We start from the raw sequence: 57,671 nt of genomic DNA, 5'->3' as shown, positions 1-57,671 counted from the left end.
CCAAAATGCGGTCGTACTGCTATCAGGTGGGCTTGATTCAGTAACTTGTTTATATTGGGCAAAGGCCCGTTATGCGTCAGTAACCGCAGTCAGCTTTGATTATGGTCAACGTCATAATAGTGAGCTGGTCGCTGCCAAAGCGATCGCTGAAACCGCAGGCGTTAATCATAGAATCATTGATATCGATATCGCCCAACTTGGCGGCTCCTCATTGACCGATCACAGTATGATTGTGCCTGATGGCGATACTGACAAATTCCCAGACAAAAAGCGTGATGAGATTGATAATGACGCGATTCCCAACACTTATGTGCCCGCGCGCAATACTATCTTCTTATCTTATGCCTTAGCAGTCGCTGAAGTGACCGACTCCAACCATATCGTCATTGGCGTCAGCTCAGTCGACTATTCAGGATATCCTGACTGCCGTCCTGAGTATATCGCCGCTTTCCAACATATGGCAAATCTTGCTACCAAAGCGGGTGTTACCGGTCATCATTTATCGATTCAAACCCCGCTACAACAATTATCGAAAGCCAAAACCATCGAGCTGGGTCTGTCGCTAGGGGTTGATTACGGACAAACAATTTCTTGTTATCAAGCAGATGCCAATGGTCTTGCCTGCGGTGTTTGTGACAGTTGCGCGCTGCGTCGTCAAGGGTTCGCTCAGGCAGGTGTTGCTGACCCTACCCATTATCAGTAATGATTTTAGAAGTTTCACCTTAAAAAATGAATAAACGGTCTTAAAATAAGGGCAATTAAACATTGGCGAAACATTCGCTTGCATTAACACAGCACGCTGCCGTTGTGTTTTAAATACAATCATTGCTATGGTATGAGCCACTTTGTCTACCACAAGATATAAATGCTCATCAAATTAGCAACGTTTTATTAGAAGTAGTATTTTATCATTTATACAAAATCTAATTCATTTATAAAAAATTCAAGTTATCGCTGCCATATGTAAAAGGATATTTATGAAATTTTTGTCAGTATTACCCCTAGCTCTTGCTGCACTATTTGTCATGCCACAAGCGAACGCTATTGATATTAAGCAAAATAATATCAATACTTGCGTCAACGGCGCGGTCAAATATAAAGTCGCTGACAAGAGCACTGCAACCAAGCTTTGTGAGTGCACGATCGGTGTCCGTAGCAATATGACCATTGGTCAGATGTGGGAGATTGAGAGCTATGCGCAAAGTAAAAAAGACCCATCAAGCCTCTCGTATGTGAAAAAAATGCAAAAAGATTTGCAACAATGTACCGTTGGTTTGGACTTAAAACAGCCACAAAAACCGGCTTAATATTTAAATTTTTAGATGTCTAAAAGACTGGCAATGGCCAGTCTTTTTTGTTGCTTATCCATAAGTGATGTGTAAAATCGAGGATTTATCTTTATGAATCTGCCTATAATGAGATGACCAATAATAATATAATCGTAATCAAAATAAATAAGGATTTTATGATGGCAAAGCCCACCACAGAAAACATTACTCTACCTGATTTTCCAGTCACTATCGTGCGTGAGCTTGATGGTCATTTCATTCATGATGATATTAGCCTAAAAGAGCTGGTCGCCAACACCAGTAAGGGACTTATCCTTTATTTTTACCCAAAAGACAATACACCTGGCTGTACCACACAAGCGACAGAGTTTACCGCCCATCTTAACGAATTTGATGATTTAGGTTACGACATTATTGGCGTCTCACGTGATAGCGTTGAATCACACGAAAACTTTATTAGCAAATATAATCTACATATTCCACTTATCAGTGATGCCGATGAAAAACTCTGCCATTACTTTGATGTGATTAAAGAAAAGAACATGTATGGCAACATCACCCTAGGTCTTGTACGTTCGGCGTTTGTCTTTGATAAAAATGGCACGCTCACTCATGCACAGCGTAACCTTAAGGCAAAGGATTATACTGAGCGCTTATTAACCACGCTTGCGCCTTAGTCTTTTAATAGAGCTGATGATAAACCTTAAAATCATTTTTATTTGAGAATACTATGAATAAACAGCCTGATACCGCCTCTGATTCTTCTGCTCCCTTTGATCCTAGCACTCATCAAAACGTGACTCGCAAGGTATCTGTTGCGGTCATTGGTGCTGGGACTGCCGGACAAAATGCTTTTCGCCAAGCAAAAAAATCTGTCAAAGATGTCATTATTATCAATGATGGCTTTTGGACAACGACTTGTATTGCGGTAGGCTGCATGCCAAGCAAGCTACTCATTGCAGCCGCTGACCGCGCTCACGATGCCAATCATTCTGCCGAGTTTGGAGTGCATGCCATTGCTCGCATAGATGGCAAACAGGTGATGGAACGGGTGCGCGCTGAGCGTGATCATTTTGCCAGCTACATCGAAAAACAAGTCAATAGCTGGCCTGAGGATAGTAAGATAGCGGGACGGGCTTATATTAATAAGCAAGGCTTGATTGAGGTCAATGATGAATTGATCAAAGCAGATAAAATCATTATCGCCACTGGCAGCTCGACCTTTATTCCAGATGGCTGGGAAGATAAGCTTGGTGATACTATGCTGACCTCAGATGCTGTCTTTGAGTTAGACGACTTGCCAAAATCTATGGCTGTGATTGGCGCAGGTGCTATAGGTTTAGAACTTGCCCAAGCTTTCACACGATTGGGTGTCAAGGTAACGGTATTTAATCGCGCCAAACGAGTTGCTGGTCTAAAGGACGAAGACATCAATAACAAAGCTATTGATTGCTTGAATCGTGAGCTGTCCATGCATTTAGGCAGCAAAATTACTGATGTTGGTCAAAAATCAGATAAAAATAGTGATAAAAGCATACATAAAAAGAGCACTGTTGCCTTTATTGATTATGAAGACAGTGCTGGCGAAGTGCAACAATGGCAAGGTGACTATGTACTGGTCGCGACTGGTCGACGTAATAATATAGAAGCATTGGGTGTTGAAAACCTAGGCGTTGAGCTTGATGAAAAAAATCGCCCACAACAGCTGGACAAAAAAACTGGTAAAATCGGTGATTTAGACGTTTATATTGTAGGTGACGCCAATGCCCATATCCCATTGCTGCATGTAGCAAGCGATGAAGGTTTTAGCGCTGGCAGCATGGTCTGTGACAACGAAAAGGATGCTTATATTCGTCCACCTGTGACGCCGTTTTCTATTGTCTTTAGCTCACCACAAATCGTCAATGTTGGTATGTCTTTGCCAGAAATCCAAGAAGATTCAACACTTGAGCATGTGATTGGGAAAGTCAGCTTCGACAATCAAGGTCGTAGCCGCGTCATGGGTGTCAACTGTGGTCTATTACATATTTATGGTTGTAAAAAAACAGACAGAATCTTGGGTGCAAGTATGGTCGGCCCGGATGCAGAATACATCGGGCATATCTTAGCAATGGCGATTACTAATGACTTGAGTATTAAAGACATGCTTGATACGCCTTTTTATCATCCTACTATCCTAGAAGGCTTGCGTACCGCCTTGCATGATGTTCAGGATTTGATGGAAATACCATATCAGTCGCTTGATATTCATCAAAACAATTCTTAATCAGCTGTTAAATGCTCTGTTTTAAAAGTTTTGGTAAAAGCGGTGTTATTTATAATGATACAGTTACAGCCCTATTAGTACAGAGCAATATATTTTAGAACCACACCTTTCATGGATAAGATAATGGCAATCGCTAGTATTACTGAATTTTTTCAAGAGATTGCTCATGATCTACATACCAGCCTTTTTCTTGCTATTGGCGGCTCTATTGAGGAAGGCACCTTAGATTGGTCGTCTAAATCAGTAGAACTGGTGAGCACTGGTATCAAAATTCTAATACTGCTTGCGATATCGGGGTTTATGTATTGGCTTGCCATTTATGTACTCAAAAAAAGCAAAGCCCGCATTCGCCTGAATGAGCGCCGCGCTAAAATTGCCCGCTCAATCCTGCGCTATGTATGGGCTGTGACCAGTGTCATTGCTATTATGAGTCAACTGAATTTTGAGCCAGATACCATCAAAGCCACTGCCAAAGCCAGTACATGGGCGGGGATATATTATGTGCTATGGACATCATCTGGACAAATTGTCCATAAAATCTTACAGCACTATGGTCTAAACGCCTCGATTGAGCAGCTGCTTAAAAATATCTTATCCGTACTATTACTGGTATTAGGGCTTGCTAGCGTTATGGCGCAGTTTGGCTTTGATATCGTCTCTTTAGTAGCAGGTTTGGGTATTGCTGGTTTGGCGGTCGGCTTTGCCGCGCAGTCAACGCTTGCCAATTTTATCGCAGGTATTACCATTTTGCTTGAGCAGTCTTTTCAAGTTGGTGACTGGGTCAATATCAATGACAATGAAGGGCGCGTGGTGGTGATTGCCTTACGTACGACCCATGTCTTAACTCGTGACAATATTACGGTCATCATACCCAATTCAAATGTTGCCTCCTCTGTCGTTACCAACCTGACCTCCAAAAACTTTATACGCTTTGATATTCAGATGCGTATTGCTTTTGAAGATGATATTGATAAAGCACGTGATGAGATTTTGCAGGTACTGTCTGATAGTGAGGCGGTCCTCAACCGACCTGAGTCTTCTGCGACCGTGGCAGAGATTGGCGAGTATGGCGTATATTTTATTATACGCTTTTGGGTCAAACCAGCGGCAGTTGCTCGTATGCCCAAAATCAAAGAAGATTTACGAGAGAATATTAAACGCGCTTTTGATGCTGCTGATATCTCGACCCCTTATCCTCATATGCGCCTACTTATGCCAAGAGAAGACGTCTATCCGATTGTGACCAAACCCAAGCCATTGGCAACGACCGCGCAAACTGTTTCAGAGTCATTAGCGCTGAACAAAGACCAACATTGATATCCTTGCAACTTATTTAGCATTGATATGCCATAAAAAGTATTTTCAAATAGACATCTTTTAATCATCGCTTTCTTAAACATCAGCGCTTTAAACCATCCGCTATAGAATTATGGTAAAATTAGCGGTTAAACATCTTATTTTATGATGTGCACTATTTATCAATTTAGCCCACAGGTATCCGTATGACCGAAACAACCGCGCTCGCCTCATCCACAGCGTCTTCGCAACCATCTTCACAAGTATCCTCACAGGTATCTTCACAGGTATTGTCGCTTGACCTTATCATCACCTGCGCCGATGGGTTAGAAGCACCGCTACAGACTGAGCTGACCAGTTTTGGTATTGCAAGTGAGATAAAGAGTACTGGTCGCCTTGCGGTTACGGGTACCTTGCGTGATCTATATAAGATCTGTCTTTGGTCGCGCGTGGCATCGCGCGTATTAATGCTGATTAAACGCAAAAATATCAATGCCGAATATGACGTGGCTGAGCAGCTGTACGGTTTGGCGAAATCGGTCAATTGGACAGAGCAATTTAGCCTAGAGCAAACCTTTGCGATTCGTCTGTCTGTTGATAAACGTGTGGCTGTCAGCCAACAGTTTGCCATGCTCCGTATTAAAGATGCGATTGCGGATACCTTTAACGAAGTGTATGAGAGCCGACCTAACGTCGATAGTAAAAATCCAGACTTTTCTATTTTTGCAACCGTCAATGACAAGCAAGCTGAGCTCTATTTAGATTTGTCAGGGACAAGTTTGCATCGCCGTGGCTATCGCGTAGCCATGACAGAAGCGCCACTAAAAGAAAACTTAGCAGCGGCGCTACTTTATAGCGCAGGCTGGCATAAGAAAAACGAGGCAGGCGATGCGCCTTTTTATAATGCCTTAATCGACCCTATGTGTGGCTCTGGTACCTTTATTATTGAAGCGCTACTTATGCACTGCGATTATGCCGTCGGTATCGATAAAGCCGCCAATCAGTTTGGTTTTTATGGGTGGCAGCATCATGACGCAGTATTATGGCAAGAAATGATTGATGATGCACAGACCCGTTTCCGTGCAGCCTTAGAGATTGCTAATGAGCAGCCAGATACTTTGCCGCTCATCTTTGGATTCGATGCCGATAATGGCGCTATCATTGCCACAGAAAAGAATCTGATTGCTGCTGGTTTACAAGACCTGTTACCGCTACTCGATATCGAAACGCGTGCCCTTGATCAGCTAAGCACGCTATTAAAACCTTTGGTTGCTGACGGTCGTTTGAGCAATCCTTTGATTATAACCAACCCACCTTATGGTGAGCGCTTGGGTGATGAAGAGATGATTAAGCCATTATATCAATCGATTGGGCTTATCTTACAAGACAGCTTTGCCGGTAGTGGGATTGACCCAATGCTTGGTATATTGGCGTCGCATGTTGAGCAAGTCGATATTTTGCCGATTAGAGAGCCAAAAACGTTGCGGTGTCATAATGGTGCCATTACCGTGTATTTCCGCTATGGCACCTTGATTACTGGACAAACTGGCAATCTTGTTAGCCGTTTTGAGAAGCGTGACATTGAAGTTGAAGATGGTCAAGACTTTATCAATCGTTTGCAAAAAAACCTGACTCGACTAAAGAAACTCGCTAAAAAAGACAATGTGAGTAATATCCGTGTCTACAATGCTGACTTACCTGATTTCAAGGTGGCGATCGACTTATATGGTGACTATGCCCATGTACAAGAGTACGCGCCACCGAAGACTATTCCACCAGAAACTGCCAAAAAACGTTTTAATTTGGCGCTAATGGGTATCCGTGAAGTGTTTGGCATTAACCGCGAACAAATCTTTATTAAAACCCGTGCTCGTCAATCTGGTAATGACCAATATAGTAAACAAGGCAATACTGAAAAGCGTGGTAAGTTTTATATTGCCCGCGAAGATGGTGCTTATCTTTATGTCAATTTCACCGATTATCTCGATACAGGTCTATTTATCGATCATCGCAATATGCGTGCGCGTATCAAAGACAACAGTCGTAATAAATCGGTATTGAACTTATTCGCTTATACTTGTACGGCAAGTGTGCATGCGGCATTGGCAGGTGCTAAAAAAGTCACCAGCGTTGATTTGTCACAGAATTATCTTGATTGGGGCAAACAAAACTTTGCTTTGAATGGCTTAAATGTCAGTGGTAATAAATATCAATTCGTTGCTGCCGATATTTTTGAGTGGATCAAAGACAATACGGAACAATTCGATATTATTTTTATTGATCCGCCAACCTTTTCAAACTCTAAAAAGTTTCAAGGTACCTTTGATGTCCAGCGTGACCATGCCGCATTGATTAACCGCGCAATGAACCGCTTAACGGCAGATGGTATTTTATACTTCTCTAACAACTTTACCCGCTTTGAGCTGGATGAGCAGTTGACTGAACGTTATGACATCGTCGATATCACCCAAAAAACCATTGGTTTTGATTTTGATATCAAAAAACCGATTCATCAAAGTTTTGAGATTCGTCATCGTCAGAGTCTATAGAAAACACTAACTCTGAGCTTTAACGCCTAACTTGCCATAAAACATAACAATGACCCAATCCGCTTTGATTGGGTCATTTTTTGTTGGTATGATAGAATGCTACTAGCGATCGTTTTACCTTTATTGAATCCCATTGTCGTTAGCATACAGTTAGGGAAAAGTAATATCGATACATAACGTACAATCTATCCTACTCCAATAAATAACAAGGACCATTCCATGGCATTATCTCTGAATAAAGGCGGTAATTTATCCCTTACCAAAACTGACCCAAATTTAACCAAGTTATTAATTGGTTTGGGCTGGGATGAGCGTGCCACTTCTGGCTCTGAGTTCGATCTTGATGCGAGCGTGTTTTTGTTAAATACTGCGGGCAAAGTACGCGGTGATCACGACTTTATATTTTATAACCAGTTAAAGTCTGACAATGGCGCCGTTGAGCATACTGGTGACAACCGTACAGGCGAAGGCGATGGCGATGACGAAGTGGTCAAAGTTAATCTAACGCAAGTACCTACTGATGTTGATAAAATCGTTGTCACAGTGACTATTCATGATGCAGCAGCGCGTAGCCAAAACTTTGGTCAAGTAGCCAATGCCTTTATTCGCGTTGTGAATGAAGAAACGGGTGCTGAAGTGGTACGGTTTGATTTAGCAGAAGACTATTCTGTTGAGACAGCAATGGTATTTGGTGAAGTCTATCGCCACAATGCAGAATGGAAATTCCGCGCCGTTGGTCAAGGCTATTCAGGTGGTCTACAAGCCATGTGCCAACAATATGGCGTTGATATTTAAACCGTTATCTAAACTGATATTTAGCCCGCGCTAAACTATCCATTAGATGATAAAGACGTCAAAATTATAAAGCAATTATGCCTCACTATTATCTGTGATAACGGCTATAGAATATGGTTGCAAAATAGTCACAATTTTTGATAGCCAAATGACTGATAATGCTTTATGTTTCGTTTAAAATTATGTATAAAAAGTGGTTGGCAATAACCGCTTTTTTTATGCTGCGTCTATAATAGGCGACCTTAGCTTTATGCAACCAGACAGGATGTGTCATGAGACATTTTTATTTCGACTTTATCTTCACGGCTATTGCCTTAGCGATAGCGGCATGGTGGGGATATTCACATGGCGGTATGGGCGGCTTAATAGCCACACTATCTATTACCGCTATTTTGGCTGTCATGGAGATTTCATTATCATTTGATAATGCAGTAGTCAATGCCTCAGTCCTCAAAGGCTGGGACGAGTTTTGGAAAAAGATATTTTTAACCGTTGGTATTTTAATCGCTGTATTCGGCATGCGCTTGGTATTCCCAATTGTCATTGTTGCGGTTACCGCTGATCTTGGCATGATGCAAGTGATTGATTTGGCATTGAACGATCCTAAAGAATACTCAGCAAGACTGATGGCGCATCATGCTGAAATCTCAGCCTTTGGTGGTATCTTCTTACTATTGGTATTCTTAAACTTTATCTTTGATGATAAAGAAGTGCATTGGTTTAACTGGCTTGAGAGCCGCTTGGCAAAGCTTGGCAAAGTCGATGCGATGAGTGTCTTCGTTGCACTTATTGTCCTGATGATTTCAGTATCTTGGGCGCCCGCTGAACAAGCTTCTGCCGTATTGATTGCAGGTGTTTGGGGTATCTTGGTTTATCTGGGTGTGCAAGTGGTGTCAGGTATGCTCGAGGGTGATCTTGAAGAAGAGCTAGACGCTCAAGGTAATAGTACTGGTGCTGCAACTAGCGCTATTATGAAAGGGGGTATTATCGGTTTCTTATACTTAGAAGTTCTTGATGCTTCATTCAGTTTCGATGGTGTGATTGGTGCATTTGCAATCACCAATGACGTTATCGTTATTATGCTAGGTCTTGCCATTGGTGCCATGTTTGTGCGTTCGATGACCATCTACTTGGTAGACAAAGGCACGCTTGATGAGTTTATCTATCTTGAGCATGGGGCGCACTATGCCATCGGCGCACTTGCCGTAATCATGTTGCTGTCTGTAAAATTCCATGTACCAGAGCTGATTACTGGTCTTATCGGTATCGCCTTTATTGGTTTTGCGTTATGGGCATCTCTGAAACATCGTAAGGCTGAAGCGGCACGTTTGAATTAAGACGTATCATCCGCCCATACTTTGTTTGTCTAAGCAGGTCATATCATCAGGTATGATCTGTTTTTTTGTGCTGTACTACTCTATCTTCGTTCAGCTAATGAAGCACTGAGATGGGCACATAAGCAAAATACAATTTTTCTGACCCTCTAGGCCCTTAATTCAGTTAAAATCGTCATTTTTCATACCACCATAGAAATACGGCTATACAACTCATATGCAACAAATTCTTGATAAGATTGCCGCAGAAATGGCGCGTGATACAGACCGTGGAAAAGTGGCGGATTATATTCCGCAATTGGCTCACATAGATTCAAACCAGTTCGGTATTGCAGTAGCAACACCTGATGGGCAAGTATATACCGCAGGTAATGCAAATACATTATTCTCAATTCAAAGTATCTCTAAGGTATTTACCTTAACCATTGCCCTTGGCAAATTGGGTAACGCGCTTTGGACTCATGTTGGTCGTGAGCCATCTGGCGATCCTTTTAACTCGATTGTGATGCTAGAGCATGAGACTGGCAGGCCACGCAATCCATTTATCAATGCCGGTGCCATTGCGGTGGTTGATGCGATTATGATGGGGCACGAACCCAAAGAAATATTGGGTGAGATTCTTCAGTTTGTTCATTTTATTGCAGACGATGATTCAATCCGTTTTGACCACAAAGTAGCAGCGTCCGAGATGGCGCACAAAGACCGGAATGCGTCGCTTGCACACTTTATGAAGTCCTTTGGCCGCTTAAAGCACGATGTCGATAAGGTGCTGGGTGTTTACTTTCATCAATGCTCGATTGCGATGAGTTGCGAGCAGTTAGCGCGCGCGGGACTTTTTTTGGTTTCTAATGGCGTCAATCAGCACACAGGTATAAAGGTAATCAATGAGCATCGTTCTCGACGGATCAATTCGTTAATGATGATGTGTGGTCACTATGATGGTTCTGGTGAGTTTGCTTATCGTGTTGGTCTGCCGGGTAAAAGTGGCGTTGGCGGTGGTATTTTAACGATAGCACCCGGTAAAGGATCCATCGCTGTATGGTCGCCAGGGCTTGATCATCTCGGCAATTCCAAGCTTGGGTTAAAAGCATTAGAGATGTTTGTACAGGAAACAGGCTGGTCGGTTTTTGCACAATAACTCCCTACCTTAATGCTTTGATGAATGGCCGAAAACCTTTAGACTAATAGCTAATTTTTTCATAACAGTACCTTACCTGTTAGATGAAAAAATGTTATAAAGTATCAGAGATATAGGCTTATTATGTTCCTTAGTAAACATATGGACCATGCGCAAAATACGACTTGCTTACTGGGCAAACGCTTAGTATAGTAAAACGTAATGATATGCAGGGCATGGTAGTTAGGTTCACTGAACGTCTATACCTCTACATTAAACACTGCTCTATTTTTAGATGATTTTCTGTATTACTCAATCCACTTAATTATTAATCCAAAGGATATTTATATGGCTATTAGCTTAACCAAAGGCGGCAACGTAAACTTATCAAAAGAAGCGCCAGGTTTAACCAATATTACGGTTGGTCTTGGCTGGGATCCACGCGCCACTGACGGTCAAGAGTTTGACTTAGATGCGATTGGCTTTTTGGTCAATGAAGCAGGAAAAGTACGTAATGATCAAGATTTTATCTTCTTTAATAACTTAAAGTCAGACAATGGCGCGGTTGAGCACACTGGCGATAACCGTACTGGTGAAGGTGATGGCGATGATGAAAAAATCAAAATCAACCTAGCTAGTATCCCAGCTGATGTCAGCAAAGTTGCTATCTGTGCCATCATTTATGAAGGTCAAGCTCGTAACCAAAACTTCGGTCAAGTGGGTGACGCGTACATCCGTGTGGTAAACGATAGCGGCGACGCTGAAATCGCGCGTTACGACCTATCAGAAGATGGCAGCACTGAAACGGCGATGATTTTTGGTGAGTTATATCGTCATAACGGTGATTGGAAATTCCGCGCGGTGGGTCAGGGTTTCAGCGGTGGTCTTGGACCATTAGCGGCCTCTTATGGCGTCAACGTTTAATTGACTTAATCGTGGCGCAAGCTAACTATCGTAAGTAACTATTTATTTGCGAGCTACTTACGAGATCTATAAGCCATCAAGTGTGTTGTTTAAGACATTTGATGGCTTTAAATTTAAGTAGTTTTGAATTTAAGTGGCTATGAATTTAATGTCTAAACGATATTGACAGAAGTTATTTGCTATATCCACTACAGATGGACTCATGAAAATATTAGAACAAGGACTTTTGATCTATGGCTGCAACGTTTAGCTTAATTGGGACTATTGAACCTTTTTTACATTGTAATCTTAAAAAAGGTGACTCAATTTATTGCGAAGCCAATGCCATGGTCATGATGGAGTCTAATCTTGAGCTTAAAGGCAAGTTGCAAGGTGGTTTCATACAATCATTGATGCGCCGATTTGCAAACGATGAATCCTTATTTCAGCAGCAGATTGAAGCTGTCAATGGCGAAGGTGATTGTTTGCTGGCACCAACGCTCGATGGCGATATGCAAATCATTGATTGCGGCAAACATCAATATACCTTGAGCGATGGCGCGTTCGTTGCTGCACAGACAGGTGTCGATATCAGAGCCAATATTCAGCGCAACCTCGGCGGCGCTGTATTTGGTGATACCGGCGGCTTTATGGTCATGCAAACCCACGGTCAAGGTCAGGTGGTGGTGTCAGGTTTTGGCTCATTATTTGAGATTGATGTGACGCCAGATAAAGACGTCATAATCGATAATGGTCATGTGGTCTGCTGGGATTCAACGCTTGATTATAAGCTTTCTGTTTCGACCAGTAAGAAAAAAGGCATCATGAGTAACATTATTAATTCAGTTACCAGTGGTGAAGGAATGGTACTCAACTTTTCAGGCTCAGGCAAAGTTATTATCTGCTCACGCAATCGTGACAGCTATCAAGGGTGGCTGCAAAGCATCTTGGGCACCAGTTCTGGTGGTCGTGGCGGCAATAGCGGATTACTTGGCAATATTTTATAGCAATTTCTCATACAACTATTATAAGGATTATCACATGGCAGTTAGTTTACAAAAGGGTCAAAAAATTTCCCTAAGCAAAGAAGCGGGCGGCGAGCTTACTCAAGTAAAATTGGGTTTAGGCTGGGACGTTGCCCAAGGTCCCCAAGATAAAAAAGGTGGATTCTTAGGTAAATTATTCGGTGGTGGTAGTGGCGGCGATTCTATAGATTTAGATGCATCATGCATTATGTTCGATAGCAACAAACAGCCAGTTGATGCCATTTGGTTTAGCCAATTAAAATCGAAAGACGGCAGTATCGTGCACACTGGTGATAACCGCACTGGTGACGGCGATGGTGATGATGAAGTCATCAATGTTGATTTATCAAAAGTTCCAGCTAACGTAGTATCTTTGGTATTTACCGTCAACAGCTTTACTGGTCAGACGTTTGAAACAGTAGAAAATGCGTTTTGCCGTATTGTCAATGCCAATAACAATACTGAAGTAGCACGCTATAATCTGTCCTCACAAGGTACGCATACGGCGATGATTATGGCAAAAGTTTATCGTCATAATAATGAGTGGAAGATGCATGCCATCGGTGAAACGGCGACTGGTCGTACCTTCCATGACTTGATGCCTGCCATCACGCCGCACGCTTAAGCAGTTTAAATTGATTTTAAGTTATTTTATTTAAGATACGAACTGCCTATAAGCAATAAGCCCATCTAATAATAGATGGGCTTATTGCTTATATCTATCAAAGTACATAAATAAAGTCGTTACTTACTACCGCGTTTCCAGCTAAAGCCCCAATTAAAGGCTTTGTCCATCTCTTGATGTCCTTTAAAGTATTGGTTGATACGTTCAACGTTGATACTGCCTTGCTGATTGACCAGACGCGCAATAGCGCACATCGGTAAGTTACCTGTACCTTCTGTCAAACGTGTTTCAATCGGTGGCTGGTCGGGTACATGAATAGTCACTACCCCATCAGTTTGCGCCCAATTTGGTGCACCTTCATAAATGAAAGCAAAGATAAATACTTCTTCAATCTGTGACCACTGTTGCCCATTAATATCGAGCCATTCACCGCCACTTACCTGTCCTGTTCTGTCATCGGCACGCAATAAAACGTATGGCGCTGACTGTAGGCTACCAAAACGACTCCCCAACGCTTGAATAAGCGTTTTTTCACCATTTTTCAGATGAATCATCGCACCAACATCAAGATCAATTCCACCAGCTTTATGCTGCTTAAATAAATCGCCAAGCAGCCCTTTTTTGGGTGCTTGCTTGGTGGCATCTGGACGTTGATTCCAGTCTAGGTTGACCGATATTTTGCCAAAGTCATCACGTTTTTTGAGATTGATACTAGATTGATTTTTGGTTAAAGTAATTTTACTTAGGTTAATTGAAGGATTGGTAGAGCCAGCAGGAATAGGCGGTGGCGTAGTTGTTTGAGGCGCACTACTAGCTTTTTGCGTATTGATTGGTCGCTGCGTATTAATAGGCTGAGCTTGCCCTTGTGTCTGATTTTGTATAGGGCTTTGAGCGGGTGCTTCATCAGCAATCTCTACACCGAAATGCTCAGATAAAGGTTTTAAGCCACCTTCGAAACCTTGCGCAATAAAGCGGAACTTCCAATTGCCCTGCCGACGATAACATTCCGCTAAGATAATAGCTTTTTCATTACGCCCAGCAGCCGATAATTGACAAGTCACCAACACTTGACTGCCTTGTAGTACTTGAATATCCACATCGCCGACTTGAGCCAACGTCTGCGCACTAGAGAACGCAAGAGCTATCTTTTCGATATTGGCAGGTTGCGACGGCAAATTGATATCAAAAAATCCATCACTGTCATGACCGCGAAAGCTCACGCTACCATCATCGCTACGTGTCTGCCCATAAAATATCATATCGCCATCGCCGCGTACTTTTCCATCCGTCGTCAAACGATAAGCCGCACAGTCGATGGCATTTTGGCTTAAAATACGAATGCTAATATTATCCGTTGGCAGCGGCGCGTTAGCACCTGCAATTAAAGCTTGAGGTTGACTCATCATTTATCCTTTACGTTATTTATTATTTACTTATATGAGTGAGGTTAACTATCGCCATATAGTAGCATGGATGGCATTACAACCTTAATCAGAACCAGCATTTTATAAAATATGATAAAAAAAGTAAAAATCCTTGAGGCTATTTAATTGGAAACATTTATAACATCTAGCATTTGTATATAATAGAGCCCGTTATGTATAAATACCATGTCTGAAATTTTTCGATCATATATTAAATTGCTAGTCACTTTATGATGACGATATCGAGTGATCCACAACCCCATTATTTAAGAGAGTGCAAAGAGAATTATGGATAACCCTGTTAACAATAGTCATCATACAAAGTTAAGCGCTGCTTGGTTGGCTGAAGGTCAGTCAAGCCAGCGTGATATGTTAGCTAGCCTGCAAACCCTGAAAGCTCACTCTAGCATGCCCTTTCATATCGTTGCCTCACATCGTCATAATAGACCTGAGATTTTTGAATTTGCCGACATCATCTACCGCGAGCCTTCTATTAGCACCGCAGATAACAATGAGCAAGCAGTGCTCGAATCTGTTGAGCCATTGATGCCACGTTGGCAATTTGTGTTAGAACAAGCTCAGAAAAACAATGTGAAAGTGTTACTCACTGGACGCAATGGCATTGATTATGAAGCTCATCGCGAAAAATTTGCAGCAGCAGGTATCCGTTTATTGACAGGTGCGACCAGTGTTGTAGCACTGGAATCTATCGATGATAAGTTTGCCTTTATGCAGCAGTGCCATGAGCACGATATCCCTGTCGCAGATGCATGGCGCTTTGATACTGTCGCAGAGCTTGAGACTCTACTCGCTAAACATGGTCATCAGCCATTATGTGTCAAACCAGTGACGGGGATTTTTGCCCAAGGATTCTGGCGCTTAGGCAAAGTTAAAGAGACGGGTAAAGAAGAAGGTGAGCAATACGACAGTTTTGAGCATCTATACTTTACCGAAGAGAAGAAAATCAATACTACGCAATTTATCAATGCTTATACCAACAGTCTCATGGTGCATGAGCGCCCTATTCCGATGTTACTGATGCCTTATTTATCAGGACAAGAATACTCTATCGATGTCGTCTGTGAATACGGCGAAGTGTTGGCTGCTATTACCCGTTATAAAACGGGGAAAATTCAGCATATTGGTTATGAGCAATCAGTTATGGATGTGGTCATTCCACTGATAAAAACGTTCGGCTGTGATGGTATCGTTAGTGTCCAGACTAAAGCGGATGATAATGGTCAACACCGAGTGCTTGAGATTAATAGTCGCCCCTCTGGTGGTATTGATTACACCACTCATAGCGGCGTAGATCTAACTCAAGTTGGTTTTGCTTATTGGCTCGGTTTAAGTAAGAAGCCGAAACTGGCAGATATCGCACAGCAAATTACACCGTGCCAAGTACGTTCTATTATGGTGAGTGTAAAGATTGAAGACGATACCACTGAGTAAGTGAAACTAACGATATAAAAAATTGAAAGACTAAAGGAATATGAATGCCAAATAAGCAGCACAACACGACCATCACCTTACCTCGTGGTACGCTTGATCTGACCTATCAGACCAATGCTGCTAGTGGTAATAACGACCTTAAAGAAAGCAGCCATTATCAGCTAGAAGATTTGCTTGATTTTGCTCAACGTATCAACCCAAAACGAGCATTTTTATTTGTCTCAAAAGTGTTAGGTCGTCATATTCCGGTGGCACCAAGCATCATGCGTGATGCCTTTACTGATTTGGCAAACTTAGTACCTGATGATTTGCCTGAGCCGATTTTGGTCATCGGTATGGCAGAGACGGCGGTTGGCTTATCTGCCGGTGTGCACCAAGCGCTACAAACGCGCTATCCACAAGCGTTGCTGCTGAATTCTACTCGTCATGCCCAGCATGATGACAACAATAGCGATTCTTTATTGACCACTTTTAGCGAAGACCACAGTCATGCCAGTCAGCATCTGATTTATCAAAGTGCCGATAAAATGACGCAAGCGCAACTACTTGCCAGTAAAACGCTGATTATGGTCGATGATGAAGCATCAACAGGCAATACTTGCGTTAATGTCGTCACAGCATTACGTCAGGCAGGACTTGACCAGCTAGAGCAAGTGCATCTCACAACCTTGGTTGATTGGTCACTGAATCAAAATCACAATGAGTCTGATGCTAACGCCAATGATTCGATTGGCACCCGCCTGCCAAATATTGATTTTTACCGCCATCATTTACTATCTGGCGCTTGGAAATGGACTGATGCGCCCAACCCTGAGCCTATCATTATGCCATCGGTTGATACGACCGAAGCTGGTAGTCAATATTTGGGCAATACCGGTAATTGGGGACGTTTCCCTACGCTAGATAGCACAAATGGCTTTGCTGATTGTCTAGTAAGTTTCCAAACTGCATTTGCAAGTTTTAATGGCCAAACACAGTTTGACAAAGATCAATTGCCACAAAAAATATTGGTACTGGGCAGTAATGAATTTGTCTGGCTGCCGTTTTTGCTAGCAGAATGGCTTGAGATACAGACAAATTTAGATAACAGCAATAACACGGTGAATTTTAGCGCATTAACCCGCTCACCGATTGCGCTTGGTGGGGGTATTCGTACGATGTTGAGCTTTAATGATAATTACGGGCTTGGTATGACCAATTTTGCTTATAACGTTGAGCCGAATGAGTGGGATTTGATTGTGCTATGTGTTGAGACACCAGCTGACAGTGTCGATGAGATGTGGAAAGGCTTGGATAATGTGTTGGTGGTGAGTCCTAAATAGACGTGCATTTAACATGCATATTACGAGCTACTAATAATGGCTGGTCATAGCATAAAAAGTTCATATTTAGGTGACAGATACCTTGCGCAACCTCCTATTTACTTATATATTCGGTCTACTCATTTGCTTATTTAGTGTCAACATATCAACTATTAGAAGACCAAACTCTTGAGACATCGCAAAATGCTGTGTCTCAAATTCTAATAATTTGTCAAGACCTGAAATAATTTGAATCCTAGATTTAGAAGATCAGTGCTTTCAATCCATTAAATACTCTTACTTGACCCACACCTAAATAACTTTGCCATCACTTTATCTTTGGAAAACATAATGACCTTCCCATTTTTCCAGTCTAGTCCAGACATTGTAAAGCCATATACGCTGATGGATTTGGACGATACGCTCTTTCAAACTCAGCGTAAAATTGATGCATGGGAATTACCCACTACTGAACCTGAAAATTTGGTTTGCGCCACTGTCAATAAACAAGGTGAGCCGTTAAGCTTTATGAGTCAGCGCCAAGCAGTCTTTTTTAATTGGCTATTTGCCAGTACTGAATTGATAGCTGTCACAGCCCGTGATCGTCAAGAAATTAAACGCGTCAAACTGCCTTTTAATAGCTGGCAAGTATTGACCCATGGCGCGGTCATTTTAGCGTCTGATGGTGAGCTACTAAGCACGTGGCAGCAGCGTATGTATAACGCGCTTGCTCCAGTACAAGATAAGCTTAGTCAGCTTACTGAGTTGGTCAATAGTTATAGACCAGAAAGCGGTAGTACTCATAACGATTTAAAGTTGACCCCGCATACCGATACTTTTATCGATAGCGAGATGACCATTTATATAGCGATCAAACACACGCAAAAAGATCATCAATCATTGGCAGAGTTAGCCACACAATTACCAACGCTCATACCAGATTTTGATGAGATTTTTTATGTGCATGTGAATGCTAATAATTTAGCAATATTGCCGCATGCTATTCATAAACGTCATGCGGTACAATTTTTATTGGAACAGCATTTGGATCATCAGCGCCCAAGCTTCGGTTTTGGTGACAGTCTGGCAGATCTGCCATTTCTGCAATTACTTGACTGGTACGGCATGCCCAATCATGGACAGCTACATGAGAAATTTGCAGCTAAATGATGAGCGCTACCTTTTATTAAATGATATTCTGCTATTAATCTACTATTAAATCGTCATCAAACGAGTATAACTATTTCTACTATGACTTCAATCCATTCTAATATTAAAACAGCCGATTTATCACAATATGGCTCAGGCAGCTATCTTGCTAGCGATGTCACTGTGCTGCTCAATATCGTTGATAAAGATGCCGTTGCTGATGTGCCTGTCAGCCAAAAAGAAGCACTGATTCAAAGTGGGCAGCGCCATTATTCTGATATGCTGACCTTGGAAGACGCGCCAAGTGCCATGCACGAGCAGTTGTATATCGAGGCGTTAGAGCAAGGTAAGACAAGAGCAGCGACTGATATTACCAATTTGGCCTATACGCTACAGCAGGTTTTTCAGCCAAACGTCAATAATGAGCGCCCGCTAATATTAGTCAGTCTTGTGCGTGCCGGTTTACCAATAGGCGTACTGTTACAACGCGCATTAGCAACTGCCGATAGCAGCTGCTCTCTACCAAGTGTGCATTATGGCGTCAGTATTATCCGAGATCGTGGTCTTGATCCAGTTGCATTAAAAATGATATTAAATAATCATCCTCATAGCCCGATTGTATTTGTCGATGGTTGGACGGGTAAAGGAGCGATTTATCAAGAGCTGGCGCATAGTCTAAAAGCCTTTGCCGACCCTAACCACCCTAACTATGCCAATATTTTCCATCAAGGTCAGGATGTTATACCGCTACTGACCCTTGCTGATCCGGCTGGTGTTGCTTGGCTGGCTGCTAGTATTGATGACTGGTTGATTCCATCGGGTTTATTGAACAGTACTGTATCAGGGCTTATATCACGCAGTTTATATACTGAGCCAGAGTTGGGGCTACATCGCAGTGTCTTTTATGATAATTTAATTAAGGCAGATCATAGCTTAGCCTTTATTGATTGTATCGATGCGACAAGGCGTACATTAAACACGCCTTTGCAATGTTTGCCAACGTATAAACATCCGCGCTACCAGACTGCTGACTTAATCGATAAGCTGGCTGCTGAGTATGGTATTAGTAATCGCAATCGCATTAAGCCGACCATTGCTGAGGCGACACGCGCGATACTACGTCGCGACCCTGAACGTATTTTGTTAGCAAGCGCTGAGCACCCCGACACTATATTATTAAGGCATTTATGTACACAGCGACATATCGCTATTAGCGTACTAGGTGATAAAATACTGCCTTATCAAGCGATTACCCTTATTAAGCAGCGCGCTACAGACAATTAATAATGCCTTATCTTTTCACCTAATCTTGAAACCATACTTTTAGACCCATTCATCTACCACTATTCACGATGCCCATTATGTCAGATATGCCAAAAAACGAGTCTCACCTTTATCAAAATACCCAGTCTTACGCGCATCTGATTACTGAGCGTCATGCTATGCTCAAGCCAAACATGCATCATCCGTATCAGTTGGGAGCGAGCTTATATATGCCAGCGACGCGCCAAGATATCTGGCAAGTGATCAAGCGTGATAAATTACCGACGATTAATAGTATTATCATCTGTCTAGAAGATGCAGTCAGCCACAATGATGTTGAGTTGGCACTTGAGCGCTTACAGACGCTGCTGTATACGTGGGCGATGCATGTCGATAGTATCAATGAGCCTACACAGCAAGCTGACACACAACAAACCAAGACACAGACTGAGCAGCCAACGCGCCCGTTGGTATTTGTACGTCCGCGCCATCCGGCAATGCTAGAGCAGTTATCGGGCTTTGCCCATATTGATTTGATTGATGGTTTTGTGATGCCGAAAGTCGATATGTATAGTCTGTCTAATTGGCGCATGGCATGCCAGAATCTCAGTACTGACATGCTATTGATGCCGACGCTTGAGACGGCAGCGTTGTTTAATCCGCATCATAACCAAGAGTTGGCGATTGGTTTTAAAGAAGCCTTTAGCCAGCCCGTCTTTGCCTTGCGTATCGGTGGTAATGACTTGTTTGCGGCGCTGCGTTTGCGCCGGCCTAAGAATAGCCTTGTCTATGATACACCTGTTGGTACACTAGCCTACCAGCTGCTTGGCTGTTTTGTGCCGCATGGCTTTTATCTGTCGGCGCCGGTGTTTGAGTATTTGGATGAGCCAACACTATTTATGCAAGAGTTGACACGTGATGTCAGCTTAGGGTTGGTCGGCAAAACGGTCATTCATCCAAGCCAAATTGCCTTAGTGCAGCAAGCCTATTGTGTACCGCTTAGCATTTTGGATGAGGCGCAAGCAATCTTACATAGCGAAGCAAAAGCGGTCTTTAAATATAACAATACCATGCTAGAACCTGCTACCCACCGTGCTTGGGCAACAGAGATCGTCAATCGGGCTCAAGTATTTGGCACTATTAATGATGGCAATAACGATTTTACCGCACTCTTATAAAGTAATATTTTTAAAAATCCTAACAAAAAAAGCCGTTATCAATTTTATGATAACGGCTTTTTTTGTTAGGGAAAAGCAATATCGATACATAATGTACAGCTGATATCAATTTTTCTTACTTGCTGTGCCGTTGCTGCCAGAGGCTGCAAAAAATTGATACCAGCAGTACCGTAGCGCTTTTAAGGTATTTTAACTATACATAAAATTATGCCAAAAACTTATTGATGGCTTTATTAACTTGCTCCGGCTCTTCAACCGTTGCCGTATGCCCCGCACCTTTAATCACCACCAGCTTAGAGCCTGCTATCGCAAAGTGCATGCGCTCAGCTTTTGCATACGGTGTTGCCACATCTTCATCGCCAACGATGATAAGCGTCGGCGTCTTGATATCACTGAGCTGATCATACGTTGCAGAGCGCTCAATCACGCCAGTAGTTGCTTTGATGACCCCGCCCTTACGATTGCTTTGCAACATAGCCAACCACTCTCTACGGTCAGCCTTGCGTGACTTATCTGCCAAAAAGCTGCTACCAAACATAATGGGCATTACCTTTTGGCTGACACGCTTCATGCCAAGCCAACGTATGGCTTTAATCAGCTTGCGGTACTGTGGCACGTTTTTAGGATCTTCAGGATCAGCAGAGGTTTCAAGCAGCGTCAGCGATAGCAACGATTCAGGACGCTTTAACGCAATACGTTGGGCGACAAATCCACCCATAGATAAACCTAAAAAATGACATTCATCAATATCCAGCGCCTCTAGTAATGCCAGTGTATCCTCAGTTAAAGTCTCCATATCGTAGCCAGATTTGGTAACTTCAGACTGACCTTGTCCGCGAAAATCAAACGCAATACAGCGATAACCCGCTTTAAAATACTCAACTTGCTTGTCGAACATGCGCGTATTCCATAGCAAACCATGGGCAAATACCATAACCGGCTTTTGCTTATCGTTTGGCGCACTGTCTTCATAATAAATATCGACATCATTGACATGAATCATTGGCATAACCACTTCCTTGTTGATGTAATAAAAAATCAAACCTTTTAAAATCTGTCTTCTAGCATAATTCAACCCTCTTACAGATAGTAGCCTTATTTTTGAATGATAGGTTTTATACCTGTGGCAATAGTGATAGCAGCAAAAAATGTTATGTAAAACGTGCCTTAAGCGCGCACAAATCTCGCTTTTATAATAAGCTCAAACTGCTATAGTAATTGGCATTGTCTTATTTGTCTGACTTACTGCCCATATCACCTTTTTATTACCCTCATTATCTAGAAAACTATCGTAAGGATATCCAAAATGTCACAAGCTCTCGTCGAATACCAAGCCGAAAACCATATCGCTACCATCACAATGAACGACCCTAAAACCTTGAACGCCTTTAGCACGGTACTCAAAGAAGCCATGATGGCAGCACTGACCAAAGCTGATGAAGATAAAGACATTAGAGTCATCGTTTTGCAGGGCGCCGGCAATAACTTCTCTAGTGGCGGACATATCGGTGAGATGTTAGAAAATGGCATGGAAAGCGAGGCATTATCGGATAAGCTAAACTTTATGGTTGGTGAGGTGGCTGAGATTAGCTTAAAGCTGCGCAATATTCATAAGCCTATTATCGCTAAATTAGAAGGTGCCGTCGCTGGGGCTGGGATGAACTTGGCGCTGACTTGTGATTTTCGTATTGCCGCTGACAATGCCAAATTTGTGCAAGCTTTTGTCAATATCGGTCTGATTCCGGATGCTGGCGGTATTTATTTATTGAATCAATTGATTGGCGTCGCAAAGACTACTGAGATGGTTATGCTTGGCGATAAGCTAAAAGCAGAAGATATGGCACGCTTAAACTTGGTTAATGAGGTAGTCAGCGCAGAGAATCTGGATGCTAGCGTGTTGACGTTGGCTACGCGTCTAAGCAACCTTCCCGGAAAAGCGTTGGCGTCGATGAAGCATATGATTAATACTCATGCCTATATGGGTCTTAATGAAGCGCTAGAGATGGAAGTAGATCAACAAACGATGCTTGCTAAAACCGATGATTTTAAAGAAGGTATCACAGCCTTTATGGAAAAGCGTAAGCCGGTTTATCAGGGTAAATAAAAACTGATAACATTGCTCTTCGAAATACAGTAAGCTCAGTATAAAAACAATACAGCGGGACTGAAATGAATTTTTTGTAGCCTCTGTCTGCACAGGCACAGCACGCCAGAAAAATTTATACCAGTGCCGCATCGAAATATGATGTATCTACTTTATTTAGAACCGACTATATCATCAAAAAAGGCTGCCATTAGGTAGCCTTTTTTTGGGTAAAGCATTATAAACAACGAATATCTAAACAATAAATATTTGCAATAATTTCCAACAATATTCTTCTTTATTAAGAAATAGAGGTATTTTTATGTTGATGCGGTAAGGTAAATACTTTGTCAAAACCCAATGTAAAGAGAAATGTATAAACTAAGAAAAATAGCAGTAACGCAGCTTCCATTATAAAGGCTTTTATAAAACCAACATCGTACCAAATCATATATAGCGGTAGGCAAATCAGAACCAATCCGCCTTCAAAACCTATCGCATGGGCACTACGTATGAAGAACGTGCGCTGCGTCACATGCTTACGTCGTTCCCAGTTTTCAAACGCCGTATTGTAGATAAAATTCCAAATCACCGCTGCCAATGAGACCATCACGGCAATCGGTAGCGATTCTGCGGCGCTACTGTTGCTTAACAACATAAGCACCAAAGTAGATGAGAGGATAGCAATGATTTCAAATACCGTCACATAGACGATGCGACGTTTGAGTGGGGATAAAGTAATCAACCAAAACTCCAAAGCACTTGAGACTAAACAAAAAAGTGCCTATCAAAGTATCGGTCCGTCCCGAGATAGAAAAGAATAAATAACATACAGAGCCACGGTTTCCGCCTGCTGATCCATTATACATAGAAGTAGTCATATCGGACACCCACTCTTTTGGGTTACATTAAAAAACCCCGCATCATGATGATACGGGGCTTCTATTTAAATAATAATTGTAAAACTTCAAAGCATTTAAGATTTGATCAAAATTAGCTCAACTGAGCAACGCTGATCTTATCAGCTTCTTCAGTATAGTCTTCCATACGGTCGAAGTTCATGTACTGATATACTTCATCACCCATGCTGTTTAGCATACCAGCGTACTGCTGATACTCTTCGTTGGTTGGTAATTTACCAAGTACCGCAGCAACAGAAGCCAATTCAGCTGATGCTAGATATACATTAGCACCTTGACCTAAACGATTCGGGAAGTTACGGGTAGAGGTAGATACGGCAGTAGAGTTCGGTGCGATACGTGCTTGGTTACCCATACATAATGAACAACCTGGCATCTCTGTACGAGCGCCAGCTTGTGCATAGATATTGTAGTAACCTTCTTCCATCAATTGACGCGCATCCATTTTGGTTGGTGGCGCAATCCATAGACGAGTTTGCAAAGAGCCGGCTGGAACATCTTTTAGCAACTTACCAGCAGCGCGGAAGTGACCAATGTTAGTCATACATGAACCAATGAATACTTCATCAATGGTGTCACCAGCGACATCAGCCAATGTTTTTGCATCATCTGGATCGTTCGGGCAGCAAAGAATCGGCTCTTTGATCTCTGACATGTTGATAGTCATATCAATGGCATATTCCGCATCTTCATCAGCACGCATCAGGCTTGGATTGGCCAACCACTCTTGCATACCTTCGATACGACGGCTAATCGTACGTGCATCGCCGTAACCTTCTGAGATCATCCATTTTAATAATGTGATGTTCGACGTTAGATACTCGGCAACTGACTTTTCAGATAGAGTGATGGTACAACCAGCAGCACTACGCTCAGCTGACGCATCAGACAATTCAAACGCTTGCTCAGCGGTTAAATCTTCTAAACCTTCGATTTCAAGAATACGACCGTTGAACTCGTTGATTTTACCTTTCTTATCAACGGTTAACAGACCTTCTTTAATCGCTTGATAAGGAATCGCATGGACTAGATCACGTAGCGTAATACCCGCTTGACGCTCACCGATGAAACGGACACGGACAGATTCAGGCATATCAAGTGGCATAACACCAGTAGCAGCAGCAAAGGCGACTAGACCAGAACCAGCTGGGAATGAGATACCGATTGGGAAACGAGTATGCGAGTCACCACCAGTACCAACGGTATCTGGAAGTAACATACGGTTCAACCACGAGTGAATAATACCATCACCTGGACGTAAGCTCACGCCGCCACGGTTCATGATAAAGTCAGGTAGGGTATGCTGAGTTTCGATGTCAACTGGCTTTGGATAAGCAGCCGTATGACAGAATGACTGCATCACTAAGTCTGCTTGAAAACCTAGGCAAGCTAAGTCTTTTAGCTCGTCACGGGTCATCGGACCAGTGGTATCTTGACTGCCGACGGTAGTGATTTTTGGTTCGCAGTACATACCAGGACGAACGCCTGGCAGGCCACAAGCTTTACCAACCATTTTTTGCGCTAGTGTAAAGCCTTTACCGGTATCAACTGGCTCTTCTGGCTTAGCAAATACGTCTGAATGACCAAGGCCCATATATTCACGAGCACGGTTGGTCAGACCACGACCAACGATTAATGGAATACGACCACCAGCACGAACTTCGTCAAGCAAAGTTGGCGAGTTTAGCTTAAAGGTTGACAGTACTTCATCAGAGTCATGCTTGGTGATTTTGCCATCATACGGATAGATGTCAAACACATCACCCATGTTTAGGTTATCAACCGCTACTTTCTCGATTGGTAATGCGCCAGAATCTTCCATCGTATTGAAGAAGATAGGTGCGATATTGTTACCTAGTACCAGACCGCCGCCACGTTTGTTTGGCACGTTAGGGATATCATCACCCATCAACCACAGTACTGAGTTGGTCGCAGATTTACGGCTAGAACCAGTACCCACGACGTCGCCAACATAGGCTAATGGATGACCTTTTTCTTTTAACGCTTCGATTTGTTTCATCGGACCGATAACGCCCTCTTCGTCAGCAATAATGCCGTCGCGAGAGTTTTTATGCATCGCTAATGAATGTAATGGGATATCAGGACGGCTCCACGCATCTTGTGCAGGAGACAAATCATCGGTATTGGTTTCGCCAGTGATTTTAAACGTCGTGTAAGTCGTCTTTGCTGGTACAGCATCACGGCTCAAGAACCACTCAGCGTCAGCCCAAGATTGAACGACTTCTTTAGCAATAGTATTGCCTGCTTCTGCTTTTTCGGTCACATCATTGAACGCGTCAAATACCAGCAAGGTTTTTTTCAACGCATCGGCAGCTTCTTGCGCAACTTCCATATCATCAAGAGCAGCAACTAACGGTTGAACGTTGTAACCACCTTGCATCGTACCCAAGATTTGAACCGCTTTTTTCTTACTCACGAGTGAAGACGTCGCTTCGCCTTTTACGATAGCGGCTAAAAATGCCGCTTTAACGTAAGCAGCTTGGTCAACACCGGCAGGGATACGGTTTTCAAGCAAGTCCATCAAGAACGCATCTTCGCCCGCTGGCGGATTCTTTAATAGTTCAACCAACTCTGCTACTTGTTTTTCATTCAGTGGTAGCGGAACCGTTCCTAGCTCAGCACGTTCTTCGACATGTTTACGATAAGCTTCTAACACAATAGTCGTCCTCGTCAGTTGGGAGTATTAGCACATTACGTGGGTAGTCAGCATGACCACCTTCGTCTATATACTAGATGGAATAATTATCCGTGCAATCATAGCTTAAAACGCCCTAAATGTTAATGGCTCAGCCTTTAAAAGGCTCATAAAGCGGTCATAAAAGGGGCATATTGAACATTTATTATATAAATAGTGCCATAAATAATATGACTAATACTACCTATATCATAAATTATAAATTTTTCATACTGAGAACCTATTTTGTTTTTCAACATTCACAATATATTGGTAGTAAATTGCAGTTACGACTATGTATTCACTTAAAAAGATATAACGCTACTGTCTTAGTATCTCATTATTGTTATACGTTGTTACTGTTAAATATAATCAACTATATCTCGATTAACGGTTAAATAAAACCTACTCGACTGTTATAATGTTTGATAAGAACATACTGATTAAATGCAAAGGATTTAATCATAAGATCAAGGATGACAATGGCTAATAAAGAAAATGAAGATCGCAATACTACTCACAGTATGAGTCACAATACCAATCAAGGCACCAGTCAAAACGCCAATTATGAAAACGGTCTAAAGGTTCGTATCGAGGTGATGGGTACAGCACATGTCAAACATTCACTTGACGCAGCAACGCCATTTACTCAGCCATTACAAGATTGGATTATCGAGCACGCTTGGGGCAGTACATGGCAAGATGACTCGATACTGCCGCGCAAATATCGCTCGCTTATCACGATTGGTTTTTTGATTGCACAAAAAAGCCCAAACGAGCTAAAGGGACATATCCGAGGTGCCATCAATAATGGCGCAAGTGTCGCTGAGATTCGAGAAGTCTTGATGCACAGCTTGCCTTATTGCGGTGCGCCTGCCACTCAAGAAGCGTTTCGCGCTGCCATAGAAGTACTAAATGAGTTGGGTATTGATATCAATAAATAAAACTACGGTAAATGTACGCTTCATAGTACTCTATTACGTATACCAGCCTTTTCATTCTCTAGAGCCTTATTATTAATAGCAGCCTTTTTAGTCTTCGTCTTAACAAGATTGCTTAAAAAACCTTGACCAAATATCTGCTATAATAGCTCTATTCATAAAGCATTCTAATAATTCCATAAACCCTTGTTCTATCAAGGGTTAAGAGAACATTCGATTATGACAAACGCTGTACAAACGCACATGCCTGCTGCCCGCGCAAAACCCAAAAAAGCCATCCAAGGCGAAAAACTCCGTGGCTACGATAAAGTTGCTCGTATCCCAATTAAAATTATCCCGACTGTCGAGGCTAAGAAAAAGCCAGATTGGATTCGGGTAAAACTGTCTTCACCTGCGGAAGTCGCACGTATCAAATCTACTTTGCGTGAACAGAAACTCTATACCGTTTGTGAAGAAGCTGCCTGCCCGAATCTGCCACAGTGCTTTGCCGATGGTACTGCCACCTTTATGATTATGGGTGATATCTGTACACGTCGATGCCCGTTCTGTGATGTCGGACATGGTCGTCCAAATGAGCTAGATAAAGATGAGCCGCGTCATACTGCTGAGACCATCCAAGGTTTGGGTCTTAGATATGCCGTCATTACCTCGGTTGACCGTGATGATTTGAAAGATGGCGGTGCGATGCATTTCGTTGAAGTATTGAATGAATCGCGTGCGCTGAGCCCAAATTGCCTGATCGAGATTTTGGTACCGGATTTCCGTGGTCGTATGGATATCGCGTTGGACTTATTGACTGAAACGGCGCCTGATGTTTTTAACCACAATATCGAAACCGTGCCTCGTTTATATAAAGCTTTCCGTCCAGGTTCAGATTATCAGCATTCATTAGACTTGCTAAAGATTTATAAAGAACGTCGCCCTGATATCGCGACCAAATGCGGCTTTATGGTGGGACTTGGTGAAACAGAAGAAGAAATCTATAAGCTACTTGATGATCTAAAGGCACATAACGTCGATATGATTACCGTTGGTCAGTACTTACAACCCAGTAAAGACCATGCGCCAGTCGATCGCTATGTGCATCCAGATGAGTTCCAGCGTTATATGGACTATGGCAAAAAGATTGGCTTCTTTAATATTTGGGCAGGTCCTATGGTGCGCTCAAGCTACTTTGCTGATCGTCAGTACTACGGTGAAGATTGCCCAGCACCTATCCGTAGCAAGAAAGCCTTAGCAGCAGAAGGTAAGCTTGGTTGTTAAATGAGAGTCGTCACTCTATCAAAGTAGAATGACGAATCTTAAAATATAAAAAGGGTGAATAGCAGATATCTGCTATTCGCCCTTTTTTATGCTTTCAATTGTTATATCTTATTTAAAGTATCAGCGATTCAATGTTAAACGTTTAAAGCTACTGGCGCCTTACTGCTTTTTATATTGAATGCCGCAATACCCAGTACTATGACGCCGCCAATTGCACCAGTAATCAGCCCAGGATAAATCAGCAGTAATGCACCCACTGCTAATATTAAGCGTGTAACGGTATTCATATCACTTTTAAAATACCCCTCTAATGCGGCGCTAAGTCCAATCACACCAATGACCGATGTCACAACAGCAATAATAATATCAATAACCGGCGGCAGAGGAAACGCTTTTGCCGTGACTGCAAGATCTGTTGGGTCAATCATCAACATCGCAGGATTATAAATAAACATAAACGGGACGATAAAACCTGCTAACGCTAACTTTAATGACAAATACCCTGTTTTCATCGGATTGACCCCTGCTGTCAATCCCGTAGAACCAAACTTGGGAGATTTTAGTTACGCAGCCTGAGTGTAAAAGTCAAACCACACCTGTCTTGGCGACTTATAGCCCAAGCCCTTTTGAATCCTAGTCTGATTGTAATACAGCTCGATATATCTAATGATATCGGTAATGGCGGCAAACCTTGTTTTATAATCCTTATGATATATCAACTCATTCTTTAATGTGCCCCAGAAGCTCTCTATTGGCGCATTGTCATAACAATTGCCTTTGCCACTCATAGAGCCTGTAAAGTGATGCTGCTTGATAATCTTGTGGTACGCATGGCTACAATACTGGCTGCCTCTGTCTGAATGAACGATTAGCCCTTTGCTTGGACGTTTATTCTTGATTGCCATATTGAGTGCACGGCATACTAGATCAGCGGTCATACGTTTGTTAATGGCATAGCCGACCAGCTCTTTGGTGTATAAGTCTTTGACTCCCGCTAAATACAACCAGCCCTCGTTTGTCCAGATATAGGTAATATCACTGACCCACGCTTGGTTAGGGCGACTGGCATCAAATTGCTGATCCAGCACGTTCGGATAGACCAGTTTGTTGTGATTGGAGTCGGTGGTGACTTTAAAGCGCTTATGGCGACGGCATTTGATGCTATGTTCTTCTTTGATGCTTCTGACCATATACTGGCTAATATAATGCCCTTGCTCACTTAGATGAGCATGCAGTCGATCTACGCCATAACGTTCTTTCGTTTCACTGTGAGCGGCTCTAACCAATAGCTCAGACTGGTTGCGATGTATCTGTTGGTCGCTGATATCGCGGCTTAGCCAATCGTAGTAGCTTGAGGGCTTTACTTTCAAAACACAACACATGCAAGTGATGCTAAATATTTGCTGGTTGTCTTTAATAAAGGCATACTTCACGAGCTGTTTTTCGCGAAGTACGCCGTCGCCTTTTTTAAGATCTCGCGTTCCTCCTCAGCGATTTTAAGTTGTCGTTTGAGCTGCTTTATTTCTTGAAGAGCACTCATAAGCTCAGGATCGTATTGCTCTGTGCCGACAAGCTTGCCTTGATTGGCTTTATTGTGCCAATTAGATAAGGTTTGCATGGCGATACCAAGCTGCTTTGCGGTCGCTGAAATATTGCCATTATTATCCGCTATCTTCTTGACGGCTTCGGCTTTAAATTCTGTACTGTAGGTTCTGATTTTCTTGGTCATGGTAAACTCCTGTTGTTGTGCTTAGTTTACCAAGTTTATCTCTACGGTTTCTTCAGCATAGCTCAGATCACCGCCAGAGATACCAGCACCAGCAAAGGCTGCTAGACAGACGGGCGGGGTAATGTTTGCAAACACCCCAAAATAGAAGACAAACATATGCGCTGATAAAATAGGAATATCAAACCCAGCTAAAGCAGGCGCTGCCATAGTTGCAGTAATGATATAAGCAGGGATAGAAGGCAATCCCATACCTAAAACCATCGAAGCTAGCATGGTCAAAATCAAAGTAAGCAATAACGACCCTGCACCTAAAGTGACAATTGAAGAAGTCATTACCGTACCAAAACTGGTCAAACTAACGACCCCAATGATGATACCTACAACTGCACAAGCGGCCATCACTGCTAATGACTGGCGTGCACCATCCTCTAGAGCACCTAAGATATCTTTAAAGCCCATGCGTGTTTCTTTGCGTAGCATACTGATGACAACAGTAAAACCAATGGTATAAGCCGCAGCATAACCTACTGGCACATTTTGTATTAATAAATAAATCAAAAACACAATCGGCAATAGCATATGACCGCGTGCTTTTAAGACCTCTTTTACTTGCGGCAGACTCTCTTTTGCCATGCCTTTTAAGTCTCGGCGACCGGCGCGAAAATGTACCTGTGCGATAACGCCCAGATAATAAAGAATGGCAGGTAATAATGCCGCCAAAGCAATAGTGCTATACGGTAGCCCTGTCGTCTCTGCCATAATGAAAGCACTTGCGCCCATGATAGGCGGTAATATTTGCCCACCGACTGACGCACTCGCCTCTACAGCGCCTGCAAAGTCTTTATGATAACCGACCTTTTTCATCAAAGGAATGGTAAACGCACCCGTACTGACCACGTTTGATAAGGCTGAGCCATTGATGCTACCCATAAAGCCACTTGAAATTACAGCAACCTTAGCAGGGCCGCCTTTTTTATCCCCTGCCAGCGCCAATGCCAAATCATTAAACAGCTGACCCATTCCAGAACGCGCCAAAAATGCCCCAAACAAAATAAATAAGAAGATAAAAGTGACAGATGCGCCGATTGCGACCGAATATAAGCCTTCAGTCTTTAAGAATAATTGACCAAAAATATCGCCCAAATCATAAGGTCTGGTCAGTAGCCGGTCAGGCATGAAGTCCAAATGACTGATAAAGGGATATAGCAAAAATATAGAGGCTAATATGGGCAATATCCAACCAGTAATACGCCGACTGCCTTCAAGGACGCAGATGACCGTAATAATAGAAAAGATCACATCGACCGAATTTGCCATACCACCGCGGCTAGTGACAATATCTTGGTACTCATAAATAAGATAAGCCATCCCAGATAAGGAGAAGATAAACCAGATCCAGTCATACCATGCCACTTTCTTACGACTGCTTTTTTTACTAGCAGGGAATATCAAAAAAATCAAAGCGAAGCCAACGCCCACATGCACAGAGCGCTGTAGTAGTGATGGCATTGGGTTAAAGGTGATGTATAAATGAAAAATGGAGTAGAAAATACAGATCGCAGCGATAATATACTTTACTGGACCTTGAGTGATATGACGCGTAATAGATTCTCGATCGTATTTTTCTAATATTGCCTGTGTGACACTCGGATCAACGTCATGCTCAGTATCTTCATGCGCATCTGGCTGATTTGCCAACTTAGCATCATCACTGGCATGAGGCTTATCGCTACTGTGATCCATCACTTGGGAGTTCATGACAAAAATCCTTATTGAATCTATCGATTGAACTATATGCCTTGGGCATGATAGTTACTTCTGAATAATCTGGTACCAGTTGATGAATAAGAATGCGCTGACCGGCGTAATCAATCTCACCTTTTGTCAGTCTTGAGACAACCCAGTTAAGATGGGGAAACCTCTGGTTGATTTGATACCCGACATAGCCCTCTTTTTGTATAGGAGCGACATTTTCAGTAGACGGCGTGCCAGCACCAAACGCTTGAAAGTAGGTATTGGTTAATAACAAGCCATCTTCTTCACGAAGATACTGCTCCTCCCACCACTGCTTTTCTACTGAATGAATCCAGCGCAATTGAAAATTGGGCTCAACAAAATAGCAGACTAGGCTGTCACTATTATTGTTAATAGCAACGCCCGCTACCTGTACTTCAATGACAGTTTGGCGGCTGAAAATCGCCCATAGTATAAATAAAACCAGCGTAGCAGTAGAGGCTACGCCAGCAAACAACCATACTTGCTTATTTAGCTGCTTTCTCATCATAGTATTTTTTGGCACCAGGATGAATAGGAGCAACCATACCGACTTGAGCCGTCTCTAAACTGATATCATTCGCCGCTTGGTGAGCATTCTTTAGACCATCTAAGTTTTCAAATAATGCTTTGGTCAGCTTGTAGCCGTCTTCTTTAGAGATATCAGAGCGTACCAATAAAGCATTCATGATGGCTGTGGTTGGGATAGCAGCAGCATTACCATAGGTACCGGCAGGAATCTCAAAAGTTTTAAAGTAAGGCTTGGTCTCAATAATTTTTTTGAGCTTATCTTGATTGATGGTCACCAACTGCAACTTGATACCCTGCTCTAACTCTAAAAGCGAAGAGTTTGGTAAGCCACTACTAAAAAATGCCGCTTCAATTTTGCCAGCTTTCATCGCATCTGCAGCATCTGCAAAGCCTAAATAATCTACCTTGACATCATCATAAGTAATACCAAAACCTTCTAAAAGGGTGCGAGCATTAACCTCTGTACCAGAGCCTTGATCGCCAACGGCAATACGTTTGCCTTTTAAATCTTCAATGTATTTGATGCCAGATTTTTCTGAAGCAACTAGCTGAATGACGTTGGGATATAGAACAGCAATTTGCTGAATATTGGTGACAGGTGCCTTAAAGTCATTTTTACCTTCGACTGCATCAGTGACGACATCACTAAGTGCTAGCACCATATCTACTTTACCTTGGGTCAATAGATTGACATTTTCTACTGACGCCCCTGTCGTCTGGGTCTTGGCATTGACGCCAAAAGTCTTGGCATAAATCTCTGCTAAAGACGTTCCAATAATAGATCTCTTGCATAAGTCATTGCTAGCCCTTGATACTCTGTTAGCGGAGGTCAATAAAACGGTACTTTTGCAAGAGGTCTAATATTGTAAGGACCGGAGGCGCCACCTGTAGCGATGGTGACAAATTTGGTTTCAAGCTTGTCATTTGCTGTGGCAGAGGTATCTGTGGTGGTATCAGCAGTAGCACCGTCAGTAGCTGCGCTATCAGTAGCCGCTTTGTCTGAACAGGCAACCATTGTCATACTGGCTGCAATCATTGCTGCAAGTAAAGGCAGTTTATAAATGGACTTCATTATTTTCTTCCTTGATAAAATAAAGCAAATGGACTTACAAAAATATGACTCATATATGATGGTACTATCCATATCCGTCACACTAGCAACGTGCTACTTTAAATGCTTTATACTCACTCTGTTACCATGAGCGCGCCATAAAAAAAACAGTCTATCTAATTAAAACATGAGAGACTTTATATTGCTATATTAGACCTCTTGCAAAAGTACCGTTTTATTGACCTCCGCTAACAGCGTATCAAGGGCTAGCAATGACTTATGCAAGAGATCTATTGTTTTCTCACTAATCCTTATCCTGACTATAAATCGAGATTTATTGAAATTTAAGCGCTATTATTCACTAAATATCGCTCTTTTGTTTCGCTAAGCGATACTAAGTTTCATATTGTAAGTTATTTAAATAAACTTTAACCGTTTTGTAAACCCTTACCATTTGTCATGCCTCTATAACATATGTGCTACTGAGATATTTACTTTGTTATAAATATTGAGTTCTAGTAATATGACTTTTTATTTGTGATGGTGTGGCATACAAATACTGCAAGGTATGAATAGCAAAAAGTAAATTTTAGTATATTTATCCATGATGATATAAAAATTTAAAATTTGACTCCTTATAATTCCGATAAACCTGAAAGGAAATTTGATGAAAAAACTACTTACTTCAACAGCATTACTAGCAACGTTTGCACTAGCGGGCTGTGCCTCAACGGGCAGCAATACCAATGCAGGAACAGCAATGGGTACTGCAAACGAGATCGGTATGAGCGTTTTTAAAGCAGCTATCGACAATCAATGTCGCAGTCAGATCGAACAGCAAAACGCATGGCGTATTGCCAGTGTCGCTATGACTGAAGCGCAAGAAGAAGCGGTAAAAGGTAGAGTTTGTGGTTGCGTTAGTGAGCAAGCACCGCAACAAGTCAGCATCGTTGAATTGGGTAATGCAGCCATAGACCCACAATATCGTGTGCAATTAGTGGCTAGAGTCGTTGCAAAATCATTGCAGAGCTGTTATTCCAGTATTGTCAAATAAATAGTTTATTAACAATATAGTTAAAATATCTCAAAAACGCTACAGTGCTGCTGGTATAAATTTTTTGCAGCCTCTGTCTGCGTAGGCACAGCAAGCAAGAAAAATTAATATCAGCAGTACTTGATGTATCGATATTACTTTTCCCTGACTATATCAGTCGTCATAAATAATTAGGCTGGGTTAGCAATTGCTTAACCCAGCCTATTTGTATAGATTATAAACAATAGATTGCGATCCATAATCAGCCGCAGAACGCTCTTTTGATATCAATGAACACGCTATTCAGTGTGAATGGTATTTTCACCAATACTTTAAAAACATGCGACGACAGTACTCGTTTTGCCAAAGGATTGGTCACACAAACCAAGACTAAGCATCAATAATAACTGTTTCAAGTTGACACCGAAATACGAGGTAAGAAAAAGAGTGCATCATTCAAATATAACGCACCCTTTTTCTTATCGATTGCTACTATTTTTTCTAAACTTACAGTAGTTTAAACCAGCCTATAGCTTACTTGTTGTATACGGCTGAGACATTAGAGACGCTGTAGGATGCAATGTCTTGTTTTGGCGAAAATATTTTGACCGACTCTCAAGCATCTTACTCACCTCTTTAGTCAAATCGTTAATAATATCATCATAAACCCCATGATATAGTTCGGTTTCAAACGCAGTAAATGGATGCTTACGTGATGCAGAACTTACTTCTGTCACGCCATCCTTGGTATAAAAAATATCCACTCGACCATCACTATTGAGTACACAATTTAATAATCCTCCTTCTAGCGCCATCTCTACACGTTCAGGCATAAAAATATAATCGTCTAAATTGATGAGCTTTTTTTCTACTTCTCGTTTAAATAATGATTTGATATCAAACATAAGTATATTTTTAACCTTATAATTATAATTTACGTTAGCACACCTGACTTTAGCTATCGCTGAGCATTTATCTAGCAACTTAAAAGCCAGCGATCTAAAAGAGTGTGCTTAACTGACCAATTTTATAAGATAAAAAAGGGTTTTTTAAGGTAGGATATGTAAAACTGCGTTTGAGGTTGGTTAAGACATATGATTTACCTCACTCATACCCAGTCCTTCTCACGAAATAACTTTAGAACTTTGACAAATGCGGCCATCTCATCAGGCGTACCAAGTGTCAAGCGGTTGAAGCCTGTAACGGGCGGAAACTCGCGACCAACCTTGATGCCATGGTCTCGCATTCTGTTTATATATGTTTTTAAATCACCTTTTATTTCATGAAAAATAAAGTTGGTTTGTGAAGGTAAGTAGCGCAGTCCAAGCTCGTCTAATACCGTTTCAACCATCTGACGCGACTGATTGGTATTGCGCAAACTTAGCGATAAAAACGCTGCATCATTTAACGTCGCAATAGCAGCGACTGCACCTGACAAGTTGGTATTGTCCATAGACATAAAGGCTTCGACAGTCTCAATAGCTTGCGGATTGGAAATCGCATAGCCCACTCGCATACCGGCTAAGGCACATAATTTCGAGAAAGTATGAATAACAATAAGCTTGTCTGATAACCCTTGTTTTACCCACTCAATTCCACTCTCAAAACTTGGGTCTGACACGTACTCCAAGTACGCTTGATCTAATAAAAAGTAATGGTTATTTGGTGCATGACTTACCCAAGTTTTAAGCCTTGAAGTTGATGTAATGATGCCAGTTGGGTTGTTTGGATTGCAAATATAAAATAGGCTGATGCCATCAAAATCGTCAGCAGCTTTTTTTAGTTCGTCAAAATCATAATCATAGTTTTCAGTGGTTAACGGTATCTTGACGACAGGCACGCCAATGGCATTTGCATACATCTCTGCGCAATCGAAAGTGGGAACAGGGATCACCATTTGAAACTGCCTGCCCTCTTTTAGAGCTTTATATTGCAGCATTTGCAAGGTCGCTCGAATATTTTCAGTCGAGCCATTGCCCAATGAGATTTGGTTTTCTGCCACGCCATGGATGGTGGCAATTTTGCTAATGAGTGCTGCACGTGGATTATCTGGATAACGGAAGCCTGCACCCAAAGAGTCTGTAATGGCTTGTTTGGCAGAAGCTGACATACCTAGTGAGTTTTCATTCGCATTTAGTTCTAAGCATTTATTATTTTGCATAATGGATTACGTGCCTCAACGTCCGTTGTTATAAGTTCATATTGCTCATTGATATCATATTAATTGGCATTTATTATAAACACAAGTTTTGTTATTACCAATTATTGGTTATTAATAACCTCGGGCAAAAGCGAGGTTATTATGGTCATAAGAAGACCATAAAAAAGGTGAGCTGCGCCATTGGCAACTCACCTTTTTATTACTATTTTAAACTCAGTAACGTTATTTTTTACAGTAAATGCGCCTTTAACTCTAGTACTTTATCACGCGTTTTTGCCGCATCTTCAAACTTCAAGTCACGCGACATCTGCTTCATAAGCTTTTCAAGACGATTGATTTCTTTAGCGAGCAAATCAGGACTGCGTAAGATACTGATATCGACATCAGGTAAATTACTCTTAACCGGAATCGCTTGATTGTCATTGGCGTTCAAATCATCACCGGTATCAATTTTATCGGTGATACTACGGCGCGCGCCTGTTGGCGTGATATTGTGCTCAAGGTTAAAGGCAATCTGCTTTTCACGGCGACGATCAGTCTCATCAATCGCTTTTTGCATACTGTTGGTAATACGGTCAGCATAGAGAATGGCTTTACCATTAATATGACGCGCCGCCCGACCAATGGTCTGAATCAAGGCACGTTCAGAGCGCAAAAAACCTTCTTTATCGGCATCAAATATCGCGACTAATGACACTTCAGGCATATCTAAACCTTCACGCAGCAAGTTAATACCAACCAACACATCATGTACCCCAGTACGCAGCTCATGGATAATTTGCATGCGCTCAAGGGTGTCGATATCCGAGTGCAGATAAGCAACTTTGACATCGTACTCTTTCAGATAACTGGTCAAATCCTCTGACATACGCTTGGTCAAGGTAGTAATTAGCACGCGCTCATCTTTTTCACGGCGCTTAGTAATCTCAGACAGCACATCATCGACCTGCGTTAATACTGGTCGAATTTCAATCTCAGGGTCAATCAGACCCGTTGGACGCACCACTTGCTCGACCACTTGCTCACTATGCTCAAGCTCATACAGTGCAGGCGTGGCGCTCACATAAATGGTCTTAGGCTTGATACGCTCCCACTCTTCAAACTTCATCGGGCGGTTATTCATCGCACTTGGCAGACGAAAGCCATAATTGACCAAGTTCTCTTTACGTGATCTATCGCCCTTATACATCGCACCAATCTGCGACACAGTCACGTGCGATTCATCGAGGAATAATAATGCATCCTCTGGAATATAATCAAACAGCGTCGGTGGTGCTTCCCCTGATGGACGACCAGAGAGATGCTGCGAGTAGTTTTCGATACCGTTGCAGTAGCCAAGCTGTTGAATCATCTCAAGATCATACTGAGTACGCTCTTTAAGACGCTGTGCTTCAATCAGCTTATTGTTTTCTCGAAAATACTCTAAGCGCGGCTCAAGCTCAGCGCGAATGGTATGGCTCGCAGCCTCTAACTTATTGCGCGGCGTCACATAATGCGACTTTGGATAAATAGTAATACGCGGCACTGTACGCACCGTCTTACCTGTTAATGGATCAAACCACGTGATTTTTTCCACTTCATTATCAAACAAGTGGACACGCACCGCTAGCTGCTCAGACTCAGCAGGATAGATATCTAGCAGCTCACCGCGAAGACGATACGTACCACGCCCAAAGTCGAGCTCGTTACGTGTGTATTGCATTTCAACGAGTCGTTTAATGGTAGCAGTGCGATCGATTTTGTCACCAACGACGACGTGCAGCAGCATTTTTAGATAACTTTCTGGATCACCCAAACCATAGATGCACGATACCGAGGCGACAATAATCGCGTCACGGCGCTCTAAGAGTGCTCGCGTCGCTGACAGACGCATCTGATCAATATGATCATTAATCGCGCTGTCTTTTTCGATAAAGGTATCGCTCGCTGCGACATAGGCTTCTGGCTGATAGTAATCGTAATAACTGACGAAGTATTCAACCGCGTTATTCGGAAAGAAGGATTTAAACTCACCATATAGCTGGGCGGCAAGCGTTTTATTATGCGCCATAATAATAGTTGGACGTTGCGTCTCGGAGATGACCTTTGCCATGGTATAGGTCTTACCAGAACCCGTCACACCCAGTAATAGCTGCTCATCCATACCAGCATTAATACCATTAACCAGTTTCTTTATCGCTTGCGGCTGATCGCCTGCTGGCTCAAACTCGGTGACCATCTCAAAAGCACGACTTGATATTTGCGTCCCAGACGCGTTGACACCACTAATTTCAGCTTCGCCTTGCAGTTGAGTGGCCAATTGGTTTAACTGACGCGACGAGCGCGGTTCAGGCATTCGCATAATGGTTGTCTTCCTGGTATTTATAAAAGGTTAGGTTTATAACAATATGGGGTTAAACCTTTATTTTTAAAGGTCATTTATTGTGCAAAACGCCCACAAATTCATGCACAAACACTCAATAAAGAGCATAGAAACTCAGGTATAGTTCAATGACCATTCATCAAGGAACGAGTTATGAAAGGTCACTGTCTGTGCAGTAACGTCACCATTGAATTAGAAGATATTAATACCTTTGAGGCGTGCCATTGTACGATGTGTCGTCGTTGGAGCAGCGGACCATTGATGGCGATACATAGCTCTTCAAAATCTGATATTAAAGGTGAGGAGTCAATGACTATTTACCCCTCTTCAGCATGGGCGGCGCGTGCGTTTTGCCATAAATGATACAGTCAACTTAGCTCAGCAACAGCTGTTTGATAAATTTGCAGAGAAAAGCATTTAACCAAAGGACTAGATATTTATGGGGTTTAAAATAACTATGCCTATGCTCGGTTCAGCATCAATCAAATCAAATTTTAATAGGATTGAATGCGCTGGCGTGTGCACGGATTGTTATCAAAGCGTCTATTTTAGTGGTTAAATTTACAAAGGTTTTCATGATTAACAAACTCGTTACACGACCCTTGTATAAAGCCTAAATGGTGGGGTTCCATCTATCATTTAAGCTGTTATTATCAATAGTGAATTTCTAAGCAGTCAGCAACACCTTAATAAATAAAAATTTAAAGCGCTGTTGATATAGAGATTAATCAAAAACTTACATTTATTAAAATAGAATAATGGAGCACAATATGAGAGAACGTTACGCAAGTGGAATAGATGACGCAACTGCAAAAAAAATGATCGATTTGTTGAATGCGAATTTGGCAAATCTGATTGATTTGAGTATGGATAGCAAGCAATGCCATTGGAATCTTCAAGGTACTGGTTTCATTGGTGTCCATCAGTTATTGGATGACACTCATGAACGCTTGACAGAAGCTTATGATACAGTCGCTGAGCGCATTGTTATCCTTGGCGGAAAAGCCAATGGTATCTCTAAGCGTGTTGTTGAAGACTCTATCTTAGAGACTTATCCGACTGATATTACTGACGTTGACCAGCATGTTCGTGAGCTGACCAATCGCTATAAGAGCATTGCTGCGTCTTTGCGTGAAGGGATTGATGTGGCTGGGGATGCCGGCGATGAAGATACCGCTGATTTATTGACTGAAGTGAGCCGTACTGTTGATAAAGATGCTTGGTTTATCGGTGCAAATGCTCCTAAAAAAGACACGTCTAAAAAATAAGATTAACTTATTTGCTAAATAGAAAAAGGTCACCTCAATGGTGACCTTTTTTATGTATGCTTGTTTTTTAAGTTGACTTCAAAATAGCAAATTTAAAAATAATTAGGTTAGCAGCAGATAGCCTAAAAAACACCTTTCACAATTTGCTTCATCTGCGGTAACAGCTTATTTAATTGGTTTTCAGTCTCTGAGGTATCTTGCGGTAAGGATTGCTTTAAAAAAGCGGCGGTAATTTGTGGCTGTTTTGCTAAGATATTTTGACCGACAGCAGTGTCATAAAATTTGATTTGAGCATCTACTTCCGCTTGCGTATAGTAAGTTTTTGCTGCGCTCATATAAGCTTGCGTTAAGGTTTGAATATCTGCCGTATTGCCTATCCCATTGGTCATAATTTTGGCATATTGCCCTAACACACTTTGAATCTGATTTTGTAACTCACGTTGACGTTTATTCAACGGTTCATCATTTGCCTGTTGATTCTGAGTTTGCGTATTGATTGCATTGATAGCCGCTTGCTTGCCATCGACGATAGATTGGATTTGGTCATCAATATGCATGACTTGCATCAGTTTAATAATAGAGATGTCAGTAGGTAACGGGCGGTTAGCACTCTGTGCATCATCAATCTTATGGACGCTATCGGGTGCTGATGTGGCCGTTTTTGATTGTTGAATTTGATTGGCATCACTATGTACGATTAATTCTGCATTGGCTTGTACAGTGGTAGCTGACATCAAAGTCACCACTACTAATGCCAGCAACGGCGACACTGTCTGTGTATGGCGATTAGGATTTTTTGTTAACGGTTTTAAAAGGTTTTTCATATTATGCTCTCATTCTTATTATAGTGAGCTCAGTATAAAAATAATACAGCGGGACTGGAATGAATTTTTTGTAGCCTCTGTCTTCGAAGGCACAGCACGCCAGAAAAACTTATACCAGTGCCGTGTTGAAATATAATGTATCTATTTTATTTAGAATCGACTATACCTGGAACATTAAAAGGGTTTTGATCGCGTGAGCGACCAATGCCGTGCGTATCAGCGCGCGACGTTGGATCATCTTTTGGATTGGATTCTAACGGCTTTAAAGTCATCTAAGTCCCAAGAAATGGATGGTTTAAGGTATAAAACCAGATTAGTTATATATAGATATCAGCTAATCTATGAGCTACTTTAGATTCCATTTACTGTAGTCAAAAAACCTGTTCTTATCAGTAATGTTTTGGTGAGAGTATGTTTATTGTCTGCATCAATGAGCAGATTATGCGCTTGATACTTTATTAGTCAACTTAGTGATGTCACAGCTGATACGTTGCGAGCCTTCCATACGTAGCTTTTTGCGCTCTAAACCTGCGTCAAATCGGCATTGCTGTAAAGCATCTTTAATCTCAAGCTCAGGGATTAGCGTTGGCTTACGATTTTCATCAATCGCCACCATGGTAAAATAGCAGCTGTTGGTATGGCGAACGGTACGAGCGCGTACATCTTCTGCCTCTACTCGAATGCCGACTTCCATTGAGGTTTTGCCGACATAATTGACACTGGCTGCAAACGTCACCAGCTCACCGACATGAATAGGCTCACGGAACATCACTTGATCAACTGACAGTGTCACCACATAACTACCGCTATAGCGACTGGCACAGGCATAAGCGACTTGGTCCAGCATCTTGAGCAAATCCCCACCATGAACGTTACCAATAAAATTGGCCATATCTGGCGTCATAAGCACTGACATATACAGCTCATGGTTTAATGGGACTGTTTTGGCGGTAGAGCTGGTGTTATATTGCGTCATAGGGTTCCTTAACGGGGGTAGAATCTATTTAAAGTATCATTTATACAGTAGCAATTCTCACAGCGCAAATATAGTCGCTTTAACTTAACCAGTGAAAACGATAAGCAAGCCAAGCCACGATAGCACTCACTGAACCCGTTAAAATACCACCCCAAGCAAAATCAACCAAAGCGGTGTCCAAAGTAAAACCTTTATACAACGCCAAGCTAGTAAAATCATAAGTACCGTAAGCCATCAGTCCTATCAAAGCGCCCAACAAAAAGATCTGGTGAATTGGCGCATTTGATCTGATTTGTGGGTATAAAATAATGATACACAGCGCCAACAGGTAAAACAGATAAAACACCCCAGCAGCAGTCATATTTGGCTCATCAGCAAGCAGATGTCCAATACGCTTTTCATAAAACAGACCGGTCATGGTCTTCAGCCAAACCGCATCAATGCCCAAAAATATGACCAAAGAAGCAAGATATATATAAATATAACCCATAGTAAGATCCTTTTATAATAGGGACTAAAACGCAGCCTATGAATGCCATGCATTAATGTTGTTTGGCTTAACAGCGGTGACTTGTACGACTCCAATCGTACGTTCCAAAAACCCCCCTTCGCAGTAGCAGAAATAAAACTCCCATAAGCGAATAAACGCTTCATCATAACCGAGTGCTTTTATCTCCTCACGTTGTGCCATAAACGCAGTACGCCAATCCCGTAGCGTGTACGCATAATCAAAACCATAATCATGCAATTGCTTGATGACCATATCGGTCTGCCCAGTAAACTGCGTCGTCAATTCTTGATTAGATAGCAAACAACCACCGGGGAAAATATGGGTCTGAATAAAATCGACTGACTTTATATAGCTTTGATAATTTTGATCATTAAAGGTAATGGCCTGTAATACCATCAAACCTGTTGGCTTCAGCAGGCTATTACATTTGGCAAAAAACGTCGGTAAATACTCATGCCCGACCGCCTCAATCATCTCGATACTGACCAACTTGTCATACTGTCCTGTCAGCTCACGATAGTCTTGCTTCAGTAAAGTAATTTTATTCGACAGTCCAGCCGCTTCGACACGGCGCTGCGCCTCTTCATATTGCGCATCCGAGATAGTGGTCGTCGTTATATGACAACCATAATGCGTTGCTGCATAAATAGCAAAACCGCCCCAACCAGTCCCAATTTCTATCACAGTATCTTCGGGGTTCAGTTGTAAACGCTCACAAATCAAAGCGAGTTTATACTGCTGCGCCTCAGCCAATGTCGTATCTACTTTTTTGTAGACTGCTGATGAGTACATCATCGTATCGTCTAAAAAACGCTGATACATGTCATTACCTAAGTCGTAATGCGCCAAAATATTAGACTTTGAACCCGATTTATCATTACTGCGTAACTTATGATTGGCTCGCTCAAAGGTTTTACTAATAACCGCAAAACGATTTTCTAACTGATTAAGTACTACCAAATTACGCGCTGCCAGTCGAATCAAACCCGTTAAATCATCCGTATCCCATTCGCCATTGATATAGCTGTCTGCTAGTGCAATAGAACCACCAAACAATAGCTGACGATAGACGCTGCTATCATGAATGGTCAGCGTCACATCCAATGCATGACGACCAATAGCTGAGCTACTTATGTTTTCAGAAGCAGCTGTGCCAAAATGATGTGGCTTAGACTCCTGTCCAACAAAATCCTCAATGATAGTAATACTACCAAATTGAACGTGCTTCAAAGCTCGGAATATGGCTTTTCGCGCCAGATAATTTACACTATTACTAACTGGCTGCAAAATAACACTGTCGTTAACCGTTTGATTGATGTGAGCAGTGATTTTTCCTAATTTTGATACGGGTGCCTTGCTTGCTAGTCTTGCTGACATCATTTATCCATCCTTATATAATTATTCGACAGTAAGCGCTCTACGTTAAATTCTTGAACCTTTGAATTTTTGAAATTTTGAAGTTTTGAAGTTTTGAAGTTTTGAAGTTTTGGCATAATAGTTAATGCTCACTGCTCATGCTTATTATTGCCGTTCTGCTGCTTGCTATCGGCTAATGTTTCATCGTAATTAATATAGGGTACTTTTTTAATAGCATAGAGTTTAAAAGCCTGCCCATAAATACGCATTAAAGACGTTATATTCATCAGTGGATTTTTGCGCAAGCTCTCATAAATCGTCGATGCCGTCATTGGTACGCCAGACATTTTAATACCTGTTTTTAATACTTCACCGCGCTTATCGCTGATATTTATAGCGATACGAACGTCCAAGCAGTGATTAGACTGCTCCTCTATCTCACTTTTTACTTCACTAGTGACAGTATTTTCTATTGCCCTTTCAATCGTTACTTGCCACTGATACTGCTGGTCAATGGGATTAAAAGGTGAAACATGAAAATCTTTATCATGACAAAACTCAGTGTTTGCGCCATCTAATAAAAACCCATAGTAATGGTGTTTATCCCATGGCGTATTGGATACTTCTGCCAACAGATGGCTGGGTTTTTGCGCTTTATCAAAACCCAAGTAGAAATTCACTGGGCTAAAATAAATACCTGCATTACGGCAAACGACCATACCTATCATATCGCCTGTTGGTGCACTGCCCGTCCGTTCTGTAAATGCTTGAATTAAACGTTGTTCTAGTGATTGAACATCTGATAAATACTCTCCTTTATCGTCAGCAACTTTGCTTTTACCTGGGCTATTTTTATCTTGTGTGCTCAATCCTTGTAAGTAATCCTCAGGATTAAACTGTTGTAAGGCTTTTTTTGTTCCAGAGAAGAGTAATTGTTTATTAAATGGCAACTTTTTTAGGATTTTATTGCCGCTAAATGAACTGATATCCACTTCTGGCAATGCTTGCCCTGCTGCTAATACGCTAATATTGACACCCCAATAACGATAAGGATAGGCAAATTTATGCACACTCGGTAGCAACCGGCTGTGCCATGTTGTGCCGTGAAATATTTGGTGCGACAAGCCCTTAGTATCATCTGACAATGTAGGCTCTGCGCTTATACTATTAGGCTGTTTTTCTACCATACTTAATAACCTTAGTTGGTAACGCTGTATTCAACTGCTACGAATGCTTAGCTTTACGAGCAGCAAAAAACCCCAGTTTTTTCTTTTTGAACGCTTTAGCCACGGGCGCTAACGTTGCGATATATTGCACCAATTCCTGATTGGTCGTGGCAGTGACTACCTGACGTTTCTTAAGTTTGCGTAATTGTTTGTCTGCTTTTACCGGTAAATCTTTATAACGGAACGGTGTATGCGCGCTTTCAGCATCAGGCAAATGGCTTGGGTCAACGCTATCCTTAATATCGATGTTGCATCCTAATGCCTGACAGACACGTAATGCGCTTCTTACACCGTCTTCATGAAAACCGTTAAACCAATAAGCACCGCAAAAATGGGTGTGTGAATCGCTACTACCAGAGATATTTGACCACTGCGCTTGCGCGGCTATCATTTCATTGTTAAATACTGGATGGCTATAGTCGATACGTTTGATGACTTGGCTCTCATCTACCTCATGATTGAGAGTCACTAAATAATTGTGCTTTTTGGTCAAGCGCTGCAAAATATTCATGTGATAGGTCAATACGGGCTTTGTGGCAGTTTGCAGCGATTCTTTATCTTTTTTAATAGCATTTTTATCATCGATTAGATAATTCCAGCTTGCCCATGCCAACGGCTTTTTGGGTAAGACTGAAGTATCGGTATGTAAAACAGCAGTGTTATCGGTAAAGGTAAAATGACTCAATACGTCTTGCTCATGAGGATTGGCATCTTGTAAGATTTTAAGCGCTGTATCTGCATGACAGGCAAAGATGACTTCATCAAACACAAGACTTTGCGTCTTATTATCTGTTGTATCTGTAACGTTCAATATCACCTTATTATCTTCTCGAATCACTGATTGCACGGGACTGTTCACGCGAACGCTGCCACCTGCCTTCACAAAATGTTTGATTAGCTTATTTACATACTGCTTAGAGCCACCTTTTATCGTAAACCACTGCGGACGATTAACCACCTCAAGCAAACCATGATTATCAAAAAATTGAGCGAAAAATACTAAGGGAAAATCTTGTACGTCGCGCAGACTGGTCGACCAAATCGCAGACACCATAGGCAATAGATAGTTATCAGTGAATAAGTCACCGTATTTACTATTATTAAGATACTCGCCTAGCGTTTGCTTGGTAAAAATAGCAATATCATTCCCCTGCTCGCGCGCTTTATCATAATCTTGGCGTAGCTGACGCACCTGTTTATTGAACTGCAAAATATCATTAATAAATCCCCAAAACTTCGGATTCAAAATATTCTTGCGCTGTGATAATAAGGTGTTGAGCGTATGACCATTATATTCAAAATGACGCGCCGTGTTTTTGACAGAAAAGCTCATATCCGTTGCTTGAAACGGTACTTGCAGCTCATGAAGTAAGCGAAAGAAGTTAGGATAAGTACGCTCATTAAAGACAATAAAGCCGGTATCTATAGCACTTTTTTCATCCTTATTAGGGTTGGGTTTTTTACCGTCTTGTAGCGTCACATCGATCGTATTTACGTGTCCACCGATATAATCACTGGCTTCAAATACGGTGACGTCAAATTGCGTTGCCAAGTAATGAGCACAAGTTAAACCTGATACCCCTGAGCCAATAATAGCGATATTTTTTCTGACTTGTGCATTGTTCTTATCCTCTGAGAGAAGGCTTGTAGCCTTAACAACGGCTTCTACTTGATTAGATATGTGCTTAGATTTACGGCGCAAAAACGGCATAAAATATTCCTAGTTATTTTCTTTATAGGTGTTCAAAAATAGTAAAACTGGCTATCTTTTATTGATTTTTTCACTGACCTGTTGCCAAACCAAATCAGGTAATGCCCCTAATGCTTTTAATGGCAACGTCAGTTTTTTGGGAAACTCAATAACGTCATTGCCACTTTTTATACCATCACGAATCGCTTGACTTGCCTGCTGCGGAGTCTGTAAAAACGGCATTGGAAAATCGTTCTGTTTGGTCATTGGCGTCTCTACAAATCCGGGAACCACTAAGCTCACTGACACGCCTTGAGGTGCAAGGCTAATCTGTAAAGTTTTCATTAAATAGTGAATAGCTGCTTTTGAGCTGCCATAAGCCTCTGCACGAGCAAAAGGCACGTAAGCCGACGCCGAGCCGATGCCTACCAAACGTCCTTTTGAAGCGATCAGCTTTGGCAGTACTCCTTCAATGGCATGCGATAACGTACCCATATTCACCGACAGCACTTTCATAAACGCTGCACTATCAAAGTTTGGCATATCTAGATACTCACACATGCCAGCGCCGCAAATCGCCAAATCAATCTCAGTAATTTTATCAAAAGCCGCTAATACCTTCTCGCGATCCATCAAATCAAGCTCAATCGTCTCTGCTCCTAATGATTTTAGCTCAGACAAGGTTTCCTCATCGCGACCGACGGCATAGACATTGTGTCCTTCTCGCAGATAGTCTTTTGCCAGCTGATAGCCAATCCCAGAGGTCGCACCCGTAATCACAATATGTTGTTTCTTAACAGTGTCTGTCATCGCAAATATCCTTTTCGTCGTTTACTATCTTATTCTTTATTTAGCCTTGAAAAGCTTTGTCTTATAAGCCTTTAGTAGCTTTATAACTATTAACAATGTAATTCTATTAGTATTATTTTATTAACCAATGCAGTCTTTTATTTATCAAATCTAAATAATTATAATATAAGCAAGTTGCTTTATTTGTTGTTACTTCGCAAACAGAGTGATATCGAAGATATGACACAAATTGGCTCGACAACAACCTTTGCGCTAGCGTTAATATCTTTAATGTATAAAAATATGCAAAAAAAGCTTGACGTATTTTTTATCTTTGCTAGAATACGCCCCACTTAGCAAGAACTCGTTAGAGACTCTCTAAGCTCGCAGTAAGTCATTAAACACTTGCAGCTTATTCTCCAATAGCTCAGTTGGTAGAGCAACGGACTGTTAATCCGTGTGTCCCTGGTTCGAGCCCAGGTTGGAGAGCCATATTTTAGTAGTAAATTTTTTGAATCATATTTGATTCGATTATGGCATTTGCCAAGACCCTCATCGCTTTGATGGGGGTTTTTTTATGGTCGATATTTTTATAGTTGTCGTTTAAATGACTAGACCATAACGCTCATTAAAAACTAAGTAGTATACTAATGTTGCCAAATTGCGCAATTAGATTGGTTGTGGTAATAACTTATCCCTATAATAAAGCCCTAAAAAATATATAATCTATCTCATCATACCCTTAACCATTCAAGGACTGGATTTTTATGAGTAATAATGAACAAATAACTTCCTCTGACAATACCCATTATCTGCATCATACTTTTTTTGAGCCGAGCCATAGTGATACTGCCATTAGTGCAACCTTGCTGATTGTACACGGCATGGCAGAGCACAGCGGGCGTTATGCAGACGTGGCGCAATTTTTAGCCGATCATGGTATTGCGGTCGCCACTTATGATCAGCTTGGTCATGGAAAGACGGTTAAATCAGCAAAAGACTTGGGGTTTTTTGGTGAAGAGCATCCTGTGCAGTCATTGTTAAAAGATGTCATCGTCATGGCGGACAGCTTAAAAGCGCGTCATCCGAATGTGCCACATTTCGTCATGGGTCACTCTATGGGCTCGTTTATCGTCCGTAATGTCCTCAAACACCATGCGCGCAACTTTACCGGTGCTATTTTAATGGGCACAGCGGATGCCAATCCATTGATCAAAGTATTATTGCCTATTAATAAGTTACTGACAAAAGCGGCGCCTAAAAAGCCAAACGCCCTATTTGCTAACGTGATGAATAAAGTACTCAATAGCAAGCTTAACAATCGTATTTCTTCATCAAAGTTTGCGTGGTTAAGCGAAAATCCTGCCGCTGTTGAAGCTTATGAAGCCGATCCATTAACGGGTTTTGACTTTACTAATAACGGCTTTATGACCCTCTTTACACTGATGAATGCAGGCTTGCATAAAAACTGGGCAATGACGATTGCCAAAGATTTTCCAATGTTATTGATCAGTGGAGAAAATGACCCAATCGGTGATATGGGTCGCGGTATTCTTAATATTGCCAATCGCTTAGACAGACAACATTTTGATCATGTCTCTGTGCAGCTCTACCCTTATATGCGCCATGAGCCGCTACATGAACAGAATAAAGAACAGGTTTATCAAGACATCTTAGGCTGGATAAATAGTAATACCTAAGCCCATAAAATCCCGAAATTATAGTATCGTCTATCACGTTTGCTAAAAGTCCCCAAATTAGCGACAATACAGCAAGTTTTTTATTTACCTTCATCAATTCTAGGAATGTTTATGTCATTACAACAAACCATCGAACAAGCTTTTGAGCACCGCAACGAATATAGCCCAGCAACCATGCCACAAGATGTCCGTGATGCGATCAATCAAGTACTTGAGCAGCTAGATAACGGCACTTTGCGCGTTGCAGAAAAAAAGGATGGCGAATGGGTCGTCAATCAGTGGGCAAAAAAAGCTGTCTTGCTATCGTTCCGCTTAAATGACAACTATGTTCAAGCCGCAGGCGAGCATGTACAGTTTTATGACAAGGTACCAACGAAATTTGCGGATTGGACAGAAGCGCAGTTTAAAGAAGCTGGCGTGCGCGTTGTACCGCCAGCCGTTGCGCGTAAAGGCTCTTATATCGCGCCAGGCGCCGTATTGATGCCATCGTATGTCAATATCGGTGCTTATGTCGACCAAGGCGCTATGGTAGATACGTGGGCGACCGTTGGTTCATGTGCTCAAATCGGTAAAAACGTCCATCTATCAGGTGGCGTCGGTATCGGTGGTGTTCTAGAGCCATTACAAGCCAACCCAACTATCATCGAAGACAACTGTTTTATCGGTGCGCGCTCTGAAATCGTTGAAGGCGTCATCGTAGAAGAAGGTGCAGTTATCTCTATGGGTGTCTATATAGGTCAATCAACGCGCATCTATGATCGCGAAACTGGTGAGATTCATCGTGGTCGCGTACCAGCAGGCTCAGTCGTTGTGCCAGGCAGCTTACCGTCAGAAGATGGTACGCATAGCTTATATGCAGCTATCATCGTGAAAAAAGTCGATGCGCAAACCCGCGCTAAAACATCCGTAAATGAGTTATTACGTTTAGCTTAAATTTGTATTACTACTCATGTAATTATTGATTAAAAATTCTGAATAAAAAAAGATGCTGAAGCTTTGTGCTCCAGCATCTTTTTTGTTGTTAGATAGCAGCTTAATAGAGGACTTTACGTTATAATCTTTGTCTTGTCTGGGCGCTAAACTTCCAAGTATTAAACAGATCATTAAACCTTTTTTATTTGATATGTGCTCAATGGCACAATCAATCCTTAACTGTATTTGAAATATTATGAGTGAGTTATCTTTACGCACCGTTGCCATCCCTGTCACTGACCCTGAAGCGGGATTACGTTTGACGGAGATTTTTTATTCTTTGCAAGGTGAGGCACTGACTTCAGGTTTACCAACGATATTTGTACGCTTGACCGGCTGTCCTTTACGTTGCGTTTACTGCGATACCGAATATGCCTTTAGTGGGGGCGAACGTCAGTCGCTTGAGACTATTATGGCGACTATTGCCAGCTTCCCTTGTAAGCGGATTTGCTTGACTGGTGGCGAGCCTTTAGCCCAGCCAAATGCTATTGAATTGATGAAGCGTCTGCTCAATGGGGGTTATGAGATTTCTCTCGAAACGGCAGGCGCACTAACGATCGAAAATGTCCCGCCCGCGGTAAGCAAAGTCATGGATTTAAAAACCCCAAGCTCAGGTGAGGTTGATAAGAATCTTTGGTCAAACCTCGATTACCTAAATCAACATGACCAAATCAAGTTTGTCATTATGAATCGCGCTGATTACGACTGGGCAAAAGCAAAGCTTATCGACTATAAGCTAAATGAATTGGTCGGTACCGTATGGTTTTCACCGATGTTTAATGTGGCGCATGAAGATACGGCAAACGATGATAGCCCAGATGTGCCAGTACTCGCACGTGAGCTTGCCGAATGGATATTAGACGACGCCCTGCCCGTACGTTTTCAATTGCAACTACATAAGATTATTTGGGCGGATGCCAAAGGCAAATAGTCTCTAAAATCTGAGTGGATTCTCAAATAAATAGCACGCCAAGGAAGAAAGGGACAGCTATGGTCAAACTCATTTTATTAGGCTTATTAGCGGGCGCGTTTTTTAGCTCCACCTTTATTTTAAATGAGATGATGAGTAGTGCTGGTGGGCACTGGTTTTGGTCAGCAAGCCTGCGCTATTTATTTATGTGGCTCATCATTACTGTCCTGATTGCGATGCAACATGGTTTTGGACGTATTAGAGAATTAAGCGCCATATTTCTTCAGCATTGGCGATTTTGGTGTATCACCGGCAGTATCGGCTTTGGTATATTTTATACCGGTATTTGCTATGCTGGTGACCACGTTGCCGGCTGGGTGGTTGCGGCAACCTTTATGTTTACGGTGGTAACAAGCTTACTGGTGTTGGTGGCATTTGGACAACGATTTGATAAGAAGTTTACTATCTATGCCTTACTGGTCTTTATTGGCGTGGTGATGGTAAATGTCAGCGAAGGCTTGCATGCCTCTACCCTTGCCGACACCGTCCCGATGGCTGATATGCTGCTATATGGTGCGCTACCGGCATTGGTTGCCGCTTTTAGTTATCCAATTGGCAATCAGCTGGTTTGGCAAGTGTCACACAACTCGCGCAAACACAGTGCTGAGCAGCAACAGGCTCGTGATAGTCTTCGGTCAAAGGCTACTGATGATAACATTGACATTCATACCCAACGCATCATTACCAAAGCGCCTATATTACCTATCGATAGACAAGCTGCGTCACGTTTGCAAAACCTTATTGCCTGTATTCCGGCTATTGAGACTACCTTATTACAAAATGCCTTTAATAAAGTCTGGCTAATGACCCTCGGTAGCTTACCGTTTTGGTTACTATTAGGCTTAATCATACGTCCTGAGCAACCGGCGACCACACAGGTTTTCAACACCTTGTTGGTAGCAGTACTCGCAGGGGTTGCAGCGACGAGCATATTCTTATATGCGCGTGAGCAGGCAGTGACCTCAAGCGAGGTGGCAGGCGTAGATTCTACCCAAGCCAGTGAAGTGATATTTGCTTTGATTGGCGGCATGCTATTATTGAATAATGCCCTTCCTTCTACACTAGGCTTGATAGGTATTGCGCTTATCATTTTAGGGCTGATATTATTTGCAAAAAATGGTTAAGGCTTAAATACAGCGATGATAAACAACTTTATTTTTCCCGATATCCTGCTGTATATGTTAGATATGGTGGGCATTATCGCCTGCGCTATCGCTGGTACATTGCTTGCACAGCATAAAGGCTTTGATATTGCAGGCTGTATATTAGTCGCGCTCGTCAATGCTATCGGCGGCGGTACGCTACGTGATATGGCACTTGATCGACATCCGCTATTTTGGATGACAGATCTCAATTACGTGATTGTCATTACTGTCACCTCTCTTATCTTACAAATATTTTTTCATCTGTATCATAAGATTGATAACGCGCTTAAGTTCTTTGATGCGATTGGTTTAGCAGCTTTTAGTGTGATTGGTTTTAAGGTGGCATTAGCGCAAGAGGTAGCGCCAATAATTGCCATTATGATGGCCGTCTGGACAGCCATTATCGGTGGCTTATTGCGTGATATCATTTGCAATGAGATTCCACTCGTGCTACAGCGTGAGATTTATATTACTGCCAGTATTGTAGGCTCATTGGTGTATTTGGCGCTCGACTACTGGGGGCTGGACGCGACCATAAATGAATTTGCAATGCTGTTTATCATCTTTACCGTGCGTATGCTGGCATTGAAGTTTGATTGGCACTTGCCTTCTATTCGCTTAGTCAATTAACTGATTAACGAAGAACATATTAGTGATTTTTTAGCCTCAGTGCTTTAATGAGAATAACTCATGCCGACCATAGCGACAATTTTTACCTTACGCATGCTTGCCATTCGTTATGACTGACAGTTTCCAACGGTAACCCTCCCAAACTTAAGACACCTAATAAATAGAATTAAGCTGCCTGATTGAGTTTCTGTATCGGTGTAAAACCGCCATTGCCCATGTTTGGGCGCTTATGATTATAATGGTATAACCAGTTTTCTGCTTGTGCGCGTACCTGCTCTAGATTATCAAACAGCTCCTGATTTAACCAATCATATCTCATGGTTCTGTTAAAGCGCTCTACATACGCATTTTGCTGTGGATTGCCAGGTTCAATATAGCTTAAGATGATGCCTTGCTGCTCAGCCCAGTCTTTGAGCGCATTGCTGATGTATTCAGGGCCGTTATCGCATCTTATCTGCACAGGTTTGCCTCGGTACTCAATAAGCTGATTAAGACTGCGTATGACCCTTTGCGCCGGTAGCGAGAAGTCGACTTCAATGGTGAGTGCCTCACGGTTGTAATCATCAATGACATTGAACAGTCTAAAGCCGCGGCCATCAGTTAAGCCGTCGTGCATAAAGTCCATGCTCCAGCTTTGGTTAATCCTATCAGGTACTGCTAATGGTATTGGTTTAGCACGTTTAATGCGACGCTTAGGCTTGATTCTAAGGTTGAGTTCAAGCTCGCAGTAGATGCGATATACCCGCTTATGGTTGTAAGGCAGTCCCATGACATTACGCAGGGTTAAAAAGCACAAGCCAAAGCCCCAGTTCTTGTTCTCATCAGTCAGTTTGATAAGTAAGTCCGCTATTTGCTGGTTCTCATCTGTTACCACCGACTTGTGATAATAACAGGTGACGCTGATGTTAAAGATGCTACAAGCCCTGCGGATACCAATACCACGATCTTCAATGTAGTGACAAACCAACCCTTTGCGCCTTTGGGGCGCTACCACTTTTTTGACATGGCATCCTGTAGAATATCGGACTTAAGACATTCATCAGCGTACATCTTTTTAAGGCGGGCATTTTCAACTTCAAGTTCTTTAAGACGGCTGATAAGTGTGGCATCCATGCCGCCATACTTTGAGCGCCAGTTATAAAAGGTACTTTGGCTGATGTTATGCTCACGGCATAGCTCGGTAATAGGGACGCCTTGTTCGGCTTGTTTTAGGATGTTGACGATTTGGTTGTCGCTAAAGCGTGTCTTTTTCATAGGATTCTCCTGCTGGTGTATTTTAGCAGTTAATCTCTATTTGTAAGTGTTCTTATTTATTGGGGGGATTACCCAACCATTGAATGGAAGTATAGTGAGTTTAGTATAAAAATAATACAGCGGGACTGGAATGAATTTTTCGTAGCTTCTGTCTGCGAAGGCACAGCAAGCAAGAAAAATTTATACCAGTTCAGCGTCGAAATATAATGTATCTGTTTTATTTAGAATCGACTATATTAAGACGTGGCTGTATTAACGCTTAGCAGCTATACATTAGCATCGTTACGGTAAGTACCCTTCTTTAAGCTAAGCTGCTAGCTCGCATTTGCCATGTCTTTTACCAGTGCCAAATCTTTTATCATCAACTGCAAATTTTGTTTGCCATTCCATTCATTGATGTCCAGTTCAAACAATATATGTACTTTTTCGGTGCGGTAATCCCAAGCACTGCTATCAAAACTAAATTGAATCGCCTCTATCGGATACTGCACATCAGGATAACGTAGCGACAGTTTAAGATGCTTATCCTTTAATACTTTAAAACTTAACACCTCAAATACCCCGTCGAATACTGGCGGCGCAAACCCATGTCCCCAAATACTAGACTCTGCAAGATGCTCAGCAAACCATAAGCTAAAATCACTTGCTTGCAAAGCACCATCGGTGAATTTTTGCTCAGCGAATACCTCATCCTTCATCTGTGCCAGCACCGCGTTAAATGCTGTCACAAAGGCATCAAAATTGCCTCGTTTCAATGTCAGTCCTGCTGCCATGGCATGACCGCCAAAATGACTGATTAAATCAGGATGGCTCTCGGCAACTTGTTCAATGGCATCACGAACATGCACGCCAGCAATAGAACGTGCTGAGCCTTTGATGGCATCTTCATCGCCTGTACGTTCAGTATTCGCGGGCGCAAAGACAATGCTCGGCAGATAATGGCTTTCTTTCAAACGTCCTGCGACGATACCGATAACACCTTGATGCCAGTCATCTTGATATAACACAATACTGCGGGTGTTAGTGCTCTTCTTCTCAAGCCTATGCTGAACGATGATATCATCGCTTGCTTCAGCATCAGCGTCAATCCCTGTATCAACAGCAGCTAATGCTTGGACGATATTATCCGCTTGCGTACGCATCTCACCTTCTACTTGGCGACGCGTACGATTAAGCTGCTCAAGCTCTTGTGCCAATCGCTGCGCGGTTGCCCAATCATCCGCTAACAAGCACTCAATACCGATGCGCATATTATCCATACGCCCAGCCGCATTAATACGTGGACCCAAGACAAAACCAAAGTCTTGCGCCTGTAGTTTTTTGGGATCACGACCCGCTTGCTCGAGTAACGCTAGTATGCCAAGAGAACCACGTCCTTGACGAATAGCCGCTAAGCCATGATGGACCAAAATACGATTATTTTTATCAAGGACGCCCACATCCGCAATCGTACCAAGCGCTACTAAATCCAAATATTGACTGACTTGTACGGTAGATTTGCCAGCATCGCGGCGTAGCTTTGCCAGTCGTCCGAGCACGTAAAACGCTACCCCAACACCTACTAAAGCTTTACTAGCAAAGTTACAATCGAGTTGGTTGGGATTGACCACGGCTTCAGCAGGTGGGGTTTCTTTAGTCGTCAGGTGATGGTCAGTGATAATGACGGTAATGCCGTCGGCCTGCGCACGTGCCACGCCTTCATGGCTTGAGATACCATTATCTACCGTGACAATCATTTGCGGCTGATAAGTTTTAATACCTAATTCGACAATCTCTGGCGTCAACCCATAACCGTATTTGAAACGGTCAGGGACTAAAAAATCAACCTTGGCACCCATGGCAGTCAAGGCGCGCATCATTAACGCCGTACTGGTTGCGCCATCACAGTCAAAGTCACCAACAATCAGAATACGCTGACCATCATCAATAGCGATATCTAATAGATCTACCGCTTCAATGATACCTTTTAGCTTCTCAGCAGGCAGTAAACCAGCCAGCTGTGTCTCAAGCTCATCTGGCTGCATAATACCGCGAGCGGCATATAGGCGAGCAAGCGTCAGTGACTGGGCGGCAAGTGGTTGCAACGCGGCGGGCAACTCGTCAATGCGAGTGCTGGTATAACGGGGGGTTAAATTTAGCATGAAGCTATTCTACTGGCTTTAGCAAGTGCTCACAATATTAATTTGGAGGTAATTTTTGGCATGTCGGTGCAAGGTTAGAGATTGCTTATACATCCATCATCACGTAACTTATAGAATAACTTGATCGCACCTAGACAATGTATTTCTTCTAATCTTATATTTTTAGCGTATGGCTTCATTTACAAAAACGGTGCACATTACCCCTATTTTTCAGCATTTTGCTACAAAGCAGCGATTGTATGACGTTTATAAATACATAAAATAGTAGGCATCTTATAAACACTGTAGTTGCTTGTTATTTATTCTATGTTTTATTTTTTATTTTTTTATTTTAATTGCTACTTTTAAATACCTTAAGGATATTTCATGAAAACGACCCCTTTAGCTGAAAAACTACCGAATACGATTGATCCAAACTTAAACCTTGAACAAGTCAAAAAAGAATGTATCGCCATGGTCAAAAAGCGTGCCAGAATCTCTGCTGGTGTTGCCATCGTTCCAGTACCATTTTTTGATGTGGCAATCGATGCCAGCATGCTGACAATGCTGTTACCTGAAATTAGTGAGCGCTTTGGTTTACTCGAAGATCGCCAAGCAGCAATAGACTTAGAGTCACGCGCTATTCACTGGAGCGCGCTTAAGGATCGTACCGTTGACTTTGCAGGCTTAATGGCAACCCGTGGTATCGTTAAAAAGACAGTGCAAGGCTTT

49 protein-coding genes, 1 tRNA gene and 2 pseudogenes (2 of these 52 running past the window's edge) are annotated in these 57,671 nt (G+C 42.1%); 30 read left to right on the top strand and 22 right to left on the bottom strand.

From position 1 onward, the window contains the following. From queC to AC0J5Y_RS03990, 12 genes are all read left to right on the top strand, one after another. On the top strand, positions 1 to 703 hold the 3' portion of the coding sequence (gene queC / locus AC0J5Y_RS04045; RefSeq protein WP_201551548.1) for a 7-cyano-7-deazaguanine synthase QueC. The gene continues 11 nt to the left of window position 1, outside the view; only the last 703 of its 714 coding nucleotides appear in the window; the start codon falls outside the window, past its left edge; it ends in the stop codon at positions 701 to 703. A 274-nt stretch (positions 704 to 977) separates the two neighbouring features. Further along, complete coding sequence (locus tag AC0J5Y_RS04040; RefSeq protein WP_475131635.1) at positions 978 to 1,307, top strand: hypothetical protein; 330 nt, start codon at positions 978 to 980, stop codon at positions 1,305 to 1,307. 161 nt (positions 1,308 to 1,468) lie between these two features. After that, positions 1,469 to 1,966, top strand: a complete 498-nt coding sequence (locus AC0J5Y_RS04035; RefSeq protein WP_475131634.1) for a peroxiredoxin — start codon at positions 1,469 to 1,471, stop codon at positions 1,964 to 1,966. Positions 1,967 to 2,019: 53 nt separating this feature from the next. After that, on the top strand, positions 2,020 to 3,555 hold the full coding sequence (locus AC0J5Y_RS04030) for a dihydrolipoyl dehydrogenase (protein WP_475131633.1): 1,536 nt from the start codon (positions 2,020 to 2,022) through the stop codon (positions 3,553 to 3,555). A gap of 123 nt (positions 3,556 to 3,678) precedes the next feature. Then, the gene (locus tag AC0J5Y_RS04025; RefSeq protein WP_475131632.1) at positions 3,679 to 4,872 is read left to right on the top strand and encodes a mechanosensitive ion channel family protein; all 1,194 of its coding nucleotides are present in this window, start codon (positions 3,679 to 3,681) and stop codon (positions 4,870 to 4,872) included. A gap of 185 nt (positions 4,873 to 5,057) precedes the next feature. Then, complete coding sequence (gene rlmKL, locus AC0J5Y_RS04020; RefSeq protein WP_475131631.1) at positions 5,058 to 7,400, top strand: bifunctional 23S rRNA (guanine(2069)-N(7))-methyltransferase RlmK/23S rRNA (guanine(2445)-N(2))-methyltransferase RlmL; 2,343 nt, start codon at positions 5,058 to 5,060, stop codon at positions 7,398 to 7,400. 219 nt (positions 7,401 to 7,619) lie between these two features. Continuing rightward, the gene (locus tag AC0J5Y_RS04015) at positions 7,620 to 8,195 is read left to right on the top strand and encodes a TerD family protein (RefSeq protein ID WP_475131630.1); all 576 of its coding nucleotides are present in this window, start codon (positions 7,620 to 7,622) and stop codon (positions 8,193 to 8,195) included. A 272-nt stretch (positions 8,196 to 8,467) separates the two neighbouring features. Further along, on the top strand, positions 8,468 to 9,532 hold the full coding sequence (locus AC0J5Y_RS04010) for a DUF475 domain-containing protein (protein WP_475131629.1): 1,065 nt from the start codon (positions 8,468 to 8,470) through the stop codon (positions 9,530 to 9,532). A gap of 214 nt (positions 9,533 to 9,746) precedes the next feature. Beyond that, positions 9,747 to 10,667, top strand: a complete 921-nt coding sequence (locus AC0J5Y_RS04005) for a glutaminase (protein WP_475131628.1) — start codon at positions 9,747 to 9,749, stop codon at positions 10,665 to 10,667. A 327-nt stretch (positions 10,668 to 10,994) separates the two neighbouring features. Continuing rightward, positions 10,995 to 11,570, top strand: coding sequence for a TerD family protein (locus AC0J5Y_RS04000; RefSeq protein ID WP_475131627.1), 576 nt, complete (start codon positions 10,995 to 10,997; stop codon positions 11,568 to 11,570). A 233-nt stretch (positions 11,571 to 11,803) separates the two neighbouring features. Further along, entirely contained in the window at positions 11,804 to 12,556 is a 753-nt protein-coding gene (locus AC0J5Y_RS03995; RefSeq protein WP_475131626.1) for a TIGR00266 family protein, read from the top strand. 34 nt (positions 12,557 to 12,590) lie between these two features. Further along, positions 12,591 to 13,199, top strand: coding sequence for a TerD family protein (locus tag AC0J5Y_RS03990; protein WP_011513115.1), 609 nt, complete (start codon positions 12,591 to 12,593; stop codon positions 13,197 to 13,199). 119 nt (positions 13,200 to 13,318) lie between these two features. On the opposite strand, the gene AC0J5Y_RS03985 is transcribed toward AC0J5Y_RS03990, so the two are convergent. Next, complete coding sequence (locus AC0J5Y_RS03985) at positions 13,319 to 14,602, bottom strand: TerD family protein (protein WP_475131625.1); 1,284 nt, start codon at positions 14,600 to 14,602, stop codon at positions 13,319 to 13,321. A 309-nt stretch (positions 14,603 to 14,911) separates the two neighbouring features. Here AC0J5Y_RS03985 and AC0J5Y_RS03980 point away from each other — a divergent pair, with 309 nt between their 5' ends. From AC0J5Y_RS03980 to AC0J5Y_RS03960, 5 genes are all read left to right on the top strand, one after another. Then, positions 14,912 to 16,075, top strand: a complete 1,164-nt coding sequence (locus AC0J5Y_RS03980; protein WP_475131624.1) for an ATP-grasp domain-containing protein — start codon at positions 14,912 to 14,914, stop codon at positions 16,073 to 16,075. Positions 16,076 to 16,119: 44 nt separating this feature from the next. Beyond that, a complete protein-coding gene (locus AC0J5Y_RS03975) occupies positions 16,120 to 17,397 on the top strand; it encodes a phosphoribosyltransferase domain-containing protein (protein WP_475131623.1) in 1,278 nt (425 codons plus the stop codon). Between the two features lie 330 nt (positions 17,398 to 17,727). Next, positions 17,728 to 18,546, top strand: a complete 819-nt coding sequence (locus AC0J5Y_RS03970) for an HAD hydrolase family protein (protein ID WP_475131622.1) — start codon at positions 17,728 to 17,730, stop codon at positions 18,544 to 18,546. An 81-nt stretch (positions 18,547 to 18,627) separates the two neighbouring features. After that, positions 18,628 to 19,809 (top strand): cysteine protease StiP domain-containing protein, encoded by a 1,182-nt coding sequence (locus tag AC0J5Y_RS03965; protein ID WP_475131621.1) that lies wholly within the window; start codon positions 18,628 to 18,630, stop codon positions 19,807 to 19,809. Positions 19,810 to 19,886: 77 nt separating this feature from the next. Further along, positions 19,887 to 20,966 (top strand): HpcH/HpaI aldolase/citrate lyase family protein, encoded by a 1,080-nt coding sequence (locus AC0J5Y_RS03960; RefSeq protein ID WP_475131620.1) that lies wholly within the window; start codon positions 19,887 to 19,889, stop codon positions 20,964 to 20,966. A 205-nt stretch (positions 20,967 to 21,171) separates the two neighbouring features. Here AC0J5Y_RS03960 and AC0J5Y_RS03955 read toward each other — a convergent pair whose 3' ends face one another. Further along, positions 21,172 to 21,975, bottom strand: coding sequence for an alpha/beta fold hydrolase (locus tag AC0J5Y_RS03955; RefSeq protein ID WP_475131619.1), 804 nt, complete (start codon positions 21,973 to 21,975; stop codon positions 21,172 to 21,174). Between the two features lie 297 nt (positions 21,976 to 22,272). Between AC0J5Y_RS03955 and AC0J5Y_RS03950 the strand changes: the two genes are divergently transcribed. Next, positions 22,273 to 23,070 carry an enoyl-CoA hydratase/isomerase family protein gene (locus tag AC0J5Y_RS03950; RefSeq protein WP_475131618.1) on the top strand — a complete coding sequence of 266 codons (798 nt, stop codon included), beginning with the start codon at positions 22,273 to 22,275 and terminating at the stop codon, positions 23,068 to 23,070. Positions 23,071 to 23,350: 280 nt separating this feature from the next. Here the strand turns inward: AC0J5Y_RS03950 and AC0J5Y_RS03945 are convergent, their stop codons facing one another. Beyond that, on the bottom strand, positions 23,351 to 23,794 hold the full coding sequence (locus tag AC0J5Y_RS03945) for a PACE efflux transporter (RefSeq protein ID WP_475131617.1): 444 nt from the start codon (positions 23,792 to 23,794) through the stop codon (positions 23,351 to 23,353). 248 nt (positions 23,795 to 24,042) lie between these two features. Continuing rightward, the gene (gene acnB / locus AC0J5Y_RS03940) at positions 24,043 to 26,646 is read right to left on the bottom strand and encodes a bifunctional aconitate hydratase 2/2-methylisocitrate dehydratase (protein ID WP_475131616.1); all 2,604 of its coding nucleotides are present in this window, start codon (positions 26,644 to 26,646) and stop codon (positions 24,043 to 24,045) included. Between the two features lie 542 nt (positions 26,647 to 27,188). On the opposite strand from acnB, the gene AC0J5Y_RS03935 reads away from it, so the two are divergent. Beyond that, positions 27,189 to 27,608 carry a carboxymuconolactone decarboxylase family protein gene (locus AC0J5Y_RS03935; protein ID WP_475132070.1) on the top strand — a complete coding sequence of 140 codons (420 nt, stop codon included), beginning with the start codon at positions 27,189 to 27,191 and terminating at the stop codon, positions 27,606 to 27,608. Between the two features lie 216 nt (positions 27,609 to 27,824). Next, entirely contained in the window at positions 27,825 to 28,868 is a 1,044-nt protein-coding gene (gene lipA / locus AC0J5Y_RS03930; RefSeq protein WP_475131615.1) for a lipoyl synthase, read from the top strand. A 134-nt stretch (positions 28,869 to 29,002) separates the two neighbouring features. On the opposite strand, the gene AC0J5Y_RS03925 is transcribed toward lipA, so the two are convergent. From AC0J5Y_RS03925 to AC0J5Y_RS03905, 5 genes and pseudogenes are all read right to left on the bottom strand, one after another. Further along, positions 29,003 to 29,365 (bottom strand): hypothetical protein, encoded by a 363-nt coding sequence (locus tag AC0J5Y_RS03925; RefSeq protein ID WP_475131614.1) that lies wholly within the window; start codon positions 29,363 to 29,365, stop codon positions 29,003 to 29,005. Positions 29,366 to 29,431: 66 nt separating this feature from the next. Beyond that, a protein-coding gene (locus AC0J5Y_RS03920) for an IS3 family transposase (protein ID WP_475130351.1) occupies positions 29,432 to 30,597 on the bottom strand; the annotation gives its coding sequence in 2 pieces (ribosomal slippage) (positions 29,432 to 30,342 and positions 30,342 to 30,597; 1,167 coding nt in all). Positions 30,598 to 30,663: 66 nt separating this feature from the next. Beyond that, positions 30,664 to 32,340, bottom strand: a pseudogene (locus AC0J5Y_RS03915) (TRAP transporter permease); the annotation flags it as partial. Beyond that, positions 32,327 to 32,881, bottom strand: coding sequence for a DUF1850 domain-containing protein (locus tag AC0J5Y_RS03910; protein WP_475131613.1), 555 nt, complete (start codon positions 32,879 to 32,881; stop codon positions 32,327 to 32,329). The gene AC0J5Y_RS03910 and the pseudogene AC0J5Y_RS03915, both read right to left, overlap by 14 nt. Next, positions 32,859 to 33,973, bottom strand: a pseudogene (locus tag AC0J5Y_RS03905) (TAXI family TRAP transporter solute-binding subunit). The gene AC0J5Y_RS03910 and the pseudogene AC0J5Y_RS03905 overlap by 23 nt, the downstream one beginning before the upstream one ends. Before the next feature lie 646 nt (positions 33,974 to 34,619). Between AC0J5Y_RS03905 and AC0J5Y_RS03900 the strand changes: the two are divergent. After that, positions 34,620 to 35,006 carry a hypothetical protein gene (locus AC0J5Y_RS03900; RefSeq protein ID WP_475131612.1) on the top strand — a complete coding sequence of 129 codons (387 nt, stop codon included), beginning with the start codon at positions 34,620 to 34,622 and terminating at the stop codon, positions 35,004 to 35,006. A gap of 506 nt (positions 35,007 to 35,512) precedes the next feature. Here AC0J5Y_RS03900 and AC0J5Y_RS03895 read toward each other — a convergent pair. From AC0J5Y_RS03895 to uvrB, 3 genes are all read right to left on the bottom strand, one after another. Beyond that, positions 35,513 to 35,890, bottom strand: a complete 378-nt coding sequence (locus AC0J5Y_RS03895) for a hypothetical protein (protein ID WP_475131611.1) — start codon at positions 35,888 to 35,890, stop codon at positions 35,513 to 35,515. A gap of 203 nt (positions 35,891 to 36,093) precedes the next feature. Beyond that, positions 36,094 to 37,146 (bottom strand): pyridoxal phosphate-dependent aminotransferase, encoded by a 1,053-nt coding sequence (locus tag AC0J5Y_RS03890; RefSeq protein WP_475131610.1) that lies wholly within the window; start codon positions 37,144 to 37,146, stop codon positions 36,094 to 36,096. 229 nt (positions 37,147 to 37,375) lie between these two features. Beyond that, positions 37,376 to 39,487 carry an excinuclease ABC subunit UvrB gene (gene uvrB, locus AC0J5Y_RS03885; RefSeq protein ID WP_475131609.1) on the bottom strand — a complete coding sequence of 704 codons (2,112 nt, stop codon included), beginning with the start codon at positions 39,485 to 39,487 and terminating at the stop codon, positions 37,376 to 37,378. Positions 39,488 to 39,661: 174 nt separating this feature from the next. Between uvrB and AC0J5Y_RS03880 the strand changes: the two genes are divergently transcribed. Both AC0J5Y_RS03880 and dps read left to right on the top strand, forming a co-directional pair. Beyond that, positions 39,662 to 39,871, top strand: coding sequence for a GFA family protein (locus tag AC0J5Y_RS03880; RefSeq protein WP_475131608.1), 210 nt, complete (start codon positions 39,662 to 39,664; stop codon positions 39,869 to 39,871). Positions 39,872 to 40,278: 407 nt separating this feature from the next. Continuing rightward, complete coding sequence (dps, locus tag AC0J5Y_RS03875; RefSeq protein WP_475131607.1) at positions 40,279 to 40,776, top strand: DNA starvation/stationary phase protection protein Dps; 498 nt, start codon at positions 40,279 to 40,281, stop codon at positions 40,774 to 40,776. Between the two features lie 122 nt (positions 40,777 to 40,898). Here dps and AC0J5Y_RS03870 read toward each other — a convergent pair whose 3' ends face one another. The 8 genes from AC0J5Y_RS03870 to AC0J5Y_RS03835 all read right to left on the bottom strand — a co-directional run bounded on the left by AC0J5Y_RS03870 (position 40,899) and on the right by AC0J5Y_RS03835 (position 48,169). Then, complete coding sequence (locus tag AC0J5Y_RS03870; RefSeq protein ID WP_475131606.1) at positions 40,899 to 41,600, bottom strand: DUF2059 domain-containing protein; 702 nt, start codon at positions 41,598 to 41,600, stop codon at positions 40,899 to 40,901. A 146-nt stretch (positions 41,601 to 41,746) separates the two neighbouring features. After that, positions 41,747 to 41,872 carry a hypothetical protein gene (locus AC0J5Y_RS03865; RefSeq protein ID WP_475131605.1) on the bottom strand — a complete coding sequence of 42 codons (126 nt, stop codon included), beginning with the start codon at positions 41,870 to 41,872 and terminating at the stop codon, positions 41,747 to 41,749. A gap of 167 nt (positions 41,873 to 42,039) precedes the next feature. Continuing rightward, positions 42,040 to 42,576: an acyl-CoA thioesterase gene (locus tag AC0J5Y_RS03860; RefSeq protein ID WP_475131604.1), complete on the bottom strand. Its 537-nt coding sequence runs from the start codon at positions 42,574 to 42,576 to the stop codon at positions 42,040 to 42,042. A gap of 79 nt (positions 42,577 to 42,655) precedes the next feature. Further along, positions 42,656 to 43,066 (bottom strand): DUF2177 family protein, encoded by a 411-nt coding sequence (locus tag AC0J5Y_RS03855; RefSeq protein ID WP_475131603.1) that lies wholly within the window; start codon positions 43,064 to 43,066, stop codon positions 42,656 to 42,658. A gap of 36 nt (positions 43,067 to 43,102) precedes the next feature. Beyond that, positions 43,103 to 44,467 carry a class I SAM-dependent methyltransferase gene (locus tag AC0J5Y_RS03850; protein ID WP_475131602.1) on the bottom strand — a complete coding sequence of 455 codons (1,365 nt, stop codon included), beginning with the start codon at positions 44,465 to 44,467 and terminating at the stop codon, positions 43,103 to 43,105. A 125-nt stretch (positions 44,468 to 44,592) separates the two neighbouring features. Beyond that, positions 44,593 to 45,630, bottom strand: coding sequence for a DUF1365 domain-containing protein (locus tag AC0J5Y_RS03845; RefSeq protein ID WP_475131601.1), 1,038 nt, complete (start codon positions 45,628 to 45,630; stop codon positions 44,593 to 44,595). A gap of 37 nt (positions 45,631 to 45,667) precedes the next feature. Further along, positions 45,668 to 47,380, bottom strand: coding sequence for an NAD(P)/FAD-dependent oxidoreductase (locus AC0J5Y_RS03840; RefSeq protein WP_475131600.1), 1,713 nt, complete (start codon positions 47,378 to 47,380; stop codon positions 45,668 to 45,670). 51 nt (positions 47,381 to 47,431) lie between these two features. Further along, a complete protein-coding gene (locus AC0J5Y_RS03835; RefSeq protein ID WP_475131599.1) occupies positions 47,432 to 48,169 on the bottom strand; it encodes an SDR family NAD(P)-dependent oxidoreductase in 738 nt (245 codons plus the stop codon). Positions 48,170 to 48,564: 395 nt separating this feature from the next. On the opposite strand from AC0J5Y_RS03835, the gene AC0J5Y_RS03830 reads away from it, so the two are divergent. The 6 genes from AC0J5Y_RS03830 to AC0J5Y_RS03805 all read left to right on the top strand — a co-directional run bounded on the left by AC0J5Y_RS03830 (position 48,565) and on the right by AC0J5Y_RS03805 (position 53,565). Further along, positions 48,565 to 48,640: transfer RNA gene (locus AC0J5Y_RS03830), tRNA-Asn, on the top strand. A 275-nt stretch (positions 48,641 to 48,915) separates the two neighbouring features. Beyond that, positions 48,916 to 49,848 (top strand): alpha/beta fold hydrolase, encoded by a 933-nt coding sequence (locus AC0J5Y_RS03825; RefSeq protein WP_475131598.1) that lies wholly within the window; start codon positions 48,916 to 48,918, stop codon positions 49,846 to 49,848. Between the two features lie 111 nt (positions 49,849 to 49,959). Then, positions 49,960 to 50,781, top strand: a complete 822-nt coding sequence (gene dapD / locus AC0J5Y_RS03820; RefSeq protein ID WP_475131597.1) for a 2,3,4,5-tetrahydropyridine-2,6-dicarboxylate N-succinyltransferase — start codon at positions 49,960 to 49,962, stop codon at positions 50,779 to 50,781. A gap of 235 nt (positions 50,782 to 51,016) precedes the next feature. Further along, the gene (queE, locus tag AC0J5Y_RS03815) at positions 51,017 to 51,751 is read left to right on the top strand and encodes a 7-carboxy-7-deazaguanine synthase QueE (RefSeq protein WP_475131596.1); all 735 of its coding nucleotides are present in this window, start codon (positions 51,017 to 51,019) and stop codon (positions 51,749 to 51,751) included. Between the two features lie 59 nt (positions 51,752 to 51,810). Further along, entirely contained in the window at positions 51,811 to 52,914 is a 1,104-nt protein-coding gene (locus tag AC0J5Y_RS03810) for a multidrug resistance efflux transporter family protein (RefSeq protein WP_475131595.1), read from the top strand. A 15-nt stretch (positions 52,915 to 52,929) separates the two neighbouring features. Next, complete coding sequence (locus tag AC0J5Y_RS03805) at positions 52,930 to 53,565, top strand: trimeric intracellular cation channel family protein (RefSeq protein ID WP_475131594.1); 636 nt, start codon at positions 52,930 to 52,932, stop codon at positions 53,563 to 53,565. Positions 53,566 to 53,731: 166 nt separating this feature from the next. On the opposite strand, the gene AC0J5Y_RS03800 is transcribed toward AC0J5Y_RS03805, so the two are convergent. Beyond that, positions 53,732 to 54,819 (bottom strand): IS3 family transposase gene (locus AC0J5Y_RS03800; RefSeq protein WP_475129904.1). Its coding sequence is split into 2 segments (ribosomal slippage): positions 53,732 to 54,567 and positions 54,567 to 54,819, totalling 1,089 coding nucleotides; the frame shifts between segments, so codons are not numbered across the junction. A gap of 314 nt (positions 54,820 to 55,133) precedes the next feature. Continuing rightward, the gene (gene recJ, locus AC0J5Y_RS03795) at positions 55,134 to 56,960 is read right to left on the bottom strand and encodes a single-stranded-DNA-specific exonuclease RecJ (protein ID WP_475131593.1); all 1,827 of its coding nucleotides are present in this window, start codon (positions 56,958 to 56,960) and stop codon (positions 55,134 to 55,136) included. A gap of 366 nt (positions 56,961 to 57,326) precedes the next feature. Here recJ and AC0J5Y_RS03790 point away from each other — a divergent pair, with 366 nt between their 5' ends. Further along, positions 57,327 to 57,671, top strand: partial view of a hypothetical protein gene (locus tag AC0J5Y_RS03790; protein ID WP_475131592.1) — the 5' portion only. It continues 171 nt past the right edge of the window; 345 of the gene's 516 nt are visible here — the first part of the coding sequence; its start codon is at positions 57,327 to 57,329; its stop codon lies off the right edge, out of view.

It is taken from the genome of Psychrobacter sp. TS_SC_6 (assembly GCF_056156305.1).
This window is presented reverse-complemented; position numbering and strand designations above follow the sequence as displayed.

Excerpts from the sequence above, each read along its gene's own strand:
- AC0J5Y_RS04040 (WP_475131635.1), top strand. The coding sequence starts at position 978 with ATGAAATTTTTGTCAGTATTACCCCTAGCTCTTGCTGCACTATTTGTC.
- AC0J5Y_RS04035 (WP_475131634.1), top strand. The coding sequence starts at position 1,469 with ATGGCAAAGCCCACCACAGAAAACATTACTCTACCTGATTTTCCAGTC.
- AC0J5Y_RS04030 (WP_475131633.1), top strand. The coding sequence starts at position 2,020 with ATGAATAAACAGCCTGATACCGCCTCTGATTCTTCTGCTCCCTTTGAT.
- AC0J5Y_RS04025 (WP_475131632.1), top strand. The coding sequence starts at position 3,679 with ATGGCAATCGCTAGTATTACTGAATTTTTTCAAGAGATTGCTCATGAT.
- rlmKL (WP_475131631.1), top strand. The coding sequence starts at position 5,058 with ATGACCGAAACAACCGCGCTCGCCTCATCCACAGCGTCTTCGCAACCA.
- AC0J5Y_RS04015 (WP_475131630.1), top strand. The coding sequence starts at position 7,620 with ATGGCATTATCTCTGAATAAAGGCGGTAATTTATCCCTTACCAAAACT.
- AC0J5Y_RS04010 (WP_475131629.1), top strand. The coding sequence starts at position 8,468 with ATGAGACATTTTTATTTCGACTTTATCTTCACGGCTATTGCCTTAGCG.
- AC0J5Y_RS04005 (WP_475131628.1), top strand. The coding sequence starts at position 9,747 with ATGCAACAAATTCTTGATAAGATTGCCGCAGAAATGGCGCGTGATACA.
- AC0J5Y_RS04000 (WP_475131627.1), top strand. The coding sequence starts at position 10,995 with ATGGCTATTAGCTTAACCAAAGGCGGCAACGTAAACTTATCAAAAGAA.
- AC0J5Y_RS03995 (WP_475131626.1), top strand. The coding sequence starts at position 11,804 with ATGGCTGCAACGTTTAGCTTAATTGGGACTATTGAACCTTTTTTACAT.
- AC0J5Y_RS03990 (WP_011513115.1), top strand. The coding sequence starts at position 12,591 with ATGGCAGTTAGTTTACAAAAGGGTCAAAAAATTTCCCTAAGCAAAGAA.
- AC0J5Y_RS03985 (WP_475131625.1), bottom strand. The coding sequence starts at position 14,602 with ATGAGTCAACCTCAAGCTTTAATTGCAGGTGCTAACGCGCCGCTGCCA.
- AC0J5Y_RS03980 (WP_475131624.1), top strand. The coding sequence starts at position 14,912 with ATGGATAACCCTGTTAACAATAGTCATCATACAAAGTTAAGCGCTGCT.
- AC0J5Y_RS03975 (WP_475131623.1), top strand. The coding sequence starts at position 16,120 with ATGCCAAATAAGCAGCACAACACGACCATCACCTTACCTCGTGGTACG.
- AC0J5Y_RS03970 (WP_475131622.1), top strand. The coding sequence starts at position 17,728 with ATGACCTTCCCATTTTTCCAGTCTAGTCCAGACATTGTAAAGCCATAT.
- AC0J5Y_RS03965 (WP_475131621.1), top strand. The coding sequence starts at position 18,628 with ATGACTTCAATCCATTCTAATATTAAAACAGCCGATTTATCACAATAT.
- AC0J5Y_RS03960 (WP_475131620.1), top strand. The coding sequence starts at position 19,887 with ATGTCAGATATGCCAAAAAACGAGTCTCACCTTTATCAAAATACCCAG.
- AC0J5Y_RS03955 (WP_475131619.1), bottom strand. The coding sequence starts at position 21,975 with ATGCCAATGATTCATGTCAATGATGTCGATATTTATTATGAAGACAGT.
- AC0J5Y_RS03950 (WP_475131618.1), top strand. The coding sequence starts at position 22,273 with ATGTCACAAGCTCTCGTCGAATACCAAGCCGAAAACCATATCGCTACC.
- AC0J5Y_RS03935 (WP_475132070.1), top strand. The coding sequence starts at position 27,189 with ATGAGTCACAATACCAATCAAGGCACCAGTCAAAACGCCAATTATGAA.
- lipA (WP_475131615.1), top strand. The coding sequence starts at position 27,825 with ATGACAAACGCTGTACAAACGCACATGCCTGCTGCCCGCGCAAAACCC.
- AC0J5Y_RS03910 (WP_475131613.1), bottom strand. The coding sequence starts at position 32,881 with ATGATGAGAAAGCAGCTAAATAAGCAAGTATGGTTGTTTGCTGGCGTA.
- AC0J5Y_RS03900 (WP_475131612.1), top strand. The coding sequence starts at position 34,620 with ATGAAAAAACTACTTACTTCAACAGCATTACTAGCAACGTTTGCACTA.
- AC0J5Y_RS03895 (WP_475131611.1), bottom strand. The coding sequence starts at position 35,890 with ATGTTTGATATCAAATCATTATTTAAACGAGAAGTAGAAAAAAAGCTC.
- AC0J5Y_RS03890 (WP_475131610.1), bottom strand. The coding sequence starts at position 37,146 with ATGCAAAATAATAAATGCTTAGAACTAAATGCGAATGAAAACTCACTA.
- uvrB (WP_475131609.1), bottom strand. The coding sequence starts at position 39,487 with ATGCGAATGCCTGAACCGCGCTCGTCGCGTCAGTTAAACCAATTGGCC.
- AC0J5Y_RS03880 (WP_475131608.1), top strand. The coding sequence starts at position 39,662 with ATGAAAGGTCACTGTCTGTGCAGTAACGTCACCATTGAATTAGAAGAT.
- dps (WP_475131607.1), top strand. The coding sequence starts at position 40,279 with ATGAGAGAACGTTACGCAAGTGGAATAGATGACGCAACTGCAAAAAAA.
- AC0J5Y_RS03870 (WP_475131606.1), bottom strand. The coding sequence starts at position 41,600 with ATGAAAAACCTTTTAAAACCGTTAACAAAAAATCCTAATCGCCATACA.
- AC0J5Y_RS03865 (WP_475131605.1), bottom strand. The coding sequence starts at position 41,872 with ATGACTTTAAAGCCGTTAGAATCCAATCCAAAAGATGATCCAACGTCG.
- AC0J5Y_RS03860 (WP_475131604.1), bottom strand. The coding sequence starts at position 42,576 with ATGACGCAATATAACACCAGCTCTACCGCCAAAACAGTCCCATTAAAC.
- AC0J5Y_RS03855 (WP_475131603.1), bottom strand. The coding sequence starts at position 43,066 with ATGGGTTATATTTATATATATCTTGCTTCTTTGGTCATATTTTTGGGC.
- AC0J5Y_RS03850 (WP_475131602.1), bottom strand. The coding sequence starts at position 44,467 with ATGATGTCAGCAAGACTAGCAAGCAAGGCACCCGTATCAAAATTAGGA.
- AC0J5Y_RS03845 (WP_475131601.1), bottom strand. The coding sequence starts at position 45,630 with ATGGTAGAAAAACAGCCTAATAGTATAAGCGCAGAGCCTACATTGTCA.
- AC0J5Y_RS03840 (WP_475131600.1), bottom strand. The coding sequence starts at position 47,380 with ATGCCGTTTTTGCGCCGTAAATCTAAGCACATATCTAATCAAGTAGAA.
- AC0J5Y_RS03835 (WP_475131599.1), bottom strand. The coding sequence starts at position 48,169 with ATGACAGACACTGTTAAGAAACAACATATTGTGATTACGGGTGCGACC.
- AC0J5Y_RS03825 (WP_475131598.1), top strand. The coding sequence starts at position 48,916 with ATGAGTAATAATGAACAAATAACTTCCTCTGACAATACCCATTATCTG.
- dapD (WP_475131597.1), top strand. The coding sequence starts at position 49,960 with ATGTCATTACAACAAACCATCGAACAAGCTTTTGAGCACCGCAACGAA.
- queE (WP_475131596.1), top strand. The coding sequence starts at position 51,017 with ATGAGTGAGTTATCTTTACGCACCGTTGCCATCCCTGTCACTGACCCT.
- AC0J5Y_RS03810 (WP_475131595.1), top strand. The coding sequence starts at position 51,811 with ATGGTCAAACTCATTTTATTAGGCTTATTAGCGGGCGCGTTTTTTAGC.
- AC0J5Y_RS03805 (WP_475131594.1), top strand. The coding sequence starts at position 52,930 with ATGATAAACAACTTTATTTTTCCCGATATCCTGCTGTATATGTTAGAT.
- recJ (WP_475131593.1), bottom strand. The coding sequence starts at position 56,960 with ATGCTAAATTTAACCCCCCGTTATACCAGCACTCGCATTGACGAGTTG.